Origin of the sequence: Brevibacillus sp. LEMMJ03 (assembly GCF_007197875.1) — a bacterium.
In the GTDB taxonomy this organism is placed as follows: domain Bacteria; phylum Bacillota; class Bacilli; order Brevibacillales; family Brevibacillaceae; genus Brevibacillus; species Brevibacillus thermoruber.
Genome location: NZ_VKJN01000003.1, coordinates 227,546 through 283,627, shown reverse-complemented (window position 1 = coordinate 283,627; position 56,082 = coordinate 227,546). Strand labels below are relative to the sequence as shown.

Annotated in this window: 54 protein-coding genes, 1 pseudogene and 1 riboswitch (1 of these 56 running past the window's edge); of the genes and pseudogenes, 15 read left to right on the top strand and 40 right to left on the bottom strand. The window is 60.8% G+C overall.

Annotated elements, in window-relative coordinates; all coding sequences use genetic code 11:
• On the bottom strand, nt 1-1,297 hold the 5' portion of the coding sequence (locus FOI68_RS06035; RefSeq protein ID WP_143862614.1) for a DNA translocase FtsK. 1,697 nt of this gene lie to the left of the window's left edge; the window shows 1,297 of its 2,994 coding nt (coding positions 1-1,297); it begins with the start codon at nt 1,295-1,297; the stop codon falls past the left edge of the window.
• A gap of 190 nt (nt 1,298-1,487) precedes the next feature.
• On the opposite strand from FOI68_RS06035, the gene FOI68_RS06030 reads away from it, so the two are divergent.
• Complete coding sequence (locus FOI68_RS06030; protein ID WP_044897369.1) at nt 1,488-2,738, top strand: hypothetical protein; 1,251 nt, start codon at nt 1,488-1,490, stop codon at nt 2,736-2,738.
• Between the two features lie 67 nt (nt 2,739-2,805).
• On the opposite strand, the gene cysC is transcribed toward FOI68_RS06030, so the two are convergent.
• From cysC to FOI68_RS05970, 12 genes and pseudogenes are all read right to left on the bottom strand, one after another.
• Nucleotides 2,806-3,426, bottom strand: coding sequence for an adenylyl-sulfate kinase (gene cysC / locus FOI68_RS06025; protein WP_035299816.1), 621 nt, complete (start codon nt 3,424-3,426; stop codon nt 2,806-2,808).
• A gap of 22 nt (nt 3,427-3,448) precedes the next feature.
• Nucleotides 3,449-4,591 (bottom strand): sulfate adenylyltransferase, encoded by a 1,143-nt coding sequence (gene sat / locus FOI68_RS06020; protein ID WP_029098660.1) that lies wholly within the window; start codon nt 4,589-4,591, stop codon nt 3,449-3,451.
• A gap of 6 nt (nt 4,592-4,597) precedes the next feature.
• Nucleotides 4,598-5,341: a phosphoadenylyl-sulfate reductase gene (locus tag FOI68_RS06015; protein ID WP_143862613.1), complete on the bottom strand. Its 744-nt coding sequence runs from the start codon at nt 5,339-5,341 to the stop codon at nt 4,598-4,600.
• 134 nt (nt 5,342-5,475) lie between these two features.
• Complete coding sequence (cobA, locus tag FOI68_RS06010) at nt 5,476-7,011, bottom strand: uroporphyrinogen-III C-methyltransferase (RefSeq protein WP_143862612.1); 1,536 nt, start codon at nt 7,009-7,011, stop codon at nt 5,476-5,478.
• Nucleotides 7,012-7,131: 120 nt separating this feature from the next.
• Nucleotides 7,132-7,365 (bottom strand): DUF3906 family protein, encoded by a 234-nt coding sequence (locus FOI68_RS06005; RefSeq protein ID WP_029098658.1) that lies wholly within the window; start codon nt 7,363-7,365, stop codon nt 7,132-7,134.
• A gap of 22 nt (nt 7,366-7,387) precedes the next feature.
• Complete coding sequence (locus FOI68_RS06000; RefSeq protein WP_143862611.1) at nt 7,388-9,004, bottom strand: nitrite/sulfite reductase; 1,617 nt, start codon at nt 9,002-9,004, stop codon at nt 7,388-7,390.
• A complete protein-coding gene (locus tag FOI68_RS05995) occupies nt 8,988-9,782 on the bottom strand; it encodes a sirohydrochlorin chelatase (protein ID WP_029098656.1) in 795 nt (264 codons plus the stop codon). Before FOI68_RS05995 ends, FOI68_RS06000 begins: the two co-directional genes overlap by 17 nt.
• Before the next feature lie 261 nt (nt 9,783-10,043).
• A complete protein-coding gene (locus FOI68_RS05990; RefSeq protein ID WP_044897207.1) occupies nt 10,044-10,481 on the bottom strand; it encodes a DUF350 domain-containing protein in 438 nt (145 codons plus the stop codon).
• An 18-nt stretch (nt 10,482-10,499) separates the two neighbouring features.
• A pseudogene (locus FOI68_RS05985) lies at nt 10,500-11,737 on the bottom strand (glutathionylspermidine synthase family protein).
• A 2-nt stretch (nt 11,738-11,739) separates the two neighbouring features.
• Entirely contained in the window at nt 11,740-12,009 is a 270-nt protein-coding gene (locus FOI68_RS05980) for a hypothetical protein (RefSeq protein ID WP_035300023.1), read from the bottom strand.
• 21 nt (nt 12,010-12,030) lie between these two features.
• The gene (locus tag FOI68_RS05975) at nt 12,031-12,480 is read right to left on the bottom strand and encodes a hypothetical protein (protein ID WP_143862663.1); all 450 of its coding nucleotides are present in this window, start codon (nt 12,478-12,480) and stop codon (nt 12,031-12,033) included.
• 97 nt (nt 12,481-12,577) lie between these two features.
• Complete coding sequence (locus FOI68_RS05970; protein WP_143862609.1) at nt 12,578-13,354, bottom strand: inositol monophosphatase family protein; 777 nt, start codon at nt 13,352-13,354, stop codon at nt 12,578-12,580.
• 201 nt (nt 13,355-13,555) lie between these two features.
• On the opposite strand from FOI68_RS05970, the gene FOI68_RS05965 reads away from it, so the two are divergent.
• Nucleotides 13,556-13,933: a hypothetical protein gene (locus FOI68_RS05965; RefSeq protein WP_029098650.1), complete on the top strand. Its 378-nt coding sequence runs from the start codon at nt 13,556-13,558 to the stop codon at nt 13,931-13,933.
• 74 nt (nt 13,934-14,007) lie between these two features.
• Here the strand turns inward: FOI68_RS05965 and FOI68_RS05960 are convergent, their stop codons facing one another.
• Complete coding sequence (locus FOI68_RS05960) at nt 14,008-14,478, bottom strand: PaaI family thioesterase (RefSeq protein ID WP_143862608.1); 471 nt, start codon at nt 14,476-14,478, stop codon at nt 14,008-14,010.
• A 205-nt stretch (nt 14,479-14,683) separates the two neighbouring features.
• Between FOI68_RS05960 and ilvD the strand changes: the two genes are divergently transcribed.
• Nucleotides 14,684-16,360: a dihydroxy-acid dehydratase gene (ilvD, locus tag FOI68_RS05955; protein WP_044897211.1), complete on the top strand. Its 1,677-nt coding sequence runs from the start codon at nt 14,684-14,686 to the stop codon at nt 16,358-16,360.
• A gap of 133 nt (nt 16,361-16,493) precedes the next feature.
• Here the strand turns inward: ilvD and FOI68_RS05950 are convergent, their stop codons facing one another.
• From FOI68_RS05950 to FOI68_RS05910, 9 genes are all read right to left on the bottom strand, one after another.
• The gene (locus FOI68_RS05950) at nt 16,494-17,465 is read right to left on the bottom strand and encodes an ABC transporter ATP-binding protein (RefSeq protein WP_044897212.1); all 972 of its coding nucleotides are present in this window, start codon (nt 17,463-17,465) and stop codon (nt 16,494-16,496) included.
• Nucleotides 17,437-18,441 (bottom strand): ABC transporter ATP-binding protein, encoded by a 1,005-nt coding sequence (locus FOI68_RS05945; RefSeq protein WP_044897213.1) that lies wholly within the window; start codon nt 18,439-18,441, stop codon nt 17,437-17,439. Before FOI68_RS05945 ends, FOI68_RS05950 begins: the two co-directional genes overlap by 29 nt.
• Nucleotides 18,442-18,446: 5 nt before the next feature.
• Nucleotides 18,447-19,598 (bottom strand): M20 peptidase aminoacylase family protein, encoded by a 1,152-nt coding sequence (locus FOI68_RS05940; protein ID WP_143862607.1) that lies wholly within the window; start codon nt 19,596-19,598, stop codon nt 18,447-18,449.
• A gap of 4 nt (nt 19,599-19,602) precedes the next feature.
• On the bottom strand, nt 19,603-20,718 hold the full coding sequence (gene menC / locus FOI68_RS05935; RefSeq protein WP_044897215.1) for an o-succinylbenzoate synthase: 1,116 nt from the start codon (nt 20,716-20,718) through the stop codon (nt 19,603-19,605).
• 34 nt (nt 20,719-20,752) lie between these two features.
• Nucleotides 20,753-21,667 (bottom strand): ABC transporter permease, encoded by a 915-nt coding sequence (locus tag FOI68_RS05930; protein WP_052660104.1) that lies wholly within the window; start codon nt 21,665-21,667, stop codon nt 20,753-20,755.
• 15 nt (nt 21,668-21,682) lie between these two features.
• Complete coding sequence (locus FOI68_RS05925) at nt 21,683-22,597, bottom strand: ABC transporter permease (protein ID WP_143862606.1); 915 nt, start codon at nt 22,595-22,597, stop codon at nt 21,683-21,685.
• Between the two features lie 48 nt (nt 22,598-22,645).
• Nucleotides 22,646-24,169, bottom strand: a complete 1,524-nt coding sequence (locus FOI68_RS05920) for an ABC transporter substrate-binding protein (RefSeq protein WP_143862605.1) — start codon at nt 24,167-24,169, stop codon at nt 22,646-22,648.
• A 101-nt stretch (nt 24,170-24,270) separates the two neighbouring features.
• Nucleotides 24,271-25,170: a MurR/RpiR family transcriptional regulator gene (locus FOI68_RS05915; protein ID WP_255433377.1), complete on the bottom strand. Its 900-nt coding sequence runs from the start codon at nt 25,168-25,170 to the stop codon at nt 24,271-24,273.
• A gap of 209 nt (nt 25,171-25,379) precedes the next feature.
• The gene (locus tag FOI68_RS05910) at nt 25,380-25,883 is read right to left on the bottom strand and encodes a C40 family peptidase (RefSeq protein WP_143862604.1); all 504 of its coding nucleotides are present in this window, start codon (nt 25,881-25,883) and stop codon (nt 25,380-25,382) included.
• A 449-nt stretch (nt 25,884-26,332) separates the two neighbouring features.
• On the opposite strand from FOI68_RS05910, the gene trmB reads away from it, so the two are divergent.
• Nucleotides 26,333-26,977, top strand: coding sequence for a tRNA (guanosine(46)-N7)-methyltransferase TrmB (gene trmB, locus FOI68_RS05905; protein WP_143862603.1), 645 nt, complete (start codon nt 26,333-26,335; stop codon nt 26,975-26,977).
• Between the two features lie 86 nt (nt 26,978-27,063).
• Here trmB and FOI68_RS05900 read toward each other — a convergent pair whose 3' ends face one another.
• Nucleotides 27,064-28,638, bottom strand: coding sequence for an FAD-dependent oxidoreductase (locus FOI68_RS05900; protein ID WP_185973880.1), 1,575 nt, complete (start codon nt 28,636-28,638; stop codon nt 27,064-27,066).
• Between the two features lie 269 nt (nt 28,639-28,907).
• On the opposite strand from FOI68_RS05900, the gene FOI68_RS05895 reads away from it, so the two are divergent.
• Together FOI68_RS05895 and FOI68_RS05890 are read left to right on the top strand one after the other, a co-directional pair.
• Nucleotides 28,908-29,147, top strand: coding sequence for a hypothetical protein (locus FOI68_RS05895; RefSeq protein WP_051188137.1), 240 nt, complete (start codon nt 28,908-28,910; stop codon nt 29,145-29,147).
• Nucleotides 29,144-30,016, top strand: a complete 873-nt coding sequence (locus FOI68_RS05890) for a YwqG family protein (RefSeq protein ID WP_143862602.1) — start codon at nt 29,144-29,146, stop codon at nt 30,014-30,016. The genes FOI68_RS05895 and FOI68_RS05890 overlap by 4 nt, the downstream gene beginning before the upstream one ends.
• A gap of 90 nt (nt 30,017-30,106) precedes the next feature.
• Here FOI68_RS05890 and FOI68_RS05885 read toward each other — a convergent pair whose 3' ends face one another.
• Nucleotides 30,107-30,820, bottom strand: a complete 714-nt coding sequence (locus FOI68_RS05885; RefSeq protein ID WP_035300015.1) for an AAA family ATPase — start codon at nt 30,818-30,820, stop codon at nt 30,107-30,109.
• A gap of 67 nt (nt 30,821-30,887) precedes the next feature.
• On the opposite strand from FOI68_RS05885, the gene FOI68_RS05880 reads away from it, so the two are divergent.
• Nucleotides 30,888-32,315 (top strand): L,D-transpeptidase family protein, encoded by a 1,428-nt coding sequence (locus FOI68_RS05880; protein ID WP_143862601.1) that lies wholly within the window; start codon nt 30,888-30,890, stop codon nt 32,313-32,315.
• 130 nt (nt 32,316-32,445) lie between these two features.
• Here FOI68_RS05880 and FOI68_RS05875 read toward each other — a convergent pair whose 3' ends face one another.
• The 3 genes from FOI68_RS05875 to tkt form a co-directional block, all read right to left on the bottom strand.
• Nucleotides 32,446-32,793 (bottom strand): hypothetical protein, encoded by a 348-nt coding sequence (locus tag FOI68_RS05875; RefSeq protein ID WP_143862600.1) that lies wholly within the window; start codon nt 32,791-32,793, stop codon nt 32,446-32,448.
• 132 nt (nt 32,794-32,925) lie between these two features.
• The gene (locus FOI68_RS05870; protein WP_143862599.1) at nt 32,926-35,469 is read right to left on the bottom strand and encodes a transglycosylase domain-containing protein; all 2,544 of its coding nucleotides are present in this window, start codon (nt 35,467-35,469) and stop codon (nt 32,926-32,928) included.
• Nucleotides 35,470-35,635: 166 nt separating this feature from the next.
• Complete coding sequence (gene tkt / locus FOI68_RS05865; RefSeq protein WP_029098632.1) at nt 35,636-37,642, bottom strand: transketolase; 2,007 nt, start codon at nt 37,640-37,642, stop codon at nt 35,636-35,638.
• Nucleotides 37,643-37,748: 106 nt separating this feature from the next.
• On the opposite strand from tkt, the gene FOI68_RS23305 reads away from it, so the two are divergent.
• Together FOI68_RS23305 and FOI68_RS05860 are read left to right on the top strand one after the other, a co-directional pair.
• Complete coding sequence (locus FOI68_RS23305) at nt 37,749-37,913, top strand: hypothetical protein (protein WP_176703266.1); 165 nt, start codon at nt 37,749-37,751, stop codon at nt 37,911-37,913.
• Nucleotides 37,914-38,047: 134 nt separating this feature from the next.
• A complete protein-coding gene (locus tag FOI68_RS05860) occupies nt 38,048-38,494 on the top strand; it encodes an NUDIX hydrolase (protein ID WP_029098631.1) in 447 nt (148 codons plus the stop codon).
• Between the two features lie 28 nt (nt 38,495-38,522).
• On the opposite strand, the gene FOI68_RS05855 is transcribed toward FOI68_RS05860, so the two are convergent.
• From FOI68_RS05855 to FOI68_RS05830, 6 genes are all read right to left on the bottom strand, one after another.
• Nucleotides 38,523-40,022, bottom strand: coding sequence for a sensor histidine kinase (locus FOI68_RS05855; RefSeq protein WP_143862598.1), 1,500 nt, complete (start codon nt 40,020-40,022; stop codon nt 38,523-38,525).
• Complete coding sequence (locus FOI68_RS05850) at nt 40,006-40,713, bottom strand: response regulator transcription factor (protein WP_065067046.1); 708 nt, start codon at nt 40,711-40,713, stop codon at nt 40,006-40,008. The genes FOI68_RS05855 and FOI68_RS05850 overlap by 17 nt, the downstream gene beginning before the upstream one ends.
• Nucleotides 40,676-41,335: a DedA family protein gene (locus tag FOI68_RS05845; protein ID WP_081656472.1), complete on the bottom strand. Its 660-nt coding sequence runs from the start codon at nt 41,333-41,335 to the stop codon at nt 40,676-40,678. Before FOI68_RS05845 ends, FOI68_RS05850 begins: the two co-directional genes overlap by 38 nt.
• Entirely contained in the window at nt 41,325-41,948 is a 624-nt protein-coding gene (locus FOI68_RS05840) for a class I SAM-dependent methyltransferase (protein WP_338010430.1), read from the bottom strand. Before FOI68_RS05840 ends, FOI68_RS05845 begins: the two co-directional genes overlap by 11 nt.
• 185 nt (nt 41,949-42,133) lie before the next feature.
• Nucleotides 42,134-42,328, bottom strand: a complete 195-nt coding sequence (locus FOI68_RS05835; RefSeq protein WP_029098627.1) for a YqgQ family protein — start codon at nt 42,326-42,328, stop codon at nt 42,134-42,136.
• Entirely contained in the window at nt 42,325-42,723 is a 399-nt protein-coding gene (locus FOI68_RS05830) for a hypothetical protein (RefSeq protein WP_035299790.1), read from the bottom strand. Before FOI68_RS05830 ends, FOI68_RS05835 begins: the two co-directional genes overlap by 4 nt.
• 172 nt (nt 42,724-42,895) lie before the next feature.
• Here FOI68_RS05830 and FOI68_RS05825 point away from each other — a divergent pair, with 172 nt between their 5' ends.
• A complete protein-coding gene (locus FOI68_RS05825; RefSeq protein ID WP_143862597.1) occupies nt 42,896-44,065 on the top strand; it encodes an MFS transporter in 1,170 nt (389 codons plus the stop codon).
• A 147-nt stretch (nt 44,066-44,212) separates the two neighbouring features.
• On the opposite strand, the gene FOI68_RS05820 is transcribed toward FOI68_RS05825, so the two are convergent.
• From FOI68_RS05820 to FOI68_RS05800, 5 genes are all read right to left on the bottom strand, one after another.
• Nucleotides 44,213-45,892, bottom strand: a complete 1,680-nt coding sequence (locus tag FOI68_RS05820; protein ID WP_255433376.1) for a methyl-accepting chemotaxis protein — start codon at nt 45,890-45,892, stop codon at nt 44,213-44,215.
• 225 nt (nt 45,893-46,117) lie between these two features.
• Nucleotides 46,118-46,205, bottom strand: a riboswitch (cyclic di-GMP riboswitch).
• A gap of 83 nt (nt 46,206-46,288) precedes the next feature.
• A complete protein-coding gene (abc-f, locus tag FOI68_RS05815) occupies nt 46,289-48,262 on the bottom strand; it encodes a ribosomal protection-like ABC-F family protein (protein ID WP_143862596.1) in 1,974 nt (657 codons plus the stop codon).
• 429 nt (nt 48,263-48,691) lie between these two features.
• The gene (locus FOI68_RS05810) at nt 48,692-49,480 is read right to left on the bottom strand and encodes a stalk domain-containing protein (protein WP_143862595.1); all 789 of its coding nucleotides are present in this window, start codon (nt 49,478-49,480) and stop codon (nt 48,692-48,694) included.
• Between the two features lie 104 nt (nt 49,481-49,584).
• Entirely contained in the window at nt 49,585-50,523 is a 939-nt protein-coding gene (locus FOI68_RS05805) for an AEC family transporter (RefSeq protein WP_143862594.1), read from the bottom strand.
• A 31-nt stretch (nt 50,524-50,554) separates the two neighbouring features.
• The gene (locus FOI68_RS05800; protein WP_029098620.1) at nt 50,555-50,956 is read right to left on the bottom strand and encodes an Imm1 family immunity protein; all 402 of its coding nucleotides are present in this window, start codon (nt 50,954-50,956) and stop codon (nt 50,555-50,557) included.
• Between the two features lie 350 nt (nt 50,957-51,306).
• Between FOI68_RS05800 and FOI68_RS05795 the strand changes: the two genes are divergently transcribed.
• The 5 genes from FOI68_RS05795 (at nt 51,307) to FOI68_RS05775 (ending at nt 55,220) form a co-directional block, all read left to right on the top strand.
• The gene (locus tag FOI68_RS05795; protein ID WP_143862593.1) at nt 51,307-52,134 is read left to right on the top strand and encodes an amino acid ABC transporter substrate-binding protein; all 828 of its coding nucleotides are present in this window, start codon (nt 51,307-51,309) and stop codon (nt 52,132-52,134) included.
• 267 nt (nt 52,135-52,401) lie between these two features.
• Nucleotides 52,402-52,725 (top strand): transporter substrate-binding domain-containing protein, encoded by a 324-nt coding sequence (locus FOI68_RS05790; protein ID WP_255309668.1) that lies wholly within the window; start codon nt 52,402-52,404, stop codon nt 52,723-52,725.
• Nucleotides 52,712-53,410 carry an amino acid ABC transporter permease gene (locus FOI68_RS05785; protein ID WP_029098617.1) on the top strand — a complete coding sequence of 233 codons (699 nt, stop codon included), beginning with the start codon at nt 52,712-52,714 and terminating at the stop codon, nt 53,408-53,410. The genes FOI68_RS05790 and FOI68_RS05785 overlap by 14 nt, the downstream gene beginning before the upstream one ends.
• Before the next feature lie 16 nt (nt 53,411-53,426).
• A complete protein-coding gene (locus tag FOI68_RS05780) occupies nt 53,427-54,167 on the top strand; it encodes an amino acid ABC transporter ATP-binding protein (protein ID WP_035299779.1) in 741 nt (246 codons plus the stop codon).
• Nucleotides 54,168-54,509: 342 nt separating this feature from the next.
• Nucleotides 54,510-55,220 (top strand): GDSL-type esterase/lipase family protein, encoded by a 711-nt coding sequence (locus tag FOI68_RS05775; RefSeq protein ID WP_143862659.1) that lies wholly within the window; start codon nt 54,510-54,512, stop codon nt 55,218-55,220.
• 53 nt (nt 55,221-55,273) lie between these two features.
• Here FOI68_RS05775 and FOI68_RS05770 read toward each other — a convergent pair whose 3' ends face one another.
• A complete protein-coding gene (locus tag FOI68_RS05770; RefSeq protein WP_044897236.1) occupies nt 55,274-56,056 on the bottom strand; it encodes a SagB/ThcOx family dehydrogenase in 783 nt (260 codons plus the stop codon).
• Between the last annotated feature and the right edge of the window lie 26 nt (nt 56,057-56,082).

The window sequence follows — 56,082 nt, the reverse complement described above, 5'->3', positions numbered from 1 at the left end:
GCGTTTCGGCCGGTTCTGTCGGCACTTCGGCCATGTCTCCCGCCGCTGTTTCGATGGGCTCTGCGGGCGATTCGCACTTGGCTTTCGCCGGCGCCTCCATCACCCCATCCGCCGCGGCAGTCTCCGAGACAGAGGGCGGATTCGCCGCTGCGGCAGCCTCTGCCGTTTCCGTGTTCACCGCCGAGTCTGGAACGGAAGGGGCAACCGGGAGCGGCGGCTGGTTTCCGTCGGACCCGTCCTCCTTCCGGAAAACAGCCTCGGCCGCTGGAGCGTATTCTGTTCCCGCGTCCATCTTTTCCGACGGCACCGTCTCTGTCTCGAGTACCGTCTCTGTCTCGGACACCGTCTCCGTCTTTGCCACGGCCTCGGCCGCCGCCTTGTTTTTGAACACCAAATCGAGTGTTGTCGCCGCATCGGACGCCGCCGATTCTGCTTGTGCCTCCGGAACGGCCCGTGCGGCAGCAGCTTCCCCCGCACCCGTACCGGTCTCGGCCGCGGGCACTTCCCGCTTTGTCCACGGGAGCTTTGCAGCCGTTCCTGCTGCCGGTTTATCCGGCAGCGCCCACGCGCCGCGATCCGCCGAAACAGCGTCTGTCTCCGCTGCAGTCGGCACCTCCGTGCGGTCGCTCTCCGCGGCCGCCTCCCTGTCCGCCAGTTCCCGCTGGCTGTCCGCTCCGGCGTAGACGACCCCGGACGTCGTATGAATCCGGTGCTCCGTCTCCCGCGTGGACGGCGTCATTTTTCCGTATACCGGGGAGATGAACTCCGACGGTGTGTATGTACGTTTTTCCGCAGTCGGCCGTGCCGGGCGAAACGGCTCGGCTTTTCTCTCTTCACGGCGGACCGGTTCCACTCTCGCGCGGTCCGCTTCGCGCGGGAGACGCTCAGCTTCCCGCTTCCCTTGAAGGACTTCTGGCTTCACCTGTTCGTCGGGCTTCATCCCGTCCGCGGTGCCGCGGGCGGATGAGCCGCTGCGGAAGATCAAATCCGGCCCTCCGGAGGACAGACCGGCATCCCGCCCGGGCTTGTCCGCTTCCACCGGCCCTCTCTTCTTCGGCCGGCGAAGCTCCTCGTCCGAGATCACGGGAAAGCGAAAATGGCGCTGCTTCTCCCTTCTCGGCAGCTCCGGTTCCTGCTCGTCGCCCCGCTGTTTCGGGTAAATGCTCTTCGTCTTTGCCCGGAGCTGACCGGCGGACGGCCCGGCAGGCGGGCGATGGGCGTGTTCACGCTCCTGCTCCCACTCCTGCTCTTCCTCTCCCAGAATATATCGAATCAGCTTGTGCAGCCACGACCACATGTTGCAACGTTCCTTTCTTCCGTAACCTTCTTCTAGCTTCTTTATCGATCTATTCTCTCTATCATATTACCATGAATCATCCCCTTGTTTTTCAGTCCCGCGTTTTTTTCCAAAATTCCGCAACCTTTTTTCATATGGAACGTAGTACATATTGGAAAAACACAAAGACGATGTAGGGGAGGATGACAGCATGTGGAAAAAAGGTAGTGCCCTGCTTCTCGCGCTGATGCTGCTTCTGACCGGTTGCGCCGGCGAAGCGTCTCTCGTGCGCGACGCCGTGGTGGCGTCTCTGGAGAAGCCCAACTACGACTTTGTAGGGACACTCAAATTGACCGGCGACGTCGACAAGCTGCCGGCCGCCTTGGGGGAACAGCAGGACAAGGACACCGCCGCACTCCTGGCCGCTGTGAAAGCGGGCGTAACCGTGAAAGGTACGCAGCTTGACCTGAAAAACGTGAAGTTCAATCTGGAAGTAAACGACGACAAGCTGCTTCGCGAAAAAGGGTTCTGGACCGGCGACAAAAAGGCCGCGCTGGAGCTGGTCGTAAACGACGACAAGTTGTTTGCGAAATCGCCGCTGGATCAAAAGTACCTGCTGCTTGACACCAACGTGGCCAACGCGGCCGCTCTCGGCGGAGAAGTCAAAGTGGACGCCGCCAAAGTAAAAGAGTATCAGGACAAGATGAACAAACTGGCGATCGACTTCGCGAAGAAGTACATCGCTACATACGGCTACAAGCTGTCCAACGCGAAAAACCTGGGCACCGAGACCGTGGAGCTGCCCAACGGCGAAAAGGTAAAGGCGACCCACGTAGCCGTGAAGCTTGACGCCAAGGAACTGATCAACCTGTTCTTCTACACCGCCAACGACGCGGTGGCCAACCAGGACGTCAAAGCGTTCGCCATCGACATGCTGGTGCTCTCCAACAGCCTGCAGGAAGAGCTGCTCAATCCGGAGAAGAAAACCACCGAGGCGGAAAAACGCGCGGTCGCCGAAGCAATGGTAACGGCCGGTCTGGCACAAGCCAAACAATGGCTGAATACCGAGGGCAAAAAGCTGACGCCGGAACAACTTCTGGAAAAGGCCAAACAAAACGGCTTCCACGGTCTGACATGGAACCTGGACTTCTACATCGACGAAGCAAAACTGCCGGTTCGCCAAAAGAGCGCGCTGAGCGTTACCTTCCAGGCTCCGCAAATGAAACAGCCGCTGACCATCGGGCTGGAATCCGACCAGTTCGCCTACAACTTCGGCAAACCGACCAAGTACGACGTTCCGTCCAAAGACGCCGCTGTAACGATCGACCAACTGAAACAAGACAAAAAAGCGCTCGACGCTTTCCATGAAAAAGGCTTCCTGCGCACGTTCGTGGAAAAAGCGCTGGAAGAACCCCAGTCCCTGGAGCCGGACAAGGCAATTGAACAGGAGACGAAAAAGTAACGGGTTGAAAGCAGACAGGCATGGCGACCAACCGCCATGCCTGTTTTTTTCGTTTCATTGTACTGCTCTACCGGCTCGCCGGAATGATCCCCCGCTCTTCCAGATGGCGCAGGACGATCCGGACCGACTCCTCCACCGACTGCGTGCCGCTTTCCACGACCAGCTCCGGGGCGAGCGGTTCTTCGTACGGAGACGTGATTCCGGTAAACTCCGCAATCTCTCCGCTTCTCGCCTTCCGGTACAAGCCTTTCGGATCGCGCCGTTCGCACTCCTCCAGCGGACATTTGACGTAGATCTCCACAAATTCGTCCGGTTCCACCAGTCCCCTCGCCAGCTCGCGGTCCTCGCGAAACGGGGAAATGAAGGCCGTCAGCACGATCACGCCCGCGTCGACGAACAGCTTGGCCACTTCGGCAATCCGCCGGATGTTTTCCTTGCGGTCGGCCGGGCCGAACCCCAGCCCGCGATTCAGGCCGTGCCGAATGTTGTCGCCGTCCAGCACGTAGCTCTTCAGGCCGCGCTCGTGGAGCTGCTGCTCCACGGCGTTGGCCAGCGTCGACTTGCCCGCGCCGGACAGTCCGGTAAACCAGAGGATGCAGCTTTTGTGGCCGTTTTGCCGCTGCCGGTCTGCCTTCGTCACCGTCGTCGGATGCCAGACCACATGAGCGCTCGTCGTCTCTCTGCTCATCGCGTTTCCTCCCCTCTCCCCGTCAGACGGACAGCGCCTGCAGTCCTTCGATCAGGACCTTGGCGACTTCCGGGCGGCTGAACTCCGGCGGCGGCGCTTCCCCGCGGGAGAGCATCTCCCGCACCTTGGTGCCGGACAGCGCCACGTGATGTTCCGTGCCGTGCGGGCAGGTCTTGCTGGAGGCCATGCTGCCGCAGGCACGGCAGTAGAAGCTGTTTTCGAAAAACAGCGGCGTGATGCCCAGCTCTTCCGGGGTGAAGCGCAGAAAGATTCGCTGCGCGTCGTACGTGCCGTAGTAATTGCCTACACCGGCATGGTCGCGGCCGACGATAAAGTGGGTGCAGCCGTAGTTTTTGCGCACCAGCGCGTGAAAGATCGCCTCCCGCGGTCCGGCGTAGCGCATCGCGGCGGGAAACACGGCGAGCTGCACGCGATCGGCCGGATAGTAGTGGCGCAGCAGCACCTGGTAGCTCTCCATGCGGACGGCGGCGGGGATGTCGTCCGCCTTTGTCTCGCCGACCAGCGGATGGAGGAGCAGGCCGTCGACGATTTCCAGTGCCGCCTTTTGAATGTACTCGTGCGCGCGGTGAACGGGATTGCGCGTCTGGAAGCCGACCACGGTGTTCCAGCCCCGCTCGGCAAACCGTTTTCTGGTCTCGGCCGGGTCAAAGGTATGGGCGGCGAACACGCCTTTGTCAGGCCGTCTCACCAGCGTGATCGGACCGCCGAGATACACATTCGGCCGCTCCAGCAGCTTTTTTACCCCCGGGTGGTTGATGTCGTCGGTGCCGTACACCTGGCGGGCTTCCACCTGTTTGTCCGGACGGTAGATATCGCGCACTTCCAACAGGCCGTAAACGGTTCCTTGGTGCGACAGCCGCACGGAATCGCCGGCCTTCAGTCCGGCCGCATCCGCTTCCGCGACGGGCAGCGTGACGGGAATGCTCCACACCTGCCCGTTCGCAAGCCGCATCCGCTCCACGACCGATTCGTAATCACCGCGCTCCAGAAAGCCGGTGAGCGGGCTGTACGCCCCGATGGCGATCAGTTCCAGGTCCGCCAGCGCAAACGCGTCCAGTTCCACCTCCCGCACCGCCAGCGAGAGGTCTGCTTCCGGATCGAACCGGTTGATCAGTGTGCCGCCGTGTGGTTGGCTTGTCGTCATGTTCCTTCACTCCTCTGTATCGGATCGAGTTGCCGAAGCGGGCACGACGTGCAGGCCGCATTCGGTCTTGCCCGTGTTCGCCCAGCGGCCGGCCCGCGCGTCCTCTCCTTCTTGGACCGCACGCGTGCAGGGGGCGCATCCGATGCTGGGATACCCCTGATCGTGCAGCGGATTGTACGGCAGGTCGAACGTGCGGATGTACTGCCATACCTCCTGCCACGTCCAGTGAATCAGCGGACACACCTTGAGCGAACGGAAGCGGTTGTCCCGGTTGACGTATTGGACGTGGGCCCGCGTCGGCGACTGTTCCCGCCGCAGACCGGACAGCCAGGCAACCGCCCCCTCCAGCACCGACGCCAACGGCTCCACCTTGCGCAGTTGACAGCACAGGTCGGGCTGCCGCTCCCACAGCGCCTCCCCGTAAGCGGCCGCCTGCTCGGCCAGGGAGAGCGCCGGTTCCTTGATCGTGATCCGCAGCGTCGGGTAGCGCTCCCGGACCCGTTTGATCAGGTCGTAGGTTTCGGCAAAGTGGAGATGGGTGTCGAGAAAAAACACGGGGGCGTCCGGCTTCACCTTGCTGATCAGGTCGAGCAGCACGATGCCTTCCGCTCCAAAGCTGCAGGCGTACACCAGGTCGTCGCCGAACGTGCCGTACGCCCACTTGATCACGTCCAGCGCGTCTTTGCCCACCATCTCCCGATTGACAAAGGCGAGATCGGCATCCGTCGCCGATTCGTAATTCCAGTTCATATGCCTCCTCCTTGATCGTTGACCGAACTGTTTTCCCGGCGCACGCCGCTCCCATGGAAGTTGCCGTCCCGCTGGCGCCGATGTTTCTGGCGAACAACAAGGCAATGGTGATACCGCTTTTCGCCGCGAGACCACTACCGCCCATGGTGCTGGTACACATGCTCGGCATGTTGGGCCGTACGAACGCCGAGCGCGCGAAGGCATCGCTGCAGTTCCTCCGCCAGTGCCGACGTTCCCCGCTCGCATAACACCGCCTGCCTCCAGCCCATGGAACGGGCACGGGCAGCCGTCTCTTCGCCGACACAGAGCAGCGGCCGGTCCTGCCACCCTTCTCCGGCGAACTGCGCCAGCGCCTCCAGATGGTACGGATCATCCGCCGCCAGCCAGTCGAATGTCCGGGCCCGCAGCAGCGGGGCCACAGGGTGGGAATCGACCCATGTCAGACGGCCTGCGGAAGCCGTGCGCCAAACCACCCCGTCCGGGTACGCGACGATCCCGCTCGGGCCGCCGCTCAGGCACAGCACCCGGTCTCCCGGGGCGAGCGGCAGGTTCCGGTATACGGCGGCGAGCGGTTCGTTTGCGGCAAACAGCCGCTCCGCCGGCAGTCCCCGACTCTCGAGGGCCTGGGCGGTCCGTTCGCCCAGCGCGGCAATCCGGGCCTTGATCCGGCGGATATCGATCCGCCGTTCACGGAGCGTGCGGAAAAAGAAGTCCGCCTGCCGCTCGTCGGCAAACACCAGCCACCGGCATGCTTCCAGCTCATCGGTCAGGCGTACCGCGTCTTCATCAGCCCCCGCTGCCCGCGCGGCGACCGCCACCGGCAGGACATCGGCCCCCAGCGACTCCAACTCCGCCAACAGGCTCTCCTCCTGTTCCGCCGGATCGTCGGCGGCCGCGGCCACCGTCAGCCCGAACAGCGGCTTGCTCTCGTACCACTCGAGCGTATCGCGCAGCCTGACCACCTCGCCGATGACGATGATCGCCGGCGCGGAAAACTTCGCCTCCGCCGCCTGACGGTCGATGGTGGAAAGCACGCCGACCAGCGTCTGCTGCTCGCTGAGCGTGCCCCAGCGCACCAGCGCCACCGGCGTATCCGCCGCCTTGCCGTGCGCCAGCAGCCGCTCCCGGATGAACGGCAGGTTTTTCACGCCCATGTAAATCACCAGCGTTTCGACAGCAGCCAGCGCCGCCCAATCCAGCTCCCTGCCCGCGTTTTGCTCGCACTGGTGGCCGGTGAGAAACGCCACCGCCGAGTTGTACTCCCGGTGCGTCAGCGGAATCCCCGCGTACAGCGGAGCCGCCACGCCCGAGGTGATGCCGGGCACGATGTCAAACGGGATCCCTTCTTTCCGGCACGCTTCCGCCTCCTCGCCGACCCGACCGAAGATGCTCGGATCGCCGCCTTTCAGCCTGACTACCAGGCGGCCCTGCTGCGCTTCCCGAACGAGCAGCCGGTTGATCTCCTCCTGGGGAAGCGAGTGGCGATCCGCTTCCTTGCCGACGTAGATCAGCCGCGCATCCGTTCTGGCGTGGGCGAGCAGCAGCGGATTGGCCAGCCGGTCGTACACGACCACATCCGCCCGTTTGATCGCCTCCCTGCCTTTGATCGTGAGCAGCTTGGGATCCCCCGGGCCGGCCCCCACAAACATGACGCTGCCTGTCTTCCTCATCAACCGCCCTCCTCGCTGTACCCGTTCCTTGTCTGACGCGGCAAGGCGCGCCGCCGCCGAGGCTTCGCTGCCGGGTTCCCATGAGACGCGGCGGGCATAAGCCGCCGCGCCTTTGCCCTTTCAAAACTGCGACGTTTCAATCACATAGCCCACGCCCTGCCGACCCAGCGGCTTTTTTTCCACCAGGCTGAGCTGTTTGATCTGCGGCGGCGCCACCGTGTGCCGGAGAATGTTGTTCTCCGCCGAGCTGAACGCCCTTTCGTCCGACTGTGCGACGACCACGACCGTCAGCAGCCGGTCCGCCAGCTCCGCTTCCAATTTGTACAGATACGTTTCCGCTTGCTGTTCCGCCATCTCGTCTCCTCCTCGCCGCCGCTTACGCCGTCTGTAAAATCGCCTCCGCCTGCCGCTGAATCGCCTCGATTCCGACGCGTTCCACGTAGCGCCAGTACGGCTCCCCTTCCAGCCGCTCTTCCTTGTAAACGGTGATGAGCTGCGCCAGGAACGGTCCCAGCCGGTCGGCGGTAATGCGCACCTTCAACTTTTGGTTGAAGCGGGCGTCTTCCAGCGTGCCGCCGACGTGGACGTCAAACGCGTCCACCATTCCCTCCGGGGTTTTCACCAGCGCGCCCTGCAGGCCGATGTCGGCGATCTGCCGCTGGCCGCACGAGTTGGGACACCCCACCATGTGGATGCGCAGCGGCGTGTCAAGCGGCACAGTCTCGTCCAGGTACTCCGCCAGCGCCCGCATCCGCGCCTTGGTCTCCACGATCGCCAGGTTGCAGTATTCGATCCCCGTGCAGGAGACGGCATACCCGACAAACGTGTTGGGCTCCAGCTTGAAACGGCTGACCACGATCGGCTCGGCCCGGAACGCCTCCACTTTTTCCGCCGGAATGTTGCGGATCAGCACGTTTTGCGTGTTGCAGGTGCCGATCGTTCCGTCGCCGTACTCGTCCGCCAGGCGGGCCAGCTCCAGCAGTTCATCCGCGTTCATGCGGCCGATGGGCACCGACAGCCCGGCGTAGTAGAAGCCTTTCTGCCGCTGCTCGTGAATACCGTAAAAGTAGCCGGCGTTCCAGCCCTTCAGCAGGTCTTCTCCCCTCGTCTCCAGTTCGCCGGTCAGCTTCAGCAGCTCTTCCCTGAACCGCTCTACTCCCCAGTCGGCGACCAGGAACTTGAGCCGGGCATGGGTCCGTTTGTACCGGTAGCCGTGGTCGCGGAACAGCGTGGTGACGCCGGCCGCCACCTTGACGACCTCTTCCGGGCGGCAGAAAACGTCCAACTGCTGCGCCAGGTACGGTTTGGCCGACAGGCCGCCGCCGACCCAGACGTGAAAGCCGATGACCTCCTCCCCGCCGATCGTCTTTTTCGCCGGGGTAAACGCCAGGTCGTTGATCTGCGCGTGAGCCGCGTTGTACACGTTGGCCGAGATCGACATCTTGTACTTGCGCGGCAGGTTGGAAAAGTCCCGGTTGAGCAGAAAGAATTGCTCCAATTCTTTGACAATCGGACGCGTGTCAAGCACTTCATGCGGATCGATGCCGGCGAGCGGATTGCCCATGATCGTCCGCGGACAGTCTCCGCACGCTTCAAACGAGGAAAGACCGACTGACCCCAGCCGTTCGAAGATGTCGGCGAGCGACTCCACGGTCAGCCAGTGGAACTGCACGGCCTGCCGCGTCGTCACGTCCACCAGATCGCGGCCGTAGTCACGGGCGATGCCGGCCAGTACACGGGCCTGATCACTGGTCAAAATCCCGCCGGGGATGCGCACCCGCATCATGAAATGGCCGTCCTTGGGCCGCTGCTGGTAGACGCCCGCCCACTTGAATCGGTCGAAGTCGGAAGCTTCGATGGAGTCGTACCCCTGCTTCGAATAGGTGTTGATGATCGTCTCGATCACGTCCAGCCCGTCTTTTTCCAGCTTGGTCAGCTCCACCTTGTTCAGGTTCGGGTCATCCGCCCATTTCCATTTACGTTGCTCGGCCATCGCCATACACGCTCCTTTGCGTTTGATAGTCCAACAAAAACGCTGCCTCCGCCGACTGTACGATCCACTCGCCGATCAGCGGGTGAGGCAGGTAGGCGCTGCCGTCGTACCGGTAGGGCACCCCCGCCAGCCGCTCCGGAAGAGCGCGGCGGGTAAAATACCCCTGGCTGACGAACAGCGGCAGCACGATCAGCTCGCCGCAAGCCGCAAGCTGACGGGCGCGGGTCGCGACCGTATCCGGCCGCAGCGTGGCATAGCCCGCGGCGGTGAAGTAAAAGCGGTTTTGCAGGCGGAACGTCAAGCGGTGCAGGAGACGCTCCCAGCGTTCCCGATACCCCGGCAGGTCGCTGCCGTGTCCGACGAGCAGGAGCGCTTCGCGGCGGGCATCGACGGACAGCGCCCGCAGCCGTTCACAGACGATCTGCTCCGCCAGCGGATGGTCCTCCAGCGGCGGACACCAGAGAAACCGGGCCCGAGTGGAGACAGGCCGGACTTCTTTTGGCAAAACAGCGTCCGGCTCCAGCCCGAGCATTCCCCTGATCTCGCTGACGTGTGTGCTGCCGGCGGTGACAAACAGCGGCACGGCGGCAATCGTCTCCACGCCCGCCCGCTCCAGGCGCTCCACTTCATCGGCGATGCCGCGCCCGTCCACCCCGCCCAAGTAGGCGACCCGAATCAACATCTGGCGGCGGTAGGGACGGACCGCTTCCTCCACCCGCTCCATCCAGTCGGGGTCAGGCGATCCGTGGGCGATGACCAGCACGGCCGCATGGGTCATTCGGCTTCCCCCTTTCCCCAAAATTTTTATAATTCCTATATAGTTACTTGGAATTATAGTGGCATCCACGCCGGCCGTCAACAAAAAAAGCGCCGGGCATGCAAGAACCCCGCGAACGGCATGACATGCTTCGTTCGCAGGGTCCTTGTGCACGCCCGGCACCCTATTGGTCACCGCCATCCGAACGCTCGGCCGGCCGGCAGCAGCATCCCGATCGTCTCCATGAACCCGCCGTCCTGTTCGGCTTTTCCTTTCGCGGACCTAGTAGCTGATCAGCGCCGCCATCAGGAGGCCGGCGGCAATACTCAGGCGGGACGTGAAGATCCCGACGGAAATGTTGCCCTTGGGGATTTCCGAGACCACTTTAAACGGGGTGAGCCATTCAAACAGATAAAAAACCAGCACCTGGAACACTGTGCCGACAATGCCCCAAATCACGAGGTCCCACAGGCTGACGGCGTGAAAAATGGCCGATGCCAGCACGAGTGCCAGACCGATGATCTTTCCGCCCAGATCGTGCGCCGCCGCCTTGGCAGCCGCCACTTTTTGCGGGTCGTCCGTCTGGGCCCCCTCGCGGATCAGGTCGTACTCCCTGTACGGGGTGGTGACGGCAAACACGAAAATCCCGAAGCCCATCAACGGCAGCGTCACCGCCAAATACGCGAGAAAATTACACACATACATCCACTGAGCCTCCATGTCGCTCCTCTCCTCTCGTTACCATGGCATCCCGACCGGCAGGTAATAGGACATGTTGTTGGTGATCGCGCCGCCGACGCGGGCGATGATCGCCGACGCTTCCCCGCCGATCCAGAACGAGCCCCAAAGCAGCCGTCCTTCATACGGCCCGTTGGCCGTCTCGACGGTCACGACGGGCAGTTCCACCCGCTTCTGGTAAATCATCGGCTGCTCCCAGTACAGCGTTTCGCCATCCCGCTCCACCGCTGTTCCGTCCGCATCGTAAAGCACGACGCCGCCGCCCTCCCGGCCGAAGATGGGCTTGCTGACGTAGGCCTCCGTTCCTCGAAAGCGGTTCTCAAAATAGGTAGGCAGCATGTGGGCCGCAATGCATTCCTGCTCGTCCGGGCTGAAAAATTCGCCGGACTCGTGCAGGCTCCAGATCAGCGCCTGCAGCGCTTTTGTCTGTATGAGAAAGGCGGACGGCGGGTTGATCACCGCCAGCTTCCGCTCCGCGATCAGCCGCAGCACGTGGGCGCCGGTGGGATAGCCGTCCGTGTCCTCTCCTCCGCCAGCTTTTCCAGGGCGTGCAGGCGGTACAGCACGTCTACCGGATGCAGCCGCTCGCCGTCCAGCACGTACAGCCCATCCTCCCAGACGCGCAGCTTCTCCAGCGGGGCAAACCGGGCCGGCAGCCCGGACTGGCGCATCAGATACAGCGTGGTTCCCTTGTCCTCCTCGTGCCAATCAAGCGAACTGAACCAAATGTGCCTGACCGCGTGCCCCTGTCTGCGGTACGCCCGGATGATACCGCGAAACGCAGCGGCAATCTGTGCGGCCATCCCTTCGTTGGGATTTTTCACGCCGAAAAAGCGGCAGGCGTGTTCGTTGACACAAAACGCCTCGACGATCCCGGTCGGCGTGTCGCTGTTACACTCCAGCATTTTCAGCCCATCGTCCGTCTCGGCAAAGTCAAACCGGCCGATTAATGTGGGACTGATGCCTGCTACGGCGACGCGAACCGCAGCCAGCGCTTCCTTCGGCACCCCCAGTTCCAGGAGCAGCTCGTCATCCGCCTGCTGCAGCACGGGTACCACCTTGGCGAAGACGCGCCCGATCCTGGCCGTCGCCTCGGCCAAGCGTCGCCGGAGATCGGGCGAAATTTCCCGGAGGCAAGCCAGGGCGTACTCTTCTCCGTACAACCAATCCCAGGTAAAGACACCGCTCGCCCTGAGCGGTCCGTACAGCCGCTCGCGCCGATTCAGATAGTCTGTCATCGTTACCCCGAACTGGTGAAGCCCGAGCTGCCGATGCCGCCCTTTGCCCCGGAAGAGCCGCTCGTCACTCCGGTGTAATGCCGGTTGTACTTGTTCTTGCCGTCGATGTCCACATACGATCTGCCTGTCGAGCTGCCGCTGCCGTCGCAGGAGCCGTCGTCGTTTTCGTCGTAGCAGTCGTCGTCGTAATAGGTGTTGTCATCAGCCGCGCAGCCCCCGACGGCCAATGCGGCCGCAATGAACAGCCCGGCCACCTTGGCTGTTTTGCTCATCCCCACCTGTCTGTCCCCTCCTTACGATGCCGGCAGCGCGTAAAAGACGTACACGCGCCTGTCTTCGTCCACTTCCGTCGAAGTCTTCTCCCACTCGCGCCCATTTACGTACAGATAGTCGCTTTGCAGGTGCAGGAGCGCGTCGTCGTCATCTTTGAAATAATACGTATGCACCAGCGGATAGACGGAGACGCCGTCGCGGTACTCCCTGAGTTCAATCTGGATGCTTCCCCAGCGGGCGGCCTCCGTCTTTTCGTAGTCGACTGCCTGTTCCTCCGTGGAACGCTTGACGTAGATGACGTAACAGCCGGGTTCGACGGCGCAGGACGTCTTTTCGTAGACGACGTGTCCCTTGACGAGATAATCGCAGGCAAACCGCAGGGATACCTCATCCTTCCCGATCTGGTCGTAGTAGAACAGGACGGGATAGCCATTGGCTTCGTCCAGCAAACGGTACTCCAGCCGTACCACGTGCAGCACCTCTCATTCCCCATGAAATAACAGTGACACCATTTTCTACGCAGGAGGAACGGTCCGGTTTCGCAGGGACCGAATCAACTGCCGTCCCTTATCCGCCGATCAAGCGGCAAATCCGTTCATGCAGCCGTCCGTTGCTGGCCACCAGCGAGGGGAAGCGATCGGCGCTGAACGATCCGTGCCGGTACGGGTGCCCCTCCCAATCCGTTACGGCCGCCCCCGCCTCCTGGGCAATCAGGATGCCGGCCGCCACATCCATGATGCCGGAGCGCTGCATGACGATATAGTCCAGCCACCCGTTTGCCAGGAGGCACCAGTCCAGGGCGGGAGCGAGGTTGCGCATCAGCCGCTTGGTGTTCATCGCGAACGGACGGGTAAACGCCCACTCTTCCTCCTTGGTCACCGTGTCGCGGCCGCGAATGTACGTGCCGACCGCTCTCGTCAGATCGTCCCGCTCGTTGACGGCAAGGCGTCTGCCGTTCAAAAACGCCCCGTTTCCCTTCTCCGCCCAAAACATCTGGCCGGCCACCGGATTGTACACCACTCCCAGCACGACTTCGCCTCTGTGCTGCAGCGCGATGGAGACGGCGAAGTAGGGAAAGCCGATAAAGTAATTGTTGGTGCCGTCCAGCGGGTCGACGATCCAGAGGTATTCCTCGTCGCCCTCCACCATGCCGATCTCTTCGGAATAGATCGCATGCGCGGGAACATGACGGCGCAGCACCTCGATGATGCGCCGTTCGCTTTCCTTGTCTTCCGGCAGCTTTACGTCGTTGTGCAGTTCCTCATCGGGCACGAGCCGCTCCAAAAACCGCTCCTGCAAATACGCGCCCGCCTGGCGTGCGGCTTCCTTGGCAATGTCCAGCATGGTGCTCCATCTCCTTTTCTCTGTCGTCATCCATGGTTTTCCCTTGCGTTTTGCCGGGTTTTTTCCCTATGATAAAGAGACACCCGTTTTCCGAGGCCCCATCAGCCGCTTGGCGGTCGCGTACTGCGCCGCGCAAGCCATTATCGGGCGGAATCCCGTTCGTTTCCGGACGGGACCTTCTGCCGCAGGAGGGGAAACCAAATGAACAGCGATTTTATTCGTCTAAAAAATTTGGAAGGCGAACTGAAGCTGACCCAGATGAACAAGAACCTGGGCTGCTCCGTCACCAGCAAAGAACTGGTGTTTCAAAAGCCGCACATGACCTACCACCTGTTTTTGCATGACATCGTCAGCATGGTGCCGGTGAAGCTGGACAGCACGCCGATCTCGTTCCGTCACCAAAACGAAGTGATTCAATCCGCGTTCGGCTCCGATTACTACAAGCTGTCCGTGAAGTGGGCGCGCATCGTCACCCGCTCGGGCGTCGTCGAACGGGAAAACATGGAGTTCATCGTCCCGCTCTCCGGCAAAATGCTGTCGTACATCGCCCAATACAGCGGCCTCGTGGCCATCACGTAACATGAAAAACCTCTATGCCGCCCAGGCGTGCATAGGGGTTTTTCGTTTCGCGGCCCGCTTTCGCCCGTTTCGCCCTACCGTTTCAGGACGATGAACGTGCCGGTGCCGTGGGCGATCAGCCGGTTCCGTTCGTCGTACACGCTGCCCTGCATCACGACCAGCGTCTGCCCGCGATGCAGAAAGCTGGCTTCCGCACGCAGCCGCTGCCCTTTGCCCGGGCGCAGGTAGTTGGTCTTCAGCTCGGTCGTCACCGCGTACCGGTCGGGGGGCAGGCTGCGGTTGACCAGGGAGCCCATCGCCGAATCGATCAGCGTCGCCAGGATGCCGCCGTGAACGACGCCCAGCGAGTTGTGCATGAACGGCGTCAGCGGCACGTCAAAGCGGTAGGTGTTTTCGTCGACAAATTCGCCTTTCAAGCCGAGAAAACCGGACAAAAAGGCGCTGTTCCGCTCCCGCCGCTGCCGGATGGCCTGCACCGCCAGCGCCAGAATCTGCCGCTCCTCGTCGCTCCCTTTTTCCCAGATCGTTTTCCACTCTTCGTTCATCTCTGTTCACTCCACGCCAAAAAACGTTCACTTCCTTATTCTAGAACAATGCCGGTGCAATTTCACGCTCCGCTTTTTCGCCCGTACTGCGAAGCCTCCTTACTGAGCGAATGTTCAGACTCTTATGGTTGTTTGTATTTGTGAAAAAGTGATAAGATAGTTCAAAACACGGCAGGTTTTTTCGACTGGAAAGGAGTTTTACACAGTGGTCAAACGTAGAAGCGACATGATCAAGAAAGGCTTTGACCGCGCCCCGCACCGCAGTCTGCTGCGCGCGGCCGGTGTAAAAGAGGAGGATTTTGACAAACCGTTTATCGCCATCTGCAACTCGTACATCGACATCATCCCCGGCCATGTGCACCTGCAGGAGTTTGGCCGGCTCGTCAAGGAAGCCGTGCGGGAAGCGGGGGGCGTGCCGTTTGAATTCAACACGATCGGCGTGGACGACGGCATCGCGATGGGACACATCGGCATGCGGTACTCCCTGCCCAGCCGGGAAATCATCGCCGACAGCCTGGAGACGGTCGTCTCCGCTCACTGGTTTGACGGCATGATCTGCATTCCCAACTGCGACAAGATCACTCCCGGCATGATGATGGGCGCGCTGCGCGTCAACATTCCCACCATTTTCGTTACCGGCGGTCCGATGAAGGCGGGGAAAACCAGCGACGGCCGCTCCATCTCGCTCTCGTCCGTCTTTGAAGGCGTCGGGGCCTACCAGGCCGGCCTGATCGACGACAAGCAGTTGGAAGAGCTGGAGCAGTACGGCTGTCCGTCCTGCGGCTCCTGTTCCGGGATGTTTACGGCCAACTCGATGAACTGTCTGGCCGAAGTCCTGGGCCTCGCCCTCCCCGGAAACGGCACCATTCTCGCCGTCTCGCCGGAGCGCCGGGAGCTGGTCAAGGCGTCGGCGAAAAAGCTGATGGAGCTGATCGAACGCGACATCAAACCGCGCGACATCGTCACGCTGGAAGCGATCGACGACGCGTTCGCGCTGGACATGGCGATGGGCGGCTCCACCAACACCGTGCTGCACACGCTCGCCATCGCGCAGGAAGCGGGCATCGAGTACCCGATCGAGCGCATCAACGAAGTGGCCAAACGCGTCCCGCACCTGTGCAAGCTGGCCCCCGCCTCCGACTACCACATCGAGGACTGCCACAACGCAGGGGGCGTATCGGCCATCCTGAAGGAAATCGCCAAAAAGCCGGGGACGCTGCACCTGGAGCGCATCACCGTCACCGGCAAAACGCTGGGGGAAAACATCGCCGAGGCGGAAATCAAGGACGACAAGGTCATCCGCCGTCTGGACAACCCGTACAGCGAGTCGGGCGGCCTCTCCGTCCTGTTCGGCAATCTGGCTCCGCAGGGCGCGATCATCAAGACGGGCGGCGTCGATCCGTCGATCAAGCGGCACGAAGGACCGGCCATCTGCTTCGACTCGCAGGATGAAGCGCTGGCCGGCATCGCGGGCGGCAAGATCAAGCCGGGCCACGTGGTCGTCATCCGCTACGAAGGACCCAAGGGCGGCCCCGGCATGCCCGAAATGCTGGCGCCGACCTCCCAGATCGTCGGCATGGGGCTGGGCAAAGAAGTGGCGCTCGTCACCGACGGCCGCTTCTCTGGCGCCTCCCGCGGCATCAGCATCGGCCACGTCTCGCCGGAAGCGGCGGAAGGCGGACCGCTCGCCTTCGTCCAGGACGGCGACATTATCAGCATCGACCTGGAAGAGCGCTCCATCCACCTGCAGGTCTCCCCTGAGGAACTGGAGCGCCGCCGGGCCAACTGGAAGGGCTTCGAGCCGAAGGTAAAAACCGGCTACCTGGCCCGCTATTCCAAACTGGTGACCAACGCCAGCAAGGGCGGCGTGCTGAAAATCTGAAATCGGTACAGAACGACACGGGCACCTCGCGAAGAGGTGCCCGTTCTCGATTCGACTCCCGGTCTCCCGCCGCTTTTCCCCTCGGCGGGTTCCGACGGGCGGTCCCGACACGCAAGGGACCGCCCCCGTTTGTTCATTCTCCATGCAGATGACAGGCGACAAAATGTTCGTGCCCGTCAACAGCCTTTAGCGTTGGCCGAACCACCTTGCATGTCTCCATCGCATGCGGACAGCGCGTGTGGAAGGCGCATCCGGCCGGTGGATGGGCCGGGTTGGGCACGTCGCCCGTCAGGATGATGCGCTGCCGTTTGGCGTCCGGATTGGCCACGGGAGCCGCCGACAGCAGCGCCTGCGTGTAGGGATGGGCCGGCGAGGCGTACAGCGATTCCTTCGGCGCCAGTTCCACCAGCCGTCCCAGGTACATGACGCCGACGCGGTCGGAGATATGTTTGACCACACTCAGGTCGTGCGAAATGAACAGGTACGTGAGGCCAAACTGTTCCTGCAAGTCCTGCAGCAAGTTCAAAATCTGCGACTGGATGGAGACGTCCAGTGCCGATACCGGTTCGTCCGCGACGATCAGCGAGGGGCGCAGGATCAGCGAACGGGCGATGCCGATCCGCTGTCGCTGTCCGCCGCTGAATTCGTGCGGATACCGGTTGGCGTAATGGCCGCCCAGCCCGACAATCTCCAGGATCTCCTCCACCTTTTTCAGCCGCTCCTGTCTGCTCCCGATTCCGTGAATCTCCAACGGCTCCTGCAGGATGTCGCGAATCTTCATCCGCGGATCGAGCGACGCGTACGGGTCTTGAAAGACGATCTGCAGTTCCTTGCGCAGGCCGCGCAGTTCGGCGGCCGAGAGGTTGGTCAGATGTTTTCCCTTGTACAGCACCTCTCCGCCCGTGGGAGGCAGCAGATGCAGGATGACCCGACCTGTGGTCGATTTGCCGCAGCCGCTCTCGCCAACCAGACCGAACGTCTCTCCCCTGCGGATGGAAAAGGAGACGCCGTCCACCGCCTTGACAACCGAGGCGGGCTGAAACCACTTTTTTGGGACCGGGAAGTATTTTTTCAACTCACGAACCTGCAGCAAGACGTCCGACATCCGTTGTTCCCCCTTTCTCCGCCAGCCAGCAGCGGCAGCGGTGACCTGCCTCCACTTCCTTCAGCGGCGGATTGTCCCTGCAAATGTCCTGGGCGTAGTCGCAGCGGGGAGCGAAGCGACAGCCTGCAGGCATCTTCGCCGGATGGGGCACGGTGCCGCGAATCGAATAAAGCCGGCTTTTCTGCTGGTCGAGGGTGGGGATCGAGGCGATCAGCCCTCGCGTGTACGGGTGCTGCGGGTGTTGAAACAGCTCACGGACGGGCGCTTCTTCGATGACCTGGCCGGCGTACATGACGATGACCCGGTCGCACATCTCCGCCACCACGCCCAGGTCGTGGGTGATGAAAATGATCGAGGTCCCCTGCCGCTCCTTCAACTGCCGCATCAAATCCAGAATTTGCGCCTGGATCGTCACGTCCAGCGCCGTCGTCGGCTCGTCGGCAATCAGCAGCTTGGGGCTGCACGACATCGCCATGGCAATCATCACCCGCTGGCGCATGCCGCCCGAAAGCTGGTGGGGGTATTCCTTTGCAATCTCCTCCGCCCGGGGAATCCCGACCGTCCGCAGCATCTCCACGGAGCGCTGCCGGGCCTCCCGTTTGGACAGGCCGAGGTGGAGGCGGATTTGTTCGTCCAACTGCTCGCCCACCGTGAAAACCGGGTTGAGCGAAGTCATCGGTTCCTGAAAAATCATCGCGATCTCGTTGCCGCGAATCTTTTGCATTTCCTTGGGCGTCATCGCCGTCAGCTCCCGTCCCTGAAACCAAATGCGGCCGCCGCTGACCCGCCCGATCCCTTTCGGCAAAAGCCCCATGATGGATAGCGACGTCACGCTTTTGCCGCAGCCGGACTCGCCGACAATGCCAAGCGTCTCTCCTTCATGAACCACAAAGTCAACGCCGCTGACCGGATGAACCTCCCCGTCATCGCTGCGAAATGTCACCTGCAAGCGCTCCACCTGCAAAATGGGCTGCATCTCTGTCACACATCCTTTCCGAAAGCGGCGGAAAGCAGCGCCACCGCCAGGATTTGCGCCCCGTTCACCAGCGCGCCGGTGTCAAACCGCATCTGCGGATGATGGAGGCCGGGCTGCAGGTCGCAGCCAAGCCCCAGCATGGTCGCCGCCAGATGCGGGTTGTGATAGCTGTAAAAGTGGAAATCCTCCCCGCCGGGCGTCACGCACGGCGGCGCGACATTGTCCGCTCCGAGCACGGCGGCAATCGCCTGCCGCATCAGCCGGATCGCCCGGTCGTGTGCCGTCGCGGCGGGGACGGAGCCGGCCAGCTTCCACTCGATCGGCGTTCCCGTCAGCGCAGCCACGCGCTCCAGCACGATTCTTGTCTTCTCCTGCAGCTCGTCCATGCCGGCGTTGGTCTGCGCCCGCAGGTCCAGCTTGAAGGAGGCCCGGTCGGGAATGACATTGGACGTTTCTCCTCCGGCGGCGAGCTGGGTCATTTTGACGGAAAACGGACAGCCTGCTTCGAGGCGAATGGCCGTAAGCGAATGAACCAGCACGGCAGCGGTTTCAATGACGTTTTTGCCCCGCTCCGGCCGCGACGCGTGCGCCTGCAGACCGAAAATGTCGCCGTGGATGGAGGCGCTCGCTCCGTGCAAAATGGCGGGAGCGGCCGTTCCGTTGGGCAGTTCCATGACCGGGCGCAGGTGGACGCCAAACAGGAGGTCCACGCCGTCCAGCGAGCCATCCCGCATCATCTGCAGGGCTCCGCCCACCTTTTCCTCTGCCGGCTGAAACATGAAGCGAAGCGTGTATTCCGGCTGCACCTCACAGGCGGCCAGAGCCAGAGCGGCATACAGGACCATCGTGCTGTGGCCGTCGTGGCCGCAGGAGTGATTGGGCCGGAGGATGCCGTCCACCTCCTGTACCAGCGCGTCCATGTCGGCCCGAAGCGCCACGACCCGCTCCCGCCGCCCGGCCACGTCCACCGTCAGGCCGTAGTGGTCGGGGTACGTCCGCACGCGAAGGCCCGCCGCCCGCAGGCGGTCAGCCAGATACCGCGACGTTTTCTCCTCCTGCCAGCTAGGCTCGGCCAGCGCGTGCAGGTCGTGATACGTGGCAATGATCTCGTCCCGCCGCTCTTTCAGATAGCGGCAAACCGCTTGAACGCTGCTCATGGTCTTACCCTCTCTTCATCACGTTTACCGCCGTTGTGTACTTGTCCAGCAGGTCCGGCACCGGCGCAAATCCGATACCCGGCGCCTGGGGAACGGCGATCGTGCCGTCGGCGGCCACTTCCACCTCGGGGTCGATGATGTCTTCCTGCCAGTAGCGCGACGAGCCTGCGGTGTCGCCGGGCAGCGTGAAGTTGGGCAGGGTGGTCACGGCGATGTTGTGCGCCCGGCCGATGCCCGATTCCAGCATGCCCCCGCACCAGAGCGGAATCCCCTTTTCCACGCAGAGGTCGTGAATCCGCTTCGCCTCCGACAGTCCGCCGACGCGTCCCACCTTCATGTTGATGATCCGCGTGCTGCCCAGCTCGATCGCCTTGCGCGCATCCTCGTACGAGTGGATGCTTTCGTCCAGACAGATCGGCGTTTTCAGCTCCCGCTGCAGCTTGGCGTGGTCGATGATGTCGTCGTGGGCCAGCGGCTGTTCGATCATCATCAGGTCAAATTCGTCCAACTGCTTCAGCACGTCCACGTCTCGCAAGGTGTAGGCGGAGTTGGCGTCCGCCATCATCGGAATGCCGCCGAAGCGCTGGCGCAGCGCACGGATCACCTCCACGTCCTTGCCCGGCGCAATCTTGATTTTCATCCGGCGGTAGCCCAGCTCCAGGTATTTCTCCACGTTGCGGAACAGATCGTTGATGTCCGCCTCGATCCCCAGGCTGACGCCCACTTCGATCCTGTCCTTGGTGCCGCCCAGCGCTCGGGCAAGCGGAATGCCCTGCTGTTTGGCGTACAAGTCCCAGTACGCGCCTTCGAGGGCGGATTTGGCCATGTTGTTGCGGCGAATCGGGGCAAACAGGCGCCCCACCTCGTCGGGATGGGCCAGCTCTCCGTATTCGAACAGCATCGGCACGAGGAAATCCTCCATGATGTGCCAGGCTGTTCCCACCGTCTCCTCGCTGTAGAGCGGCTCGCCGGAGACGACGCACTCCCCGTAGCCGACGAAATCCCTGGTGTGAACCTCCACCAGGATAAAATCGCGGACGGTCTGGGTGCCAAAGCTGGTTTGAAACGGTGATTTCAGTGTCATACGCATTTTTCGGAGAACGATCTTCTCGGCTTTCATGCAACAAGACTCCCTTTCCCTAACGTTTTTTGGGTCAGTCTACCTTGGGATCGAGCAGGTCGCGGATGCGGTCCCCGGCGAGGTTGATCCCCAGCACCGTAATCAGGATGGCGATGCCCGGCAGTGTCGCCAGCCACCACGCCGTGGCGATGTATGGGCGGCCCGTGCTCATCATGAACCCCCAGCTCGGCGTGGGTGAACTGACGCCCAGGCCGAGAAAGCTGAGGGACGACTCCATCAGGATCGCCCGCGCCATCGCCAAGGTTGCCAGCACAATCACGGAGGGCAGGCAGTTGGGCAAAAGGTGTTTCCAGATAATCCGCCAATGGCGGCTGCCCAGCGCGTAGCCGGCCTGGATGAATTCCTGCTCCCGCAGATTGATCACCTCGCTGCGAACCAGGCGGGCGTACTGCGTCCAGTCGGTCAGGCCGAGCACCAGAATCATGTTGAGCAGACTGGGCCCCATCACGGCGATTGTGGCCAGCGCCAGCAAAATAAACGGAAACGCCATCATGATGTCGATCACGGTGGAGATGGCAAAGTCGGTTTTGCCCCGAAAGTAGCCGGCAAGCATGCCCAACGCGGTTCCCAGAACAAGCGAGATGACGACGGCAAAAAAGCCGACCGCAAGCGAGATCCGCGATCCGTAAACGAGGCGCGCCCAGACGTCCCGTCCTACTTCGTCGGTGCCCAGCCAGTGCTCCCAACTTCCCCCCTCCTGCCAGACGGGCGGCTGCAGTTTCTTCTCCAGATGGACGTCAATCGGGTCGTGGCTGGTCAAGAGCGGAGCGGCGATGGACATAAGCGTGATCATGAGCACCATCGCCAGGCCGATTATGCCGACGGGATTTTTCACAAATTTGCGATACGTGCGCTTCCACTCGGAAACGGGCGGCTGTGCGGTTTCCGCAAGCGGTCGGTCGGCGGTTTGCACCCCCAAGTCGTTCATCGTGTTTCCTCCCCGTTAGCCGGATTTGATCTTCGGATTCAGATGGCGATACATGGCGTCAACGCTGAAGTTCATCGCGGCGACAATCAAGGCCAGGATGACGACGCACGCCTGCACCAGCGGGTAATCGGCGGTGTAGATGGCCTTGACGACGAGCTGGCCGACGCCGGGCCAGGCGAACACTGTCTCTGTCACAACCGCTCCGCCCAGCAGTTTGCCGATCTGAAACCCGATGACCGTAATAATGGGAATGGACGCGTTTTTCAGTGCGTGTTTATAGATCACCACCCGCTCCGCCAGGCCTTTCGACCGGGCCGTCCGGATGTAGTCCTGCTGCAGCACCTCCAGCATGCTGGAGCGGACGATCCGCAGCGTCGTCGGCGCCACCCAGACGGCCAGCGTAAAGGCGGGCATCAGCAGATGGGCCCAGGTGCCCCTGCCGGAGACGGGCAGCCAGTGAAGCTTGACCCCGAACAGCAGCATCAGCATAATCCCCGTCCAGAAGATGGGCATGGACTGGCCGAGAAAGACCGCCACGGTGACCAGGTTTTCCGACAGGGAGTTGCGGTTCACGGCGGAGTAGATGCCGAGCGGAACAGCGATCAGCACGCTCAGCAGCGTGGCGAACAGCGTCAGTTCCAGCGTGGCCGGCATGCGCTCCAGAACGACCTGAAGCGACGGTTGGTGAAACTTCAGCGACTCCCCGAAGTCTCCTCGCACCGCCTGAGACAAAAAGTTGATGTACTGTTCGGACAGCGGCCGGTCAAACCCCATCTGGCGACGAAACGCCTCGATTTCCTCCTGGGTGGCTTCCGGCGGCAGCATCAGCAGCACGGGGTCTCCCGACAAGTGAATGAGAAAGAAGGCGATTGTCGAAATGCCGAACAGCACAAGCACGATCCGCAGGCACTGCGTGGCCAAGGTCCCCATTCGATGTTTCCCTCCTTTCCGGTGAAACGGGGGGAGCGATCCCCCCGGCTATTGTTTGATGTCGATCTCGTACGCGAAAATCCGTTCATCGGCGCGTGCCTGGAAATCAAGTCTCGTGTTGTATGCCTGGTTGTCCATGGGCGAGAACAGGAAAATCCACGGCGCTTCCTTGTGCAGCAGCTGCTGCGCCTGGCTGTACAGCGCCTTGCGTTTTTCCTGATCGACTGACGAGCGGGCGTCCGTAATCAGTTGATCCAGCTCCGGCGTGTGGAAGTACGTGCCGTACACCCCTTCGCTGTGGAACATCGGCTGCAAAATCGCGTCCGCGTCGTACACGGAGTAGCTGCCCCAGTGGCCCAGACGAAACGGCAGGTCGCCGGCGCGCTGCTTCTCCACAAACGAACTGGATTCCGGATAAAATTTGGCCTTGGCCTTGATCCCCACCTTGCTGAGATCGGAAATGACCGCGTCGACAATCTGCTGGCCGATTCCCGGCGTGAAGTAGTGGATCTCCGTTTCAAAGCCGTCGGGGTACCCGGCCTCCTGCAGAAGCGCCTTGGCCTTGGCCGGATCGTACGGATACGGTTGAATCCCCGCATCGAAGCCGAAGTGGTTGGGGTTTACCCCCGCCGGTGTGCGCACGGCCTTGCCGCCCAGCACTTTTTTGACGATCGTGTCAATGTCGACGGCGTGGTTCATCGCCTGTCTCACGCGGACGTCGTCAAACGGTTTTTTCCGGGTGTCAAACGCCAGGTAGTAGACGCGCAGCAGCGGCGTCGAGGTGACGGCAAGCTGCGGGTTGCCTTCCAGTTGTGCCAGCATGTCGGGCGGAACCATGCGGATGATGTCCACGCCCCCGCTCTGCAGCTCGGCGATTTGCGTCGCCACCTCCGGAATGACGCGGAAGGTGACTTTGCCGATTTTCGGCGCTCCCTTAAAGTAGTTGGGGTTTGCCTCCAGCACGATTTTGTCCCCTTTGACCCACTCGACGAACTTGTACGGACCGGTTCCTACCGGTTTTTCCGCGAAGCCCTGGTCTCCCACCTCCTGCAGGTATTTCGGCGGGACGATGCTGAGGTAGAACAACCGGTGCGGCAGCAGGTTGTACGGCTCTTTCGTCTTGATTTCCACCGTATACGGGTCGATTGCGGTGACCGTGGAAATGGCGCTGATATTTCCGCGCTGCGGACTCTTCTGCTGTTCGTTCAGCACCCGCTCCAGCGAAAACTTGACGGCCTCTGCGTCAAGCGGTTCCCCGTTGTGGAACGTTACCCCCTTGCGCAGTTTGAACACCCAGGTCAAATCGTCCTTTCGCTCGTAGCTCTCCGCCAGCCCCGGTTCGATTTTCAGATCGCGGGAGAGGTACAGCAGCGAGTCGAAGATGTGCCAGTTGATGGTGATGGCGTTGGGTTCATTGTGCATGTGCGGATCCATGGTGGGGACGTCGGAATCAAAAGCCACGACCAGTTCCTTCTGCCCCTCCGAAGTGGACGACGACGAAGAACAGCCGGCCAAGGCGAAGCCAAGCAACATGATGGCAGCCAACAGACCGGGCAGTCTCGCTTGTTTCATTGATATACCTCCTTCACAAAACTTGTATTATTCATAATAAACTGAATATTTAACCCAAAAAGAAAACCCGCACAATCACCTCCCTTTCTGATCCGATCCGCTTATTCCACGAAAACGTCCCAACTGGAGTACAACTGCTCCAATTGTTTCATCCTCTTCTGGGGGCGCGTGTCCGTTTTGACTGTGATGGCGGCAAACAGCAGGTTGAGCAGGTTGATGACGGACGCGTTGGAGTATTGTCCCGATTCGATGTTGATGTCGGTGATAAACACCAGGTCGGATAGGCGCCCGACAGGCGAGAGGAGACGGTCGGTGGCGGCGATGAGCCGGGCCCCCATTCGCTTGCAGGCTTCCGCCACCCGGACGCTTTGCCTGGTATAGCGCGGAAACGAGATGATCAAGACGACGGAGCGTTCGGTTAAGCTGACGATCCTCTCCTCGGTCTCGCCGCTGAACGGAAGCAGCAGTACGTCCGGGCGGATCATGCGCAGCATGAAGGAAAACCAGTGCGCGGCCGCGTACGAAGCGCGGTAGCCGACGACCAGCACCCGATCCGCTTGCAGCAGCCAATCGACGGCTGTCCATACGTCCTGCTCATTGAGCTGGTGAAGGGTTTGGCGCAAGATGGCGATATCCCGCTCGATGACCCTGGCAAACAGGTTTTGCTCCTCTCCCGAGGGAGGGGACGAATCGGTCAGCCGGGCGGTATTCGTTTGCAGCACGTGCTGCTGGATGGCGGCCTGCATCTCGGAAAAACCGCCGAAGCCCAGGGCGTAGGCGAAGCGGATCACGGTGGTTTCGCTGACGTCCGCTTCCCGACCGATCTGTACCGCGGTGCTGAACGCGACCTTCTCAATGTTTTGCAGCAGATACTCCGCCACCTTTTTTTGCCCTGGTGACAGTTGGGCAAAGGACTCCTTGACAAGCTGATCAAACGACATGCGAACGTCTCCCACCCTCTTTTGCAGGATGAAATCCTTCATGTTTTGTTTATGATGCATGAAATCCTTCAGGAAGGTTACTCCTTTTATACCACACAAAATGTCGATAGAAAATAGCTTACATTTTCATTTTTCAGAAAATATTTTTTTCTCCATAAAAAAAGCCCCCTCCGCCGAAGGGGCTTTTGCACTTGCGGGATTGGGCTGGCGCGCCGCACCGCAATTGTCCGTTCAACTGGATACGTGCCACAAATTCGCGACTCGGTTGGTTACAGGACGCGGCGGGCCGTAACGAAGCGCTTCTCCCACGACGTGCCGCGGAAATCGGTAAACGTCACGCCCGGTTTGCCGTAGGTATGCAGCAGTTTGTTGTTGCCGGCGTAGATCGCCACGTGCGTGATGTATGTGGATGTTGATTTGCTGCCGGACGAGCGGAAAAAGACCAAATCGCCCTTCTTCAAGCTGTTTTTGGACACTTTCACCCCTACCTTGGCCTGTGAACGGGACGTGCGCGGCAGGTTGATTCCCACCGCTTCACGGTAGACGCGCTGAACGAACGACGAGCAGTCAAACGTGCGGGTCGTGCTGCTTTTCGAGCCGAATTTATACGGAGTGCCGAGATATTTGGTGCCCACATGAATGACCTGATCCGCCCGGGATTGGGTCCATTTCGCCTCAGCCACATCGTGATTGCCGGGAAGCGGAGCCACCACCCCGGTGACGCCGAGAGCTGTTCCCATCAAAATGGCGGCAAGCGTTTTGTGAAGTTTCATGCTGTTCCTCCTCCCTTGTTGCGAAATCGTATGGCTGACTTCACGCTCGTCCTCTACTCTACCATCGCGTCACCGGTTGATAATTCTCAAATTCCTACCAATTCCGCCTGTATCGCCTGGAGGACATTTCCGCTTGACAATGTCGTTCCCATAACGACGGGCGATCCCGCCCCTTTTCTGCATCGGCTTTTCCCATAAACTACCACGAGAATCTGCCAATTTTATCCGGCGTGATCCCGGCTTGTTCCGCCGTCATGCGGTTTTGGTCCGGGGAAACTTCCAACACATTCCGTTTCGCCCTTGGAACGGCTGGATCTTTTTGGCAGCGGCCCGTCTTCTGGATGAACGCTTGCAACCTGGGCCGACTCGTCGTACAGTAAATAGGAGCTTGTCATGGGCAGCGTGCTGAAAACGCACGCGTGTCGGGTAAAGAGGAGGTTCATGTTTTCATGCGACTGCGCAACATCCCAGGCGCCGAGGAGGCCCTGCGCGAATATCCCACGTTTGTGGACAACCCGGTCTCCTATCGCGGCAAATGGAGCGAGCGGTTTGGCAACGACCGTCCCATTCATGTGGAAATCGGCTGCGGCAAAGGGCGGTTCATCAACACGCTGGCCGAAAAGCATCCGGACATCAACTTCATCGCCGTGGAACTGAAGGCGGAGGTGATCCTGCGCGCCGCCCAGCGGACGGAGAAGCGGGCGATCCCCAATCTGGCCTTTGTCCAGTACAATGCGGCGATGCTGACCGACCTGTTTGTGCCGGGCGAAGTGTCCCGCATCTACCTCAACTTCAGCGATCCCTGGCCGAAGAAGCGGCACGCCAAACGGCGCCTCACCCACGCCAACTTCCTGATGGCGTACAAGCAGGTGCTGAAGCCGTACGGGGAGATTCACCTGAAGACGGACAACGAAAAGCTGTTCGAGTTCTCGCTCAACCAGTTCTCGGACCAGCGTTTTCAACTGCGCCACATCACGTTTGACCTGCACAACTCGCCGTTTGCCGCGGACAACGTGATGACCGAGTACGAGGAGCGCTTCTCCTCACGCGGACAGCGCATCTACCGGACGGAAGCCATTTTTTTGCCGGAGTAACACGCCCCGGCATCCGTCAACCAGAAACAAACGAAACAAGCGCGGGTCAGCGATGGCTTTCCCGCGCTTGTTGTTTTGGTTGGTGCTCAGACCGGGCCGATCGACGGCCAGGCCAGCTCGACGCCTTCCCGCACCAGGAGCCGCTGAAAATCGGCCAAATCCTCCGGCGTGTTGCGGACAGCGCGGGGGGAAATCCCCCGCTCGAGGCAGTAGCCGGCCAGAAAGCCGGCCGCTTCGCCGATATTCCACTCCACGGGGTGGAGCCGGAAGCAGCCGTTGGTAATGTGCGTGACCCCCGCATTCTTGCAGGCCGGCAGCAGATTCTCCATCCGGAGGGGAATCAGGCTGCCGAGCGGAATCTGGAACGGCAGGGAGGGAATGTACAGGTAGTTCCGGCCGCCCGTGCTGGGATGCAGGTCGATCCGGTAGCAGCCCACGCCGACGGAATCTTCGAACGTCTCCGCCCTGCCGTCTGGGCGGCACGCCGGACTGACGTGCTGTTCGAGCACGGTAAACTCCGCCCGGATCCGCCGGGATTCGCGGATGTAGGGGGACATGGCCAATCCGTCGTCCGTTCCAAGGACGTCCCGGCGCAGGCGCAGTCCGGGATATCCCTGTTTGCCGTCGGGCCTGGGCGCCTCCGTCTGCATCCAGTACAAGAGCGACAGGCTGAGCTGTTTCGCCTGATGCAGATGGTGCGTCCGCTCGTCCTCGCTGACGTCGATGATCGGGCCGAGCCAGTAGTCGTTTTGCGGCCAGTTGACCAGCGTGACGCTGCTCGGGTACAAACCGGCGGCGAAGTTGTCCTTGTCCGCGATCTGCCGGTAGAGAAACAGCGAGAAGCGGTCCGTCCCCGGAAACAGCTCGTATCGGACAGGTTCGTGGGTATCCGGCTTCACGCCTGTCCAGCTCAGCAGCTTGTCCGGCCAGAAATCGGGCTGGTAGTTCCGCCAGAACTCATAGCTGGCCGGTTTGTCGATCGTATGGTCTTCCCCTTCCAGATAGTCCATCGCAAACACGTACGTAAACGACTGCATGTCCATCGGCTGCGGGTCCCCTTCCAGCGCGTGGGGTTCTCCCGTTTCGCCGACGGATTCCGCCCCGGTCACGTACTCGACACCGGCCAGCGGAAGCAGGTCTCCGCATTCCGTCGCGTCGAGAAAATAAGGAGCCGCCAGTTCCACGCGATCCCCCGTTTCCAGATGGGTGACGGTCGCGGAGACGATCCGGTCTCCCTCGGTACGGGCCGCCAACAGCCTGTGCCGGACGAGTACGGTCACCCTGCCGCTGTTGACGTACGGAGCCAGCATCTGGTGCAGAACGGCCAGCGCCACTTTCGGTTCATGACAGAGGCGGCTGACCGATCCGTTTCCCGGGTCGAGGTACGGGACAGCTCTCGCCGCTTCCGTGAGCGGATAAACATCGCGGTAATAGCGGCGCACGCCGTCGCGAAACGCCCGGTAACTGCGGGTACAGCCGAACTGTTCGATCCAGGGGTGTTCATCCGGCGGAACGGCCTGGCTGGTGAGCTGCCCGCCGATCCAGGAGGTTTCTTCCGTCATGACGACGGTTCTGCCCAGTTTGGCGGCGGCCAAGGCAGCCGCACAGCCGCCGACGCCCCCGCCTATGACGACCAGGTCGGCATGAAGTTCCCGTATCATGTGCATGCACTCCTTCCGCTTCGTTCATTTAAAAATCCTTTTTATCCCATTTTTGCAAGTATTTGTTCTTTTCTATTGTATGAGATGGGCTGCCGGGTGGCAAGCAACCATTCAGGAACATGTCGCCAAACGGCCGTCTGTTCACGAATCTTTCACAATCGGACGCAGACGGGAAGTGTCACGGCTTCTTCTTTTTGCCGGCTGCATGAAGCCATGATAGAATAATCGTGTCGTGTATACCATTTTTTTCTAAGAAAGGAGAGATTCGCATGCTGAATTTTGGAAGGACTGCTCTTGATGTGGGGCCGTCTTTTTTCATGCTCGTTCCCCTGCTGCTGACGCTCGCCTTTTACGGGTTCATCGTGTACGTTCTCGTCAGTCTGCTCCGCTTCATGAAGCAAAAGACGGAAAGCGACCGGGAACGCAACGCCAAGCTGGGCGAGCTGATCCGCTTGATGCGTGAGACGACTGCCGGGAGCCTGCCGGACAACAAGGAGGAGAACCGATGAAACAAGAGATTCTGTCCTGGTTTCACGAGGCGGGGCTGTCCCGCTACGCGGAGCGTTTCGAACCGCTCATCCGCCCTTCTTTCCGAATTTTCACGCATCCGGTGGACGAGGAGGCGCTGTCCCCCGGCTCGTCCAAAATCGGCGGCTGCCCCGACCTGCCGGCGGGAACACCCTGGCCGTACTGGAAGTCGTATCCGCTGTCGTTCCTGGCGCAGATCAACCTGGCCGAGCTGCCCCCGTTTCCGGAGAACATACTGCCGGAGCGGGGATTGCTCCTCTTCTTTTTCGCCGCGGCGGCGATGTACGACGACAAGGATTTCTACGACAGCATGGAGACAGCCAGGGTCTTGTTTGTACCGGACCCGGACGGTGCCGGCTTGAAGCGGACCGCGCCGCCCGAGGAGCTGGACGATTACGATCCGCCCGCCCGCTTCTCTCCCTGCTCCCTCCGCTATCTTGTGGAGTGGACCGTGCCGCCGGGCGAGTCGTGCGACATCGAGCAGCTTGGCATGAGCTGGAACGAAAACCGGGACGATTTCGACCGGTACTGGGAGGTATTCGGCCAACGCGTTGAGGAGCGGTTTCTTCATCCGGACGACATGAAAAACCGCCTGCTCGGCTGTCCCGACCCGATACAGGGGGACATGCAGCGGGAATGTCAGCTTCTGGCCGATCCCTCCACGGACAGAAACGATCAGGCGGCGCTGCAGCGAGCGACCCGCTGGCGGCTGCTGTTCCAGGTGGATTCGGAAGAGGAAAAGACGGGGATGATGTGGGGAGACGTCGGCCGCCTTTACTTCTGGATCGAGCAGGAGGCGCTGGAGCGGGGCGACTTTTCCCGCGTCGTTTGCATCGAGCAGTGCGGCTGAGCAGGGCCGGAAAACATGCTGGCCCGCCAGCCTGGGGCCGGCTGTCGAACGGTCCTTCCCGCGAAAGCAGGCACCAGCGGCGCATTTGCTTCAGATGTCCCAAAAGGCCCGGGGATTCTCCAGAAAGCGGCGGGTCAGTTGGTAGTGCTCCGTCTCCTCGTAGCGGACCTCCGCCAGCGGCGACTCGTCAAAGCTGAGGATGCGGGCGCCCGGGAATCCCATCAGGATCGGCGAGTGGGTGGCTATGAGAAACTGGGCTCCTTCCTCCACCAACTCCCGCATCAGGTATAAAAACGCGATCTGCCGCATCGGCGAGAGGGCCGCCTCCGGTTCGTCCAGAAGGTAGATGCCTTTGCCGCGAAAGCGGTGGGCAAACAGCGAGAAAAACGACTCGCCGTGCGACTGCTCGTGCAGCGACCGCCCGCCGTAGCTGCGGTACCCGGTCGGACTGAGGCGCTCCGTCTCGTCGATGTGGCTGGCAAACTGGTAAAAGCTCTCCGCCCGAAGAAAAAAGCCGTTGGTCATCTTCGGGCGCCAGGAAAGGCGGACATATTCTCCCAGAGCCGCCTCCGCCCGGTCCACGTGGTAGAGGTTGTGACGGCCGCCGCCGGCGGTGTGAAAGCCGCACTGGTAGGCGACCGCCTCCAGCAGCGTCGACTTGCCGGAGCCGTTTTCGCCGACAAAAAAGGTGACGCTGCTGGTCAAGGGGATTTCGTCCACGCCCTGGTACGCAGGCAGGGAAAACGGGTAGCCCGCCTGCGTGGGAAACAGCTCCCTGCGCAAGATGATGGCATGCAGATACATCATGTCTCTCCTCCTCTCTCACGTTTTCCCTCTTCCCGGCCGATACTTCCAGTAAGGAGGGAGTGCGGTGAACAAGGCACAGTTTCTCCAGGAAAAAAGCGCGTTTCACATGACCTATCCGGACAAGAACGACCTCGCCTTTTACCGATGGTTCGTCGAACGGCATCCCGACCTGGCCATCGGCTGGTACCATCTCGGCCGCGAACGGGAAATGCGGAACGAAACGGAAGAGGCGCTGGCCGCGTACCGCCGGGCGCTGCACGCCAGGCACGGCCCGTTCTCGGAAGAGGCGGCCGCCGCCTATCAGGACCTGCTGCGCAGGCACAGGCGGCGGTTGTGGGCCGGCAGAATCCGCCTGCTGCTCGCCTCGCTTTTGTTTTTCCATGCCCAATTTGCCTTCTCGCCGGGGCTCTTGTCGGAGCCGGACCGGGCGGCTCCGACAGGCGCCGCTTCCCCCGATGGAAGGAACGCATCCGTCCTAGAGCGGCCGCACGTGGAAGTGATCGCCGTACCGGCCGGCATGGACGGCAAGCGGCTGCGCGATCACGTGTACGACTATGTGAGAGGGCGCCGTGCTGCGCTCACACAGCCGTACACGGTGCTGGCCGTCCCGGAAGTGACGGGGGCGCCGCTGTTTACGCCGCTGTTGTTTTACCGGCCGGGAGAACTGCGCGGTCTCCTGCGGTATGACCCCGTCAGCCGCACCGTCTTGAGCCAGCAGTGGTTTGACCGTCCCTGCGCCTGCGACCAGAATCCGGCGGTGCGGACGGCCAAGCTCCAGCTCGCGGAGGAACAGCGCACGCTGGAACACCTGCTGATCCTGCGCAGCGCCCTGTACCGCAGCTACCAGCAAAAAGGGAGCCTCCCCCGGCGCCTGAGCGACCTGGCCGGCGCCTATCCCGGCAACGCGCTGCCGGAGATTCCCCCGCCGCCTGCCTGGTACGGATCATCGGACTGGGCGTACCGGCCGGCGGCGTTTCGCCCGGAAGCCGCCTGGGAAAGCATGCGCCAGGTCGTCCCGCTGCGCGGCTATCCGGAGCCGTCGGTGCCGCTGGAGCCGCTGCAGATTCACGTCCACCTGGACTCGCACACGATGACGCTGACCAGCGGGCCACACCTCGTCCGGCGCTATCCGATCGCCATCGGCAAAAACGGCTCGACGCCGGAAGGCTACTTTTCCGTGCTGCAAAAAATCAGCCGTCCCCGCGGCCCCGGCGACATCTACGGAACGCGCGGCCTGATTTTTCAGCGCGACGGCTACGCCATCCACGGCACCAACCATCCCGCCAGCATCGGCCAGTCGGTCTCGCTTGGCTGCATCCGCCTGCACAACCGGGACGTCGAGGAACTGTACACGTTTGCCGCGCCGGGTACGGAAGTGATCATCTCCGCCCATGCCGCTCCCGTTCCCCGGTGGGCCAACCCGGCAGCGCTCGTCCTGCCGGCCGGTCGCGACGAGGAAACGCCCCGCGTCGTCTATCATTGGCTTCATTAACAGGAAGGACGAACAAGCCGCTGTCCGGGTCACATCCGGCATGCGGAGAGCGGCCCTCCTGCAACCGATGGACAGGCAAAGGCGGATCGACGGCAAAAAAGCGCGCTCCCGCTGCGGGAACGCGCTTTTCTTATTCTTCCATATGGCTCAGGGTTTCTTCTTCCTGTTCTTCTTCCGGATTCCACTGATCCAGCACCTTGCCCTGCAGGACTTTGCCTTTGATAAACTCCGCCTGCTGGTCGCTGAATTCTTCCGTCCACTCGATCCCCAACTCTTCCGCCAGGCGGACGACGGTCAGCAGTTCGGACCACGCCACGTAGCGTTTATACCAGAAGAACTGGGGCTGTTCGTTCATGTACGGATACAAATCGTCAAAATCGGTGTGTTTACAGTCGAGAGCACGTTCAAAATTCACCTTGGCCCGCCGCAACTGCTCTACAAAAAACGCCCGCAAATCCACTTGTGCGAAGTCAGTCATAGACCGTCCCTCCTGTCTCCCGATTTATGTGTATTGTACCACGCGGGAGAGGAAGTGCAAATACTCGAAAATGTGCTAACTGTGCAGCAGATTTCCACTGTTAGCCGTTGCGGCTGTTACCCGTTACGGCTGTTACCCGTTGCGGCCGTTCCCCGGCGACTGCCGGCCGCCTCCCGCGTCTGCGGGCGGAGGCGGCAGCTCAATGCCGTTCGGGGGCGATTGCTGGCCGTTGGCGGGCTGACCGTTGTTGGGCTGCTGGCCGTTCGGCGGGACGATATCCGGCGGAATCACCGGATTTTCGCCGCCGGGAGACTGACCGTCTGCAGGCTGCCCGGTTCCGTCCTGTCCCTCTGTTCCGGTGGACGGATCCTGGCCGTTTCCTCCCTCGACCGTGCCGTCGTCTCCTTGCGTGCTGCCGTCGTCGTGATGATCCCCTTCCTGCAGCAGTTTTTCCAACTGCTGCATGTTGATTTCGGCGATGTTGGACGGCTCTTGTTCCCTGCCCTCCGCATCGCGGGGAACGACGACGTACTTGTACATGACCGGACTGTCCAGCGTATCCACGTACACGGAATCCTTCACGCCGGCGGCGATCAGCTGGCGATCATCCGGATTGTCCGGAGAAATCCGGTACACGTCGTACGTGTAGTCGTCAGCCCCGCCGGACCAGCTCAATACCACTTTCAGCGAGTTGTTGTCCAGGGTCAGGTCGGCGGTGAGCCGCAGGGAAGCGGCCTCTTCTTTTTTCGGCTCTTCTTCCCGCTTCATGCCTGCCGGCGGTTCAAAATCCCGCACCGGTTCCCCTTTCAAGCCTTTTTTCAGAACGGTGGCGAACATTTTGGCCGTCAGGCTGCTGCCCTCGCGCATCAGGTGCTGGGCGTCTTCGTGGTCAAAGCCCATCCAGACCGCGCCTACGTACTCCGGCGTGTACCCGACGAACCAGGCGTCCTTGTTGACGCTGCTGTCCCCGATGAGGGATTGCGTCGTCCCCGTTTTCCCGGCGACGTGGCGGCCGGAAATCCGCGCGTTGCGCCCCGTCCCTTCTTTGACCGCACGCTCCAGCATGGTGTGTACCTTCCATGCCGTTTCCGGTTTGATCACCTGCTCCTGTTTCGGCTGGTAGACTTTCTCGACGCCGCCCTGTTCGTTCACGATTTTCTCGATCACGTGCGCTTCGGACACCACCCCGCTGTTGGGGAAGGCCGTGTACGCCTGCGCCATTTTCAGCGGCGACGTGCCCTTGTCCAGACCGCCCAGCGCGATCGCCAGGTTGCGGTCTTTCGGAGTCAGCTCGATGCCGAATTTCTTCAGGTACTGCAGCGAGGTATCGATGCCGATTTCGTTCAGCAGCCAGACCGCCGGCACGTTCAACGAATCGATCACGGCGCGGGTCATGCTGACGGAATCGCTGTACCTGCCGTTGTAGTTGCGCGGCTCGTAGCCGTTGAAGCTCTGCCGCTTGTTGGAGAGCGACGAATTGGGCTCCCATCTGGAGTCCGAATCGATCGCCGGCGCGTAAACAGCCAGCGGCTTGAACGCCGAACCGGGCTGACGCTGCATGTCGGTCGCCAGGTTGAAGCCTTTTGGCTTGTAATCGCGGCCGCCCATCATCGCGGCGATGCCGCCGGTTTTGGCGTCGACGACGATCATCGACGATTCCACGGCCCGCTGCGGCCCCGATTTCGGGAAGTTGTCCGGGTTCTCGTACGCCTCCACCATGGCGTCCTGCATTTTCGGGTTGAACGTGGTGTAAATCTTCCAGCCGCCGCGGTACAGATCTTCTTCCGTGACGCCGTACTTCGCCTCGGCCTCCCGGATCACGTAGTCGTAAAACGCCCGGTAGCCTTTTTTCAACCCGCCGCCTGCCTTCGCTTCTTCCGTCTCCTCCGGCAGCGGTTTGGCCTGCGCCGCCACCTTTTGCTCCTGGGTGATGAAGCCCTGCTCGCTCATCAGGCGCAGCACGGTGTCGCGGCGCAATTTCGCCTTTTCCGGATTGTTAAACGGCGAGTAGGTGGACGGCGCTTTCGGAATGGCCGCCAGCATGGCCGCCTCGTCCAGTTCGAGCTCGGATACCTTCTTGCCAAAGTAGCGCTCGGCGGCGTCGCCAACGCCGTAGGCGCCTTCCCCGAAGTAAATCTGGTTCAGGTACATCTCCAGAATCTGGTCCTTGGAATACCGGCGCTCCAGGGCCATGGCGATGCAGACTTCCTTCGTCTTGCGCCAAAACGTCTGTTCCAGGGAGAGGAATACTCGTCGTGCGAGCTGCTGCGTGATCGTACTGCCCCCTTCGGCGAGCGATCCCTTGCGGATGTCGTTGATGATCGCGCCGCCGATCCGAAACATGTCCACGCCTTTGTGCTCGAAGAAGCGCCGGTCTTCCGTAGCGATAAAGGCGTTGATCAAATGATCCGGCATCTCGGTGAGCGGTACGTACTTGGTGTTCTTTTCACGGAGCAGCTTCGTGATTTCGGTACCGTCTTTGTCATAGATCACCGTAGGCTCGGATTTCAGAGCCTCCAGTTTCTGTATCTGCGTGTCAATCATTTTTTCACCGGCGTACAGCAATGCAAAGTATCCGCCGATGACGCTCAAGATCAGAAAGACCGTAAAGGATACGGCAAACATCAGCAATTTCTTCTTTTTCTTCTTCCCTTGTTGCTTGGCCTTTGTTGCCATGAATGACCTCCTGGTTGCTTTCTCTCTCCCACACCATATAGACGGATCCTTTTCAAAAAAGTTTCTGTCCGCCCCCCAGTCTATGATTCCATATCTGCGCCCGTTTGTCACTGGAAAAAGCCTGTCTCCCCAAGGGAGAGCAGGCTTTTGCACGCAAAAAGGATATTTACTTGAGCAGCTTTTCCGCTTCCGCCACCACGTTGTCCACGGTGAAGCCGTACTCTTTCATGATTCGTTCGCCCGGAGCGGAAGCGCCGAACTGGTTGATGCCCAGCACCTTGCCGCCGTCGCCGACGTAGCGCTCCCAGCCCAGCGGAGAGGCCATTTCCACGGCCAGACGGGCTTTCACCGCCGGCGGGATCACGGCGTCGCGGTACTCCTGCGGCTGGCGTTCAAACAGCTCCCAGCTCGGCATGGAGACGACGCGCGCCTGGATGCCTTTCGCGGCCAGCGCTTCGCGAGCCTGCATGCAGAGGGAGACTTCGGAACCGGTGGCGATCAGGACGAGCTGCGGGTTGCCGTCCGGCGCGTCGGCCAGCACGTACGCCCCTCTGCTTACCCCTTCGGCCGCCTTCTCGATCGTTTCTGTAAGCACCGGCAGGTTTTGACGCGTCAGCACCAGGGCGACCGGCTCGTCCGTGCGGGAGACGGCGTACTTCCACGCTTCGTTGGTCTCCACGGCGTCGGCCGGACGCAGCACGGTCAGGCCCGGCATCGCCCGCAGCGAAGCGAGCTGTTCGATCGGCTCGTGCGTCGGACCGTCTTCGCCGACGGCAATCGAGTCGTGGGTGAAGACGTAGATCACCGGCTGCTTCATCAGCGCGGACAGGCGGATGGCCGGACGCAGGTAATCGGAAAAGACGAAGAACGTGCCGCCGTATACCTTCAGCCCGCCGTGCAGCGCCATCCCGTTGAGGGCGGCCCCCATCGCAAACTCGCGCACACCGAACCAGATGTTTCGTCCGTCGTAGCTGCCCGGCAGGAAGTTCCCCGCCTCTTTGATCACGGTGTTGTTGGAGTGAGCCAGGTCAGCGGAACCGCCGAACAGGAACGGAACCGTTTTGGCCAGCGCGTTGATCGCATGGCCGGACGCGGCGCGGGTGGCCAGCTTGGTTCCGGCTTCGTAGGTCGGCAGTTGGCTGTCCCAGCCGGCCGGCAGGTGACCGTCCGCCGCTGTCTGGAACTGACGGGCCAGCTCCGGATACGCCTTGGCGTATTCGGCAAAGCGTTCGCGCCATGCCGCTTCCGCCTGTTCGCCCGCTTCCGCCCGTTTGGCGTAGTAGTCGGCCACTTCCTGCGGGACGTGGAATTCGGCGTCATGCGGCCACTGGTAGTGGGCCTTGGTCAGCTTCACTTCTTCCTTGCCCAGCGGCGCGCCGTGGGCCGCGTTGGAGCCCCCTTTGTTCGGGCTGCCGTAACCGATCACCGTCTTTACCTCGATCAGGGTCGGGCGATCCAGATCCTGCTTCGCTTCGGCAATCGCCGCCTCGATCGCCGCCAGATCGTTGCCGTCCTCGACGCGCAGGTACTGCCAGCCGTACGCCTGGTAGCGCTGCGCCACATTTTCCGAGAAGGAACGGGACAGCTCGCCGTCAAGCGAAATGTCGTTGGAATCGTACAGCACGATCAGCTTGCCCAGCTTCAGGTGGCCGGCCAGCGAAGAGGCCTCGCCGGAGACGCCCTCCATCAGGTCGCCGTCGCCGCAAATGACGTAGGTGTAGTGGTTGACGATGTCAAAGCCGTCGCGGTTGTAGACAGCCGCCATGTGCTTCTCCGCCATCGCCATCCCGACGGCCATGGCAATCCCCTGACCCAGCGGACCGGTCGTGGCGTCCACGCCGGGAGTGTGGCCGTACTCCGGATGGCCCGGGGTCTTGCTGCCCCATTGGCGGAAGTTATGTATGTCTTCCAACGAAACATCGTATTTCATCAGGTGCAGCATGGCGTATAATAGCATTGAACCATGTCCCGCAGACAGCACGAAGCGGTCCCGGTCGATCCATTGCGGATTGCGCGGGTTTACCTTCATGAAACGGCTCCACAAAACATGCGCCATCGGTGCCGCTCCCATCGGCATGCCCGGATGGCCGGAGTTGGCTTTTTCGATAGCGTCAATGGCCAGCGTGCGGATCGTGTTGATCGCCAGTTGATCGACAGACGTGTGCTGAGTCATCAAGCAAATCCTCCCTGCGTTTTTTTACGGGTAAACGACGAACCAATTATAGCACAGTTCGGCAGTACAATCATGTCCGCGGCGGAAAAAGGAGGTGGTCCGGTTCATGTCGACCCTGTATCTGATCATCGGCATTGTGTTGGGACTGGCCGGTTTCGGCATGCTGTTTTACGCCATGGCCATCTCTCCGCTGCAGCGAAAACGGGATCAGGAACTGCGGAAAAAAAGCGCGGAGCACCACCGGGTTGCGGAAGAGGCGCCGCGGGAGTGACAGCGGTTTCGTCAACAGCTCGGCCGGATCCTGCAGCAAGCGATCCGGCCGCTTGCTGTTCGTTGACAGATGGGAAAACTTGGCGGAATAATAAGAATGTTTGCAACCATGTCGTATAAACGTTGGAGGTTTGCATGAGCACAGAACGGTTCACCATGCCCGCCGCCGTCCACCTGTTTCTCCGGCGGGGAAACGAGCTGCTGCTGCTGCGCCGCTTCAATACGGGCTACGAAGACGGCAGCTACAGCGTCCCGGCCGGCCATCTGGACGGCGGAGAAGAAGTGAAGGCAGCGGCCATTCGGGAAGCGAAAGAGGAATGCGGCATCGACATCGACCCGGCCGATCTGGAAGTGGTCGGCGTGATGCACCGAAAATCGACGGACGAGCGGATCGACTTCTTTCTCACCGCCCGCACGTGGACAGGTGAGATCGTCAACGCCGAACCGGAGAAATGCGACGAACTGCGCTGGTGCGACGTGGACGACCTGCCCGCCAACGTGATCCCGTACGTCCGTCAGGCGATTCACAACTACCGCTCGGGCAAGTGGTTCGACAGCTTCGGATGGGACAAGCGCGGCTGAGAGGGCGCTCCTGTCCGGGCCTTGCCCGTCATGAACGGGGGGCCGGCAGCCAGATGTGAAACGACAGAACGCCGTCGCGGTAGTCCGCCTGGATGCGGCCGCCGTGCAGTTCGACGATGCTCTTGACGATCGCCAGCCCCAGCCCGGAGCCGCCTGTCTTGCGCGAGCGGGACTGCTCCACCCGGTAAAAGCGTTCAAACAGTCGGTTCAGCGCCTCCGGGGCCATCTCGTCCGCCCTGTTGGCCACCGACAAGCGGATGCCGCCTGCCTCGCGGGCGAGCGTCACGTCGATGCTGCCCGGTTTTTTGCCGTACTTGATCGCGTTGCTGAACAGGTTCTCCAGCACGCGCACGAACTTTTCCGGGTCCACGCTGACGTACAGCCGTTCGTCGGGCAGCGATTTGCAAAAGCTGAGCTGCTGTTCTTCCGCCAGCGGCACGTACTCCTCCACCAACTGCTCCACCAGTTCGTTCATGCTGATGGTCTGCCGGTAGAGCTGGACTCCTTGGCCACTGAGCGTGGTGTATTCGAACAAATCCTCCACCAGCCGCTTCAGATGTTCCGCCTTCTCATAGGCGATCCGCGTGTACTCCTGCTGATCCGGTCCTCCGGCGGGATGGTCTTTCAGCAGCCGCAGGTAGCCGAGCACCGAGGTGAGCGGCGTGCGCAAATCGTGCGAGACGTTGGTGATCAGTTCGTTTTTGGTCTTCTCCGCCTGCCGCTCCCGTTCGATGTTCGCCTGCAGTTCCTCCGCCATCCGGTTGATGTTGCGGGCAAGCGAGCCCAGTTCGTCTTCGCCCCGCACCTCGACGCGGTGATCCAGCTTGCCCTGCGAGATGACGAGCAGGCTGTCGGCCAATTCCTCGATATAGCCTGTTTTCCGCTTGGTAAATCGGTAAAACAGATAAAATAAGACGATCAAAAACACGGGCAGAGCAATCATGTTGACGCCGGTGCTCTCATAGCGGATGCTCGCCTCCGGCATGCCGCGGGCGATCAGGTAGCCTTTTTGTCCGGCCAGCTCCACCGGGTAAAAGGCGACAAACTCTTGGGGACGGTACCGGTCGCGATCAAGGCGCAGCTCCATCGCCCTGCTGATGACGCTGTACAAATCGACCTGGCTCTCCGTCGCCTTGGCGGACTTGAGCACCACCTTGCCGTCCAGGTTGACCAAAAGCATCCGCAGCCCGACATCCTGCTCGAAGTTGTTCATCATCTGCTGCAGGGCCGCTTTGTCCGTTACCTTCTGCTCCCGGATTATGGAGGCCAGCCGCCTTGTATCCCAGTCCATCCGCTCCATGCTTTGGCTGTAGTCGACGTACGGCCGCAAATACAGCTTCTCGGTCATCTCGTGGGCGAGGCTCGCCGCCAGGAGGGCAGCCAGCAGGCAAAAAACGAAGGTGGTGATCAACTGCAGGCGCAGGCTCCGCCGAAAGTGTTCCACGGCGCGCCGAACGACTGTCATCGTCCAGCGGTACAGGCGGCGAGTCACGTAAAACGGCGACAGCCATCTAAACAACGCTCTCAATTTTATACCCCACTCCCCACACGGTCTTGATGTATCGCGGCTTGCGCGTGTCTTCCTCAATCTTTTCGCGAATTTTCCGGATGTGAACCATCACCGTGTTGTCCGACTGGCAAAACGGCTCCTTCCACACCCGCTCGTAGATCTGTTCCGTGCTGAATACGACGCCCCGATTGCGGGCCAAGAGCTCCAGAATGGCAAATTCGGTCGGCGTCAGCTTCACGTCCCGGCCGTTCACTTTCACCTCGCGCGTCGCCGTGTTGATCGTCAAATCGCCGATCTCGATCTCGTCTTCCCGGGCCGTGTATCCCTGATTGAGCCGCAGGTATCGCCGCAGCTGCGACTTGACGCGGGCCACCAGCTCCAACGGGTTGAACGGCTTGGTCATGTAGTCGTCCGCTCCGGTGCTGAGGCCGTAGATCTTGTCCATGTCCTGCGATTTGGCGGAGAGCATGATGATCGGCATGTGCTGTTCTTCGCGGATTTTCAGACAGGCCTGAATGCCGTCCAGCCGCGGCATCATGATGTCCAGGACGAGCAGGTGCACCTCGTTTTGCTTCAGGACCTCCAGCGCTTCCAAGCCGTCGGCCGCCTTCAGCACGCGGTACCCCTCGTTTTGCAGGTAAATGGCGATCAGGTTGCGGATCTCCTCGTCGTCATCCACGACCAGTACAGTGATTTCCTCCACTCTCATTTCCTCCCGTGGTTGCTTCTGTTTCGACGGACACGGCCCAGCGCCGCTGCCTGATCAGCCAGTACGCCGCACCGATGCACAAGAGCGCGGCCAAGGTAATCCGGCCGTACGTCTGCACGCCTTGGGCGATCGCGTCCAGGTGGCGGCCAAACAGGCGGCCGGCCCAAAAATAGTTGAAGGTCCAGACGAATCCGGTGGGCAGGGTGTACATCGCGTAGCGGCGCAGCGGCATGCGCTGGATGCCCACCAGATACGGCACCAGATGGCGCACGACCGGAAAGAAGTAGCTGAGGCAGAGCGCCCAACTGCCGTACCGCTCCATCAGCCGCTCCGCTTTGGCCAGATAGCGCCGGCCATTGCACTTGCGGACGACCCACTGCAGAATCGGCGCACCTACGCGATACCCCAGCACGTACCCGAGCGACAATCCGGAGACGACGCCCAGATAGACGGCTGCAAACGCCGGCAGCGGTTCCAGCCACCCTTGGGCGGTCAGGGCCCCAGCCGACATGACGATCATTTCGTCGGGAATCGGCATGCCGACAATGCCCAGCCACAAGGAGAAAAACAGCGCGAGATACCCGTATTGTTCCACCATCTGCGTCAGGAAGTCAGCCGGCATCGTGATTCCCCCGCTTCCTGCAGACGTAGACGAACGCAAACGGAACATTGAGCGGCACAAAGCGGATCTCCACGCGGCCAAACCGCGCCGCCAACTGCTTTCTCATCTGCAGCGAGTATTGGAAACAGACGAACACGCCCCCGGGCTTCAGCGCCGCTTCCACCTGGTCCATGATGGCGTCCCGCAGGTCCTGCGGAAAATTGGCAAACGGCAGCCCGCACACCACCGCGTCCAACTGTCTGATGCCGCATCTCTCCATGATCCGGGTCAGCTCCCGCGCATCCCCGCCGACATGCAGCTCCGGATAGCGCGCGGCCAACTGACAGCGCATCCCGTCGTCCTTCTCCAGAATCAGCGCCGTGCAGCCGGGTTGTTTCCGCTCGCGGATCATCCGGGTAAACACGCCCGTCCCCGCCCCCAACTCCGCCACCGCCGTCGCTGTCGTCCAGTCGATCGGCGCCAGCATCCGCCGGGCAAGCTGGCGGGAGCTGGGCATGATGCTGCCGACCGTCCGGGGCGAGCGCAAAAACTTGCCGGCAAACAGCAGCCCGTCCGCAATCGGCCCCCGGCCCGGCGTCGGCATGCCTATTCGTTCAGACGTGCCTTTCATCATTCCTGTCACTCCCTCTCTTTGTTGTCCCTATCCTATCGCGGAAACCTTAGCAAAAAGAGAGGGAAACGCTTAAGAATTTCTGAAGATTGCCGGGGGGATCGGACAGAGAGGCCCTTCCTTCAAGCGTGTGCCCTTTTCCATAAGAAAAAAACAGTCTGCACGAGACTGTTTTCTGAAGGATTCCCCTATGCCTTGCGCCGCTTGCGCAGGGCGGCCAGCGCCTGCACCATCTCTTCCTTGTCGATTACGCCGAGCTGGTACAGTTCACGGATTTCGTCTTCGATCAAAAGGAGGTCGCCCTCCGGATCGCCCGTGTAGATAAACAGACCGTATCGCTGCAAAAACGCGCTCAGGTCAAAGTCGCCCGGCTGTTCCTTCAACGCACTCCCTCCAAATCGGCCGCCATGCGGGAAAGCACGGCATCGTAGTCAAACTCGACGGCAAACCCGGTGATGACGACAATGTTCGCGTGCGGGTACGCTTCCTGCCAGGCGGCCTCCTCATCCGGTTTCAGCCCGACGATGTACAGCGGATCGCGGGACAATTGCTCGTCCTCCGCCAGCAGCCGTAAAAACTGATGGCACTTTTCCTGTTCGGCAGCAGCGTTGAGGACGATGACGCAGCGCTCCACTTCGCCCGTCCGGCGCAGCTCCTGTATCATCTGAAACGTTTTGGCCGTAGGCACGAGCGCGTTCAGCTCGGGAAAGCGGTCTAGCAGTTCGTCAAGCCAGTCGTCTTCTTCCCAGGCCAGGTAGTAGATCATTGCAGTAGACATGATTGACAACCCCTCATGTGCGGATACATCGCGGATTTCAAAACGATGTGTGACTTCCTGTTATTATACCACGCCGGCGGGGCGGCGTCCCGGTGAATCGCTTGACTTCGACAAAACCATCCCGTAAGGTGGAAACAGCATGACAAACTGTGTGGAAAGAGGTATGGTTCGCGTGAAAAAGAAGTACCTTGCCCTCCTGTTCCTGGTCGCCTTCCTCACCATGTTGGGCTTTGGCATCATCATACCGATTCTCCCGTATTTCGCCGAAAACGTCGGCGCCTCTTCGCTGCAGATCGGCATTCTGTTTGCCAGCTACAACATCATGCAGCTCTTGTTCGCCCCCATCTGGGGCATGCTGTCCGACCGGATCGGCCGAAAACCGCTGATCGCCTTTGGCTTGTTCGGATTTTCCGTCACCTTTATCCTGTTTGGCCTGGCCGAGAGCTATGCCGCGATGCTGGCTTACCGCATCATCGGCGGGATTGTCTCCGCCGCCGCGATGCCGACGGTCACGGCGATGGTGGCCGACCTGTTTCCGCCCGAAGAACGGGCGAAGGGAATGGGCGTGATCGGCGCCGGAGTCGGCCTCAGCTTCGTGTTTGGTCCCGTCCTCGGCGGCCTGTTGAGCGGGTGGGGCTTTGCCGTTCCGTTTTTCGTCTCGGGCGGGGTGGCGCTGTTGACGTTTCTGATCATTCTGTTTGCGCTGCCGGAAAGCCTGCCGCGAGAGAAGCGGACGGGCAGTTCCCGGGACAAGCGGGGCAATCCGCTGGCCGCCCTGTTTGGACCGCTCTCGCTCCTGTACGGCATCATGTTCATCGTCTCGTTTGCCTTTTCCGGCCTGGAGACGACATTTGCCCTCTACATAAACGATTTGTACGGTTACTCATCGAAAGACCTCGGCTACATGTTTCTCGTCATGGGGATCATCTCCGCCTTCGTCCAAGGGGGACTGATCGGCAAAATGGTGAAGCGGATGGGCGAACCGCTCGTCCTGACCATCGGCCTGATCCTGTACGGCATCGGTTTCTTTGCCATCCCGCTGGCCGCCAATTTTTGGACGCTGGCGCTCACGCTCTCCCTGTTCGGAGCGGGGCAGGGCATGATCCGCGCCACCGGAACGGCGATGATTACGCAGCGGACCACCCAGGGCCAGGGCGTCACCAGCGGAACGATCAGCTCCATGGACAGCCTTGGACGCATCCTCGGTCCGCTGGCCGGCGGCGCCGTCTACGGATGGTACCAAAGCGGTCCGTTCATCGTCGGCGGCGTATTGATGGTCGTCATGCTGGTCTTGTTCCGCGCCCGCTACCGCAGGCTGCCGGAGCCCAGCGCCCAAGCGTAGGATGCCCACCATCCTTTCGTAATCGAACGCCCGGGGGAAAACGGGGAAGGCCCGGGCTTGACCGGGGCTTCCCCGCTCCATGACAAAAGGGAGTGCATCGATACGGGAATCGTAATCGACACACTCCCTTTCGTTTCAGGAAGAAAGCTACACTTTAAACCTGTTTACCGTTTCCATCAAGCCCGTGGCGATTTCACTTAATTGTTGAGCGGTGGACGCCACTTCTTCCGACGATGCGGTCAGTTCTTCGGAAGAGGCTGCGACTTCTTCCGTGGTCGCCGAGTTTTCCTCTGTAACGGCGCTTACCTGCTCCACCCGTTCCATCACGATATCCTTGAACTTCACGATCTCGTCCATGGCCATGTACGTCTTCTTCATCAGAGGGGCGATGTTTTCGACGGAAGCCAGGATATCCGCAAAGGATTTTACCGTATTTTCCACCGATGTCACCTGCTCCATGACGGAGGCTTCCACGTTCTGGGACGTTTTGATCACTTCATCCGTATCGTTGTGGATCGATTCGACCAACTGGAGAATGGTATTGGTATGCTGCCTGGACTCTTCCGCCAGTTTTCTGACTTCTTCCGCCACCACCGCAAACCCTCTGCCTGCTTCTCCCGCTCTTGCCGCTTCAATGGCCGCATTCAACGCCAGCAGGTTGGTCTGGTCCGATATGCCGGAAATGATATCGGTAATGCCGCTGATCTCCTTGACCGAGTCGGTCAGAATCCCCACTTTCTTGACAACGACTCCAATGGCTTGTTTGATCTCCTCCATGGAGGTGACCAGCTTATCCATTTCTTCTTTTCCGATATGGGCTTTGTTCTCAGCCGTTTCGGTTTCGTCCTTGACGTTTTGCAGTTCCTGATACACATGTTCGATGTTGCTGGTCAACTGCGACAGAGCCCCGACAATCTCGGACAAATCCTGGGCCTGAGTGGCCGCTCCCGCTGCTACGTGCTGCATGGTCGCAGCAAGCTCCTGATAGGATGCCGACATTTCCTCCGAAACAGCCGCCAGGTTTCGGGAATGATCCGTCACTTCATGCGAATTGCTCTTTACCTCTGTCAATGCTTTTTTCATGTTGTCGATGACCACTACCAACGACCTGTTCATCTGGGCAAATTCGTTTTTGCCTTCCGCTTCCAGCGAAACGGTGAAGTCATATGCCGAGAGCCTTGCCAGGACGCTGTTGATCTGAGCCATGGAGCCTTTCATCAGTGTTGTCAGGAGCAGCGTCAGGCCACCAACGATCACGGCGATTCCGACAGCAAATCCAATAAACAGGTTTTTCGCCTGCTGGTATTCCCCGTCGGCTTGATTCACCACTTGTTTCGCCTCATCCGCCTGCAAGGTCACCAGTTTGTTGATATTGGTTTGAACAGCGTCAGCATACTGGGTGAGTTGGGCTCTCTCTTCTTCCGTCGTTGCCACGTTGGACTTCAATCTGCCGATAAACGAGTCCACTGCTTCCAGATAACGGGTATAATTCCTGTCGATTTCGTCAATAATGGCCCTCTGTTCCTCGCTCATCTCATGATTCCGAACGTGGAGGATGCTGCCTGCGCTGGACTTTTGGGTTTCGATCGACTGTACCACATTTTGATCATAGCGATTGGCAAACAACAGTTTTGCGGATTCAAGCCTGATGCTGTAAAAGTCCGTTTCAAACTGCTTCAGTGCAAGGGATTTGAGCATGTTTTTCTCGTACAGATCGTCCATGTCCTGGCTGAACGCTGCCATGTTGTTCAAGGCGGTGAAGGAAAGATATCCGACGGAAACCAATGTGACGACAAATAATGTAAGCAATAATGTGGTGATTTTCACATTTTTGGCTACGTTCTTGTGTTTTACAACAATTGCATGATGAACTTGCTCATTGTCAACTGCATGTCTTGCTGCCACTTTTCAGACCTCCAGATTTCATGATTACGGTTGCCACTCATCCTTGACTCTCGTCAATCCCTGCCAAATTCGGGTCTCACCCCCTTTTTCTGCCAAAAAACAAAAAAGCCTTCCTGCTAAAAGGGCAAGAAGGCTTAAAAAAAACAGATTGGCAACCGGCTGCCATAGTAAACGAAGTTACCTTAGGCCCTTAGCTTTGCGTCCCTACTTTTCAATAGGTTTGCCTTTTTCCAAAATATATCAATTGTCGATATAATGGTAACTTATACCGTTGCGTCCCGTCAAGGGGGACACATTTTCTCCTGCCTGCTCTCCCGGCTAGCTCTCCTGCCGCTCCATCCACTCGCGGTACAGGGCGTCGATCTCCTCCGTCAACCGCTCCAGCTCCTGCTGCCAGCCGATCAGTTTCCGGTAGTCCGTCTCGCCGCCGGACAGCAGGGCCATCACCTCATCCCGCCGGGCTTCCCGCTCGGCGATCGCCCGCTCCAGTTCCGCCAGCTTGTACGGGTTGGGCCGCTTGCGGGAGCTGGCCGCATCCGGGCCGGAACCGGCCGGTTTCATCGTGTGCGGCATCGTTTCGGCATGCGGCCGCTTTTCGCTTTGCAGCGGCTCCCCCGCTTTCCGCGTGTTCTCCGCCGTCCGGCTGCCAGCCCCGCTGCGCCGCTGTCTTCGTTTTTCCCACGCCTCTTCAAAGGTTCCCTCGTCGTGGACCAGCCGGCCGTTTTCCACCCAGTAGACGCCGTCCACCATCTTTTGCAAAAAGTACCGGTCGTGGGAGACGATGAGCAGCGATCCCTGAAAGCCGGCCAGCGCCTCCTCCAGCGTTTCACGCGCCTCAATGTCCAGGTGGTTGGTCGGCTCGTCCAGCACCAGCAGGTTGACGTCCTGGTGCATCAACTGCGCCAGCCGCAGGCGCATCCGCTCCCCGCCGCTCAACTGGCCGATCCGCTTGAACACCTGTTCGCCGTAAAACAAAAACTTGGCCAGCCGGTGACGCGCTTCCGCCTCGGAGACGGCCGCCGTCTCCCGAAACACGTCGATCACCCGCCGCTCCTGGTCCCCCTCCAGCGCCCGCTGGGAGAGATAGCCGAGCTTGACTCTGCTTCCGATCCGCACCGCTCCCTCGTCAGGCGGAAGCTCACCCACCATCATCTTAATCCACGTCGACTTGCCGCAGCCGTTAGGGCCGAGGAGCGCTTTTCGCTCGCCGTAGCGCAGCAGAAGGGAGGCGCCGTCAAACAGCCGCTTCTCCCCGAACGACTTGCTCACGCCCTCCGCGACCAGCACCTCTTCGCCGCTCCGCTCCGCCTTATGAAACGCAAGGCCCATCCGCTCCGCTTCCAGACGGGGCCGTTCGATCCGCTCCAGACGGTCCAGCGCCTTTTCCATGCTTTTCGCCCGGCGGTGAAACGCCTCGTTGGGCGGATTGGAACGGTTGCCCCACTCCTTCAGCCGTTTGATCGCTTCCTGCATCTTTTTGATCTTTTTCTGCTGCTCCTGGTACTCGGCAAACTGGCGCAGCAGCCGCTCCTCCCGCTCTTTGACGAAAGCGCTGTAATTGCCGATGTAGTGTTCCGCCACGCCTCCGTCGAGGTGGTAGATGGAACTGACCACCGCGTCCAGAAAGCAGCGGTCGTGCGAGATCAACAGCACCGTTCCCGGATAGTCGCGCAAAAACCCCTCCAGCCACTCCATCGCCTCCAGGTCGAGATGGTTGGTCGGCTCATCCAGGAGAAGAACGTCACTCTGCTGGCAGAGCAGTTTGGCCAGTCCCGTCTTGGTCTGCTCCCCTCCGCTCAACCGCGCAAAGGGCGTGGACAGAAATCCCTCGGAGAGGCCCAGGCCGTCCGTCACCTGTGCCATGCGGGCTTCCCACTGATAGCCGTCCAGCCGCTCAAACTCGGACTGCAGCGCCTGGTAGCGCCCGATCAGCCGCTCCAGCTCTCGGTCCGCTTCACCGACGCAGCTCATCTCCCGCTCCAGTGAGCGCATCTCTTCCTGTATCGCCAGGACGTCGCCAAAGGCGCTGGCGATCACGTCCCGCGCCGTCCATTCCGGCGGGTACTGCGGCGTCTGCGGAAGGTAGGCCCAGCGGATGCCCTTCGCCCGGAACACCTCTCCCGTGTCGGGCTGCTCCAGACCGGCCAGCAGCTTGAACAGCGTGGTTTTGCCCGCGCCGTTCGGTCCGACGATGCCGACCCGCTCGCCCGCCTTGATCTCCAGCGTGACATCCCGCAGCACGGGGTCCGCTCCGTACGACTTTTGCACGTGTTGGGTCGCGATGATGATCATGGAAAAACGCCTCCTTGGGGTTGTGCCACCGCCCTGCCCGACAGACAGGTCCGGCCAAGCGGGCCCGCTCCCGCCCGGAAACGTTGGAAACGCCTCCTGCTCCAGGCAGCACGCTCTCCGGCCGGCCTTTTTTGGACGCAAAAAAGCCGCAGGCCTACACCTGCGGCATCGTCGCGCAATCGGACAGTCGATGGGTTATCGATGCATGGTACGCCTTGGTTGATTCCGCTCAATTGTATGACCAAAAAAGGGCAGACTACCCCCTTGGCGGATTCCCTCATGCGTCATGCTGGTAACTTCTACCACAAACCACGCTTGAACGGCACCAAACACGTACCTGCACCTCCTTCCCCAGGATGATCGTACCAATCTTTTCTATCTTATTACTTTACAGCATCCGGGTGGGAAAGGCAACAAAAAGCCAGGCCCTCATCGGCCCGGCTGGCTGTTCTTCTGCTGTTGAAACAGCGGCTGTTTCGTATCGGCATCGTAAAACTGGACGGTCGTGTTCGGCGGCAGTTTCGCCCGGGCGATCAGATACGGGTAGGTGATCACCTGGGCGTAGATCCTGCCCGGGTCCGGCTTGGTCTGCTTGACGTACACCTTGAGCTGTTCCAGGCTCCACTCCGTACCGGTCACCTTCAATCCGTAACCGGGATTGGGCGCCTGGCCGAGGGCGATCACGTACAGGCTGCCCAGCTTGTGTACGCCCCGCTGCTCCTTCACCTTCTGGACAAACGCTTTTTCCTCTGCGCTCAAAAGCGCGTTCTCGAGCACCTTGAACGCATCATCGTCTCCTTTCGGCTTCACGATATCCACCTCCTTCGTGCTTGGGTTCCAACGGATCGAAAGCCCCGCCTGTTCGATCACCCAGCGGAGCGGCAGATAGACGGTGCCGTTGTACTGCCGGGCTCCGTGCTCGATCGTGGTCCACTTCCCGTCGACGGCCGCCTCGTCGGTGTTCAGCTTGAAAGCAAGTGTCCTGTTCGACGGCAGCGTCAGCACCCCTGTATCGCCCTCCACCTGCCAGGCGGCTTGCAGAATCCCGCTCACATCCGCCGCGGCCGCGTAGGTCCGCTGGTTCACGGTAATGGCCTCGTGCTTCCACTGCGCGGCGTGCCCGTTCACCGTGATCTTGGCGTTCACGGCAGCCCCGGCCGGAATGGCGAGGAGCAGTTGCAGCCCGACGGCGCAGGCCACAGCCTTCTTCCATTTCATGCGCAATTCCTCCAATCTGTTACATCCTGTATTGCTGTTCACCTTGTATGACTGCATGGAGATGGGAAATGTTTCATGATAATCCAAAACCGATCCGACCGCGGTCAGCGGATCAACAAACTGCCCACCATCAGCACGGCGGGAATCGTCAAGAGCGCGAGCAGCGTGGAAAAGACCGTCGTCATTGCGCCCATCTCCTCATCGGCCGCGTACCGGGCGAACAGGATGGACGCCATCGCCACCGTCGGCATGGCCACCTGGACGACCGCGACGCGGGTAATCTCCGCGTCCACATGCAGCACGGACAACAGCAGCGCCGCCGAGAGCGGCAACACAAACAGCTTGAACGTGATCGGCACGCCCAACAGCGGCAGGGACACCTGCGGCTTGCTGCGCAAGAGGAGCGGCAGCAGCATGCCGATGTACAGCATCGCCAGCGGCGAAGCCAGCCGGGCCAGCGCGGCGGCCAACTGCTTCACCGGTTCCGGCGGCGTCAGGCCGGACATCGCGAAGCCGAGACCGGCGACGATGGCGATCATCGGAATGTTGACCATCGCTTTCAGTCCCTTTAGCGAGAAGGTCCCTTTCTCCTGCAGCATCATCACCGCCACGGTCCACATGACAAAATCAAGCCCGGCGTCAAAGACGGCGGCGAGCACCGCCCCTTTCGGCCCGAACAGGGCGGCGCACAGCGGAAGGCCGATAAATCCAGTATTGCCCAAGCCGGAGAGAATAGCCAGTTCACGCCGCTTTTTGGCAGACAGCGGCAGCGTCCGCGCCCCCAGCCAGCCGATCAGAATGCCGAGACAATTCAATAGCACGGAAACAGCGAATATTGCGAAAATTTGCAGCATGAGGCGGTCGTCAATCGGCGTTTGAAATACCCCGTCCAAAATGATGCAGGGCATCGCCACATTGACGATGATTGTGATCAGGAGCTGGCGGGAATCGGCCGCGAGCGGCTGTCGGCAGCCGATCGCCGCACCGATGCCGATGATCGCCGCCATCACCAGGATCGATTGGATGAGCGTGTTTATTTCCATCTTCGACGACCTCCGGTGCCTCTTCCCGGTTCTACATCTCCACCGGCTGCCAGGAGAGGCCGTTCGGTTCCCCTTTTTCGCAGGTGCGCAAAATGTCGCCGCAGACGGGAATCGCCTGTTCCAGCGGTACGCACCAGGCGGCGGGAAAAGCCACCTCGCTGCCCTCGATCGTCAGTGTCGTCATGACGGCCGGCGGCTTGTCCTGCGCCAGCACGTAATGGCGCTCGACCGGCTCGTGTTCTTTCCACTGGACCAGGACGAGTCCCTGATTCCCGCCGGCCACCACCAGATCCACGTGGTCGCCGTACGCGGCGTGCACCAGCGTCCGGGTCGTTCCGTCCAGTTGGGCGATCGCCTTCAGCACCTCGTGCCAGGCCGTGTGGTTTTGCTCCGTACCGGTTTCGTCCGTATACATGCGCCAGTCGTTCAGCATCGTGAAATCTCCTTTTTTCTCTCCGGCGCCATATCGCCACGAGCGCCGCCGGAGGTCCGTTTTTCGATGATGCGATGATGCCAGAAGAATCAGCCCCCGCTTTCCGGGAAAGGGGGGCTCTTTCAGCTTCGTTCCTATTGTACGCCTCTTCGTGTGCAGACTCAACCACGAACTTCACCGCCGGGCGGCGCCTGGCCGAGCCATTGTGGTCACACAGACATCACCCTTCATGCCTTTTGGTTATCCTAAAAAAAGAGAAGGGAGGCCGGATGTTTCTGGTCATTGACAAATCGGGCAAAGCCTTTTAGTATGAACCATGAAATTCATATCAACTTAGTGGGGGTTTCTCGATGAAAAAATGGGTTTGTGCAGCATTAATTTCTAGTTTGTTACTCGGAATTACCGGCTGCGGCACTTCCACAACGCCCGCCCATCCTGAACAATCCGGTTCTTCCGCCGGCCAGGCCGCCCCGCAAAACCTGCTGGAGAAAGTAAAGGCGGAAGGCAAACTGGTCATCGGCACGGAAGGCACCTATGCCCCGTTTACGTTCCACGATCAATCGGGGAAACTGACCGGCTACGACGTGGACGTCATCACCGAAGTGGCCAGACGGCTCGGCGTGGAGCCGGTCTTCCAGGAGACGCAGTGGGACGCCATGTTCGCCGGCCTCGACGCCAAGCGCTTTGACGTGATCGCCAACCAGGTGGGCATCAAGAAGGAGCGCCAGGAAAAATACGATTTTTCCAAGCCGTACTCCGTTTCCCGGGCCGTGCTGGTGACGCACAAGGACAACAAGACGGTGAAGGACTTTCCAGACATCAAAGGCTTGAAAGCCGGCCAGTCGATGACCAGCAACTACGCCGACATGGCGCGTGAACTGGGCGCCGAAATCGTCGCCGTCGACAATTTCAACAACGCCATCGACCTGATCGCCACCAAGCGCGTCGACGTCGTGATCAACGACAACCTGTCCGTCCTCGACTTCCTGAAACAGAAGCCGAACACCCCGATCAAGATCGTCAAGGTGAAAAAGGAAGGTGTCCCGTGCGCCTTCATGTTCCGCAAAGGCAGCGACGAATTGGTGCAGGAGATCGACAAGGTGCTGGAGAGCATGAAGCAGGACGGTACGCTGAAGCAGATTTCCCAAAAATGGTTTGGCGAAGACATCAGCCAATAACCCGGTTGCCTCTGCCAAGTGGCGCGGCCTCTGATTCCGGTCGGACGGAGGTCGGCCACTTTTCTTCTTACACCCAAGAAACGGCGAGGCTTTACCGGCCTCCATCCCGTTTGCGACAGAGCGGAATCCGGCACGTTGACAAAACGGCCAAACCCTTTTAGTATGGTCTCAACATCGCAACCCGTCACATCGTTTCAGGGGGATTTTTCACGAAAACACGATGGTTTTCCGCACTCATCTCCCCTGCTTTTGTGTGTATCCCCTTTTATGTTCCACGACCCGTCGGGCAAGCTGACCGGCTTTGACGTGGAAGGGGTGTCAGCTTCAACCGGCGATCGACCTGCTTGTCTCCAGGCGGGTGGGCGTCCTCATCACGACGGCCTGTCCCTCTTGGACTTTCGGAAGCACAAGCCGGACACGCCGATCACAATCGTCGTCAAGCATCCGGACAGCGCCAGGAACGGCTTCGTGTTCCGCAAAGGCGGCAGGGAGCTTGTGGACGCGTTCCACACGGCGCCGGACGACAGGATGAACGACGGCACGTATCAAAAAATCTCGGAGAAATGGTTTGGTGCAGATGTTTCCAAGTAGCTTGTTCGACAATCCCGAACGCCTGAACAGATGGATCGAGATCGCGCAGAGCTCGTTTCTTCCCCTGTTGAAAGGAGCGCTGACGTATACGCTGTCGCTGTCCATCATCTCGTTTGCCATCGGCCTGGTGATCGCCATCCTGACGGCGCTGGCCCGCATCTCCGGCAGCAAGCCGCTGGTGGCCGTCGCCCGCGCCTACGTCTCCATCATCCGCGGCACGCCGCTTTTGGTGCAGCTCTTCATTATCTTTTTCGGGCTGCCCAGCGTGGGTCTGACCATCGACCCGTTTCCGTCCGCGGTGATCGGCTTTTCCCTGAACGTCGGGGCGTACGCGTCGGAAGTGGTGCGGGCCGCGATTCTGTCCATCCCCAAGGGACAGTGGGAAGCCGCCTATTCGCTGGGGATGACCTACCGGCAGGCGCTGCAGCGCGTCATCCTGCCGCAGGCCGCCCGCGTCTCGGTGCCTCCGCTCTCCAACTCGTACATCAGCCTGGTGAAAGACACGTCGCTGGCCGCAGCCATTTTGGTGCCGGAGATGTTCCGCAAGGCGCAGGAGATCACCGCCACCACCTACGAACCGCTGCTGGTCTACTCGGAAGCCGCGTTCATCTACTGGCTGATCTGCCTGGTCCTCTCCTTCATTCAGGACCGGATCGAAAACAGGCTGGACCGCTACGTCGCCTAGAAGGGGAGAATGTTGGATGATCGTCATTTCGAATCTTCACAAACGCTTTGGAGACCTGCACGTGTTAAAAGGGGTCTCGCTGACGGTGGAAAAAGGCAAGGTGGTCGTCATCATCGGGCCATCCGGCTCAGGCAAAACCACCCTGCTGCGCTGCCTCAACGCGCTGGAGCTGCCGACCGAAGGCAGCGTCCAAATCGGCGAGGTAAAGCTGGACTTCTCCGCCCGGGGCAAGGTGGACAAGGCGGAGATTGCCCGGCTGCGCAGGCAAACCGGCATGGTGTTTCAAAGCTACAACCTGTTCCCGCACATGACCGCCCTGCAAAACGTGATGGAGGGGCCGGTCACGGTAAAGAAAGAAAATCCGGACAGCGCCAGGGCCAAGGCGGTCTCCCTGCTGACCAAGGTGGGGCTGGCGGACAAGCTGGACCACTACCCCGCCCAGCTCTCCGGCGGCCAGCAGCAGCGCGTCGGCATCGCCCGCGCGCTGGCGATGGACCCGCAGGTGATGCTGTTTGACGAACCGACGTCCGCCCTCGACCCGGAGCTCGTCGGCGAAGTGCTGAAGGTAATGAAGGAACTGGCCCTGGAAGGCATGACGATGGTCGTCGTCACCCATGAAATGGCGTTTGCCCGGGACGTGGCGGACGAGGTGATCTTCATGGACCAGGGCGTGATTGTGGAACACGGCACGCCGGAGCAGCTCTTCACCCGCCCGCGGGAAGAGCGTACGCGCCAGTTTTTGCAGCTCCTGCAGTGATCAGCCGGCGCTCCTGTACGGCAAAAAAGACTCTGTGTTTTCGCGGAACACAGAGTCTTTTGCGTGGAAGGCGTCAGCCGCCAGCAGGCTGAAAAACAGCAGGAGCCTTTTCACGTCTTCCGGAACTTTTACAAATTCTTTAAGGTTTCTCTATCTTCCCGCAACATCTGTGGCCTACCATTAGAAGTGTCAGACCCTACGATGGACATATCGTCCTCCATGTTTCCGCCCGTTTAGCCCCCTTCTAAGCCGGGCGGGCTTTTTTTGTGTGCGGATCGCCGACGGACGTGTTGGCGCTGGGCGGCTGTGGTACAATCGTCCGTAGATTATGACGAGGAGGAGATGGCGGTGGAGAGCAGACGACCATCCGTAATCAGGCCCGGACTGTTCAGCGTGGAGGCGGCGGCGGACCGGCGGCGCCGGGAATTTGACCACCATAACGAAGCGATTTTGCACAAGCAGGTGCCGGTCGACGTGGTCTTTTTCGGCGATTCGATCACCCACTGGTGGGACGTGTCCACCTATTTCGGCCGGGCCGGACGCGTCGTCGTCAACCGGGGCATTGGCGGAGACACGAGCGAATACGCCCGCAGGCGGTTTGCGGCCGACGTGCTGCAGCTCAAGCCCAAATACGCGGTCATCCTGATCGGGGTGAACAACACCTGGGCCCTGGACGCGTGGCACCCCGAAGAGCGCAGGACGGCGGAGCAGATCTGTGAGGAGGTTGTCGCCGACGTCGAAAGCATGCTGAAGGCGGCACAGGAACACGGCATCGTGCCGATCCTCTGCTCCATCCTGCCAACGCGGATCGACCGCTATGCGCGGAACGAAGAGCGCAACCGCCTGATTGTTCGCATCAACGGCGGACTGAAAGACCTGGCCGGACGCTTGAACGTCATCTACGTCGACTACCACACGGCGCTGGCCGATGCGGACGGCGTGACGCTGCGGGAGGGACTGGCCGACGACGGCCTGCACCCGCACGTGCTCGGATACGACATCATGGCCGCGGTATTGCGGGAGACGCTGGCCGGGCACGGGATTGACCTGTAAAAAGAAGGCGTCCCCCTGTGCCCGTCATGTGTTGCGGGCAGCGGCCGGCCCGATCAAACCGGCCGCCTGTCCTCCAGCCAATGACCGCCCGCCACCTTGCCGACCGACGCCATCAGGACGGAAAAGTGAGAGGTGCCGTCGATGCCCAGGTACTCGTTCATGTTTTTGTCGAACCAATGCCCGACGGTACATACCCCCAGCCCGATCGCATTGCCGGTAATGTGCAGATTCTGCGCGATGTGACCGGCGTCCCACCAGACGTAGCGGTAGGCCCGCTCCCTGTACTTGTCCCTGGTCCGCTCCACCACGGCTGTCCAGACGAAATTGACCGCGGCGCGGCGGGTCATCTCCTGCTCCTCCGTAAACAGGTAGGCCACCTCCGAGACATCCTCCCGCTTCAACAGCTCCAGGCACCAGTTCTGCACATCCAGGTGATACAGCCCTTTGTCAAGCGACTCCACGTTGTTGATCAATAGATACGTTTCGATCGGATACAGCGCCCCGGCGGAGGGCACCGTGCGCAGTTGGTAATCGCCCATGTCGGCGGTGATGCCCGTCGTCCCCCACAGCAGGAGGTTCAGCTCATGGAGCGTCAGCGGGGTCTTGGTGAAATTGCGCTTGGAGCGGCGCTCGCGCAGCAGCCGCCACAGGTCGGGAGAGGCGGGAAAGTCGGGCGTTCCCAACGGAATGCGGGCGAGGGCCTCCTCGTGGCGCAAATAGGTGGGCGGCCGTTTGGAAAAGTCGTAGCGCGACGCCCAGCCCTTTTCCAGATCGCCCAGGGCGTACGAGGTCGCTTCCAGGAATTCGCTGCAAATGCGCTGCCAATCGGGATGCATGTTACTCTCTCCTCCCATGGGTAGTC

Excerpts from the sequence above, each read along its gene's own strand:
- FOI68_RS06030 (WP_044897369.1), top strand. The coding sequence starts at position 1,488 with ATGTGGAAAAAAGGTAGTGCCCTGCTTCTCGCGCTGATGCTGCTTCTG.
- cysC (WP_035299816.1), bottom strand. The coding sequence starts at position 3,426 with ATGAGCAGAGAGACGACGAGCGCTCATGTGGTCTGGCATCCGACGACG.
- sat (WP_029098660.1), bottom strand. The coding sequence starts at position 4,591 with ATGACGACAAGCCAACCACACGGCGGCACACTGATCAACCGGTTCGAT.
- FOI68_RS06015 (WP_143862613.1), bottom strand. The coding sequence starts at position 5,341 with ATGAACTGGAATTACGAATCGGCGACGGATGCCGATCTCGCCTTTGTC.
- cobA (WP_143862612.1), bottom strand. The coding sequence starts at position 7,011 with ATGAGGAAGACAGGCAGCGTCATGTTTGTGGGGGCCGGCCCGGGGGAT.
- FOI68_RS06005 (WP_029098658.1), bottom strand. The coding sequence starts at position 7,365 with ATGGCGGAACAGCAAGCGGAAACGTATCTGTACAAATTGGAAGCGGAG.
- FOI68_RS06000 (WP_143862611.1), bottom strand. The coding sequence starts at position 9,004 with ATGGCCGAGCAACGTAAATGGAAATGGGCGGATGACCCGAACCTGAAC.
- FOI68_RS05995 (WP_029098656.1), bottom strand. The coding sequence starts at position 9,782 with ATGACCCATGCGGCCGTGCTGGTCATCGCCCACGGATCGCCTGACCCC.
- FOI68_RS05990 (WP_044897207.1), bottom strand. The coding sequence starts at position 10,481 with ATGGAGGCTCAGTGGATGTATGTGTGTAATTTTCTCGCGTATTTGGCG.
- FOI68_RS05980 (WP_035300023.1), bottom strand. The coding sequence starts at position 12,009 with ATGAGCAAAACAGCCAAGGTGGCCGGGCTGTTCATTGCGGCCGCATTG.
- FOI68_RS05970 (WP_143862609.1), bottom strand. The coding sequence starts at position 13,354 with ATGCTGGACATTGCCAAGGAAGCCGCACGCCAGGCGGGCGCGTATTTG.
- FOI68_RS05965 (WP_029098650.1), top strand. The coding sequence starts at position 13,556 with ATGAACAGCGATTTTATTCGTCTAAAAAATTTGGAAGGCGAACTGAAG.
- FOI68_RS05960 (WP_143862608.1), bottom strand. The coding sequence starts at position 14,478 with ATGAACGAAGAGTGGAAAACGATCTGGGAAAAAGGGAGCGACGAGGAG.
- FOI68_RS05950 (WP_044897212.1), bottom strand. The coding sequence starts at position 17,465 with ATGTCGGACGTCTTGCTGCAGGTTCGTGAGTTGAAAAAATACTTCCCG.
- FOI68_RS05945 (WP_044897213.1), bottom strand. The coding sequence starts at position 18,441 with ATGCAGCCCATTTTGCAGGTGGAGCGCTTGCAGGTGACATTTCGCAGC.
- FOI68_RS05940 (WP_143862607.1), bottom strand. The coding sequence starts at position 19,598 with ATGAGCAGCGTTCAAGCGGTTTGCCGCTATCTGAAAGAGCGGCGGGAC.
- menC (WP_044897215.1), bottom strand. The coding sequence starts at position 20,718 with ATGAAAGCCGAGAAGATCGTTCTCCGAAAAATGCGTATGACACTGAAA.
- FOI68_RS05930 (WP_052660104.1), bottom strand. The coding sequence starts at position 21,667 with ATGAACGACTTGGGGGTGCAAACCGCCGACCGACCGCTTGCGGAAACC.
- FOI68_RS05925 (WP_143862606.1), bottom strand. The coding sequence starts at position 22,597 with ATGGGGACCTTGGCCACGCAGTGCCTGCGGATCGTGCTTGTGCTGTTC.
- FOI68_RS05920 (WP_143862605.1), bottom strand. The coding sequence starts at position 24,169 with ATGAAACAAGCGAGACTGCCCGGTCTGTTGGCTGCCATCATGTTGCTT.
- FOI68_RS05915 (WP_255433377.1), bottom strand. The coding sequence starts at position 25,170 with ATGCATCATAAACAAAACATGAAGGATTTCATCCTGCAAAAGAGGGTG.
- FOI68_RS05910 (WP_143862604.1), bottom strand. The coding sequence starts at position 25,883 with ATGAAACTTCACAAAACGCTTGCCGCCATTTTGATGGGAACAGCTCTC.
- trmB (WP_143862603.1), top strand. The coding sequence starts at position 26,333 with ATGCGACTGCGCAACATCCCAGGCGCCGAGGAGGCCCTGCGCGAATAT.
- FOI68_RS05900 (WP_185973880.1), bottom strand. The coding sequence starts at position 28,638 with ATGATACGGGAACTTCATGCCGACCTGGTCGTCATAGGCGGGGGCGTC.
- FOI68_RS05895 (WP_051188137.1), top strand. The coding sequence starts at position 28,908 with ATGCTGAATTTTGGAAGGACTGCTCTTGATGTGGGGCCGTCTTTTTTC.
- FOI68_RS05890 (WP_143862602.1), top strand. The coding sequence starts at position 29,144 with ATGAAACAAGAGATTCTGTCCTGGTTTCACGAGGCGGGGCTGTCCCGC.
- FOI68_RS05885 (WP_035300015.1), bottom strand. The coding sequence starts at position 30,820 with ATGTATCTGCATGCCATCATCTTGCGCAGGGAGCTGTTTCCCACGCAG.
- FOI68_RS05875 (WP_143862600.1), bottom strand. The coding sequence starts at position 32,793 with ATGACTGACTTCGCACAAGTGGATTTGCGGGCGTTTTTTGTAGAGCAG.
- FOI68_RS05870 (WP_143862599.1), bottom strand. The coding sequence starts at position 35,469 with ATGGCAACAAAGGCCAAGCAACAAGGGAAGAAGAAAAAGAAGAAATTG.
- tkt (WP_029098632.1), bottom strand. The coding sequence starts at position 37,642 with ATGACTCAGCACACGTCTGTCGATCAACTGGCGATCAACACGATCCGC.
- FOI68_RS23305 (WP_176703266.1), top strand. The coding sequence starts at position 37,749 with ATGTCGACCCTGTATCTGATCATCGGCATTGTGTTGGGACTGGCCGGT.
- FOI68_RS05860 (WP_029098631.1), top strand. The coding sequence starts at position 38,048 with ATGAGCACAGAACGGTTCACCATGCCCGCCGCCGTCCACCTGTTTCTC.
- FOI68_RS05850 (WP_065067046.1), bottom strand. The coding sequence starts at position 40,713 with ATGAGAGTGGAGGAAATCACTGTACTGGTCGTGGATGACGACGAGGAG.
- FOI68_RS05845 (WP_081656472.1), bottom strand. The coding sequence starts at position 41,335 with ATGCCGGCTGACTTCCTGACGCAGATGGTGGAACAATACGGGTATCTC.
- FOI68_RS05840 (WP_338010430.1), bottom strand. The coding sequence starts at position 41,948 with ATGATGAAAGGCACGTCTGAACGAATAGGCATGCCGACGCCGGGCCGG.
- FOI68_RS05830 (WP_035299790.1), bottom strand. The coding sequence starts at position 42,723 with ATGTCTACTGCAATGATCTACTACCTGGCCTGGGAAGAAGACGACTGG.
- abc-f (WP_143862596.1), bottom strand. The coding sequence starts at position 48,262 with ATGATCATCATCGCGACCCAACACGTGCAAAAGTCGTACGGAGCGGAC.
- FOI68_RS05810 (WP_143862595.1), bottom strand. The coding sequence starts at position 49,480 with ATGAAATGGAAGAAGGCTGTGGCCTGCGCCGTCGGGCTGCAACTGCTC.
- FOI68_RS05805 (WP_143862594.1), bottom strand. The coding sequence starts at position 50,523 with ATGGAAATAAACACGCTCATCCAATCGATCCTGGTGATGGCGGCGATC.
- FOI68_RS05800 (WP_029098620.1), bottom strand. The coding sequence starts at position 50,956 with ATGCTGAACGACTGGCGCATGTATACGGACGAAACCGGTACGGAGCAA.
- FOI68_RS05795 (WP_143862593.1), top strand. The coding sequence starts at position 51,307 with ATGAAAAAATGGGTTTGTGCAGCATTAATTTCTAGTTTGTTACTCGGA.
- FOI68_RS05790 (WP_255309668.1), top strand. The coding sequence starts at position 52,402 with ATGTTCCACGACCCGTCGGGCAAGCTGACCGGCTTTGACGTGGAAGGG.
- FOI68_RS05785 (WP_029098617.1), top strand. The coding sequence starts at position 52,712 with ATGTTTCCAAGTAGCTTGTTCGACAATCCCGAACGCCTGAACAGATGG.
- FOI68_RS05780 (WP_035299779.1), top strand. The coding sequence starts at position 53,427 with ATGATCGTCATTTCGAATCTTCACAAACGCTTTGGAGACCTGCACGTG.
- FOI68_RS05775 (WP_143862659.1), top strand. The coding sequence starts at position 54,510 with ATGGCGGTGGAGAGCAGACGACCATCCGTAATCAGGCCCGGACTGTTC.
- FOI68_RS05770 (WP_044897236.1), bottom strand. The coding sequence starts at position 56,056 with ATGCATCCCGATTGGCAGCGCATTTGCAGCGAATTCCTGGAAGCGACC.